Origin of the sequence: Streptomyces sp. NPDC006551, assembly GCF_040611675.1 — a bacterium.
In the GTDB taxonomy this organism is placed as follows: Bacteria; Actinomycetota; Actinomycetes; order Streptomycetales; family Streptomycetaceae; genus Streptomyces.
Map to the genome: position 1 here is coordinate 1 of NZ_JBEXOT010000038.1, position 56474 is coordinate 56474.

Below are 56474 nucleotides of genomic sequence, written 5' to 3' on the forward strand. Positions count from 1 at the left end.
GCCCGGTTACATTCCGAACCCGGAAGCTAAGCCTTTCAGCGCCGATGGTACTGCAGGGGGGACCCTGTGGGAGAGTAGGACGCCGCCGAACAATCTTTCAGGACCCTTGGTCCCAGCGTTCACGCTGGGACCAAGGGTCCTTTTTGTTGTCTTGTATTTTCCGAAGCGCGCCGGTGTGCCGGCTGCGCGAGAATGACTGCAGTACCCGAAGACAGGAGTCACGCCGATGTCCACCAACTCTCCCGACGACCGTCCGGAGCGCGAGCCGCGCCGTAAGGACGGTGGCGAGCGGGGCGGCTTCCGTGGCCCGCGTCGTGACGACAACCGTGGTGGCGACACCCGCGGTGGCGGCGGCTTCCGCCGCGACGATCGCGGCGGTGACAACCGCGGCGGCGGCTTCCGCGGGAATGACGCCCGTGGTGGTGGGGGCTTCCGTCGCGATGACCGTGGCGGCGACAACCGTGGTGGTGGCGGCGGTTTCCGTCGTGACGACAACCGTGGTGGCGACCGTCCCCCGTTCCGTCGCGATGACCGTGGTGGGGACAACCGTGGCGGCGGTTTCCGTCGCGACGATCGTGGCGGTGACCGCCCCGCGTTCCGTCGTGACGACCGGCGTGATGACAACCGTGGCGGCGGCGGTGGCGGCGGTTTCCGTCGCGACGATCGTGGCGGCGACCGTCCCCCGTTCCGTCGTGACGACCGGCGTGATGACAACCGTGGCGGCGGCGGTGGCGGCGGTTTCCGTCGCGACGATCGTGGTGGCGACCGTCCCCCGTTCCGTCGTGACGACCGGCGTGATGACAACCGTGGTGGCGACCGGCCGGCCTTCCGTCGCGACGACCGCCGTGATGACCGTGGTGGGGACAACCGTGGTGGTGGCGGCGGCTTCCGTCGCGATGACCGTGGTGGCGATCGCCCCGCGTTCCGTCGTGACGACCGTGGCGGCGACAACCGTGGTGGTGGCGGCTTCCGCCGTGACGACCGCCGTGATGACAACCGTGGCGGTTACCAGCGAGACGACCGTCCCTCCTTCCGTCGGGACGACCGTGGTGGAGAGCGGCCGGCCTTCCGTCGTGACGACCGGCGCGACGACCGTCGGGAGGACAACCGCGGCGGTGGCGGCGGATTCCGCCGTGATGACCGTGGCGGTGACCGCCCTGCGTTCCGTCGGGACGACCGGCGTGATGACAACCGCGGCGGTGGCTTCCGTCGCGATGACCGTCGCGATGACCGTGGCGGTGACAACCGTGGCGGTGACCGCCCCGCGTTCCGTCGGGACGACCGTGGTGGCGACCGCCCGGCGTTCCGTCGTGACGACCGTCGGGACGATCGACGTGATGACAACCGCGGCGGTGGCTTCCGTCGGGACGACCGTCGTGACGACCGGCGTGATGACAACCGCGGTGGCTACCGTGGCCGGGACGACCGGGGTGGCTACGGCCGTCGGGACGACCGTGACCGGGACCGTCCGGACCGGGCGCCCATCAAGCGGCTGCCGATCCCGGACGACGTCACCGGTGACGAGATCGACCAGGACGTGCGGCAGGAGCTCATGAGCCTGCCCAAGGGGCTCGCCGACGACGTCGCGCGCAACCTCGTCATGGTCGCCAACCTCATCGACGAGGACCCGGAGAAGGCGTACGAGTACTCCCGTATCGCCCTGCGGCTGGCGTCCCGCGTCGCCGCCGTCCGTGAGGCGGCGGGCTTCGCCGCGTACGCGACGCAGAAGTACTCCGAGGCGCTGGCCGAGTTCCGGGCCGCCCGGCGGATGACCGGTGGTGTCGAGCTGTGGCCCGTCATGGCCGACTGCGAGCGCGGCATGGGCCGGCCCGAGCGGGCGCTGGCCATGGCCGGCGAGTCCGAGGTGCAGAAGCTGGACAAGGCCGGACAGGTCGAGATGCGGCTCGTCGCCGCCGGTGCCCGCCGCGACATGGGGCAGCTCGACGCGGCCATCGTGACCCTGCAGAGCCCCGAGCTCGCGTCGACCGCCGTGCACCCGTGGACCGCCCGTCTGCGGTACGCCTACGCCGACGCGCTGCTGGCGGCCGGGCGCGAGGGTGACGCCCGCGAGTGGTTCGCCAAGGCGCTGGAGGCCGACAAGGACGGCGCCACGGACGCGTCCGACCGGCTCGCCGAGCTGGACGGCGTGGAGTTCGTCGACGCCATCGACGAGTCCGAGCCGGTCGACGACAACGACTCCGAGTCCGTGGATGAGGACGAGGACGAGGACGACGAGCACAAGGACTGACGTCGTGTGAAAGAGGGCGGCACCCCTTCCGGGGTGCCGCCCTCTTTCTCGTTCTCGTGCGCTCAGTCCAGGGCCAGGCTCCTGAGCACCAGGCCCGTCGCCGGCTTCGGGCCGAAGGACGTCGACTTGCGGGGCATCGTGACGCCCTGACGTGCCAGGTCCCGTACGACCTCTTCGCGCACCGGATGCATGAGCACGGCCGTACCGCCCCGGCGTTCGGCCTGGGCGACGGCGGCCTCGCTGTCGTGGATGTAGCTGATGTCCTCGGGAGCGTCCGGGATGCGCCAGACGTGGTCGAGGAGCGTGGCGTGCAGGACCGTGGCGTCCAGGGTGCGCCACGCCTCGGGGCGGTCCGCGCGGATCGTGCGCGCAAGCAGCTCAGGCGTGGGCCGGTCGACCAGATGGAAGGCCCCGTCACCGGCCAGGAGGAAGGCGTTGCCTTCGGCGGCCGCGGCCGAAAGGGACTCGAGGGCGGCCGGCAGCGGGCCCTCGACGCGGCGGACGCGGAAGTCGTCGCCGAGCGCCGCGAGCGCCTCGGCCACCGGGAGGCGGTTGAGAAGGCGGTGGATGGCCCGGACCCGGAGCGGATAGCGGGCGGTGTCGATGAGCAGCACCAGACCGTAGTTCCACGGGCTCGGGGAGGCGTGCTCCTCGCGCAGCCTGAGGTACGTCGCCCAGCGGTGGTGGCCGTCGGCGATGAGCGCCTGGTGCTCGGCCAGGCCGGCGGAGACCGCCGCGAGTTCGGCCGGGTCGGTGATGGACCAGAGGCGGTGGCTGAAGCCGTCCTCCGTGGTAGTGGAGAGCAGGGGCTCGCGCTGGACGGCACGCTCGATGACGTCCGCGGCTCCGTCGCCGTCGCCGCGGTACGTGAGGAGCAGGGGCTCCAGATTGGCGGCCGTGGTCCGCATCAGCGCGGCGCGGTCCTCGACGATGTGCGGCATCACGTCCTCGTGCGGGAGCACGATGCCCTCGGCCGGGGTGGACAGTTCCAGGGCGCCGATGAGGCCGCGTTGGAGGATGCCGTCGCCGTGCTGCTCGTACACGTACAGGGCGGGCTCGGGGTCCGGGGCCAGGACGCCGTCCGCGAGCCAGCGGTCCAGGGTGACGGCGGCCTTGCGGTGGCGGGTGCCGGCGGTGATGGCCTGCGGAAGGATCAGCCGGACGATGTTGTGCGGATCGGCGGACTCGAGGTGGTGCAGCCCGTCGGGCCGTACGACGACGTCGTACGGCGGAGAGGTCACGGCGGCCAGGCTTCCGACCCGTTCGGGGACGTAACGGAGCCCCCGGAACGGGACCAGGTGCAGACCGTCGGCGCGGACGTCGTCGGCCGCGAGACCTGAGGTGTTCATTGCGCAATCGTAAGTGTGTGGTGGCTATGAGCGATGATCGGGGGGAGCGGGGGAGTTCCGTGCGGCGATGTGAGGAGTACGAGGTCATGGGCGACGGCGGCGGCGGTCAGGGGCGGCAGGGCAGGAACCGGCCCGGGGCGAGCGCGCGGGCGCTGAGCGAGGTGTACGACACGGCGCTGCTGGATCTGGACGGCGTGGTCTACGCGGGCGGGGAGGCGATCCCGTACGCGGTGGAGGCGCTGGGCTCGGCGCGGGCCGGCGGTATGCACCTCGCGTACGTCACCAACAACGCGCTGCGGACTCCGGACGCGGTGGCGGCGCATCTGACGGAGCTGGGGGTGCCGGCGGAGGCGGGAGACGTCATCACCTCCGCGCAGGCGGTGGCCCGGCTGATCGCCGACGAAGTGCCCGTCGGGGCCAAGGTGTTGGTGATCGGCGGCGAGGGGCTGCGGGTGGCGCTGCGCGAGCGGGGCCTGGAGCCGGTGGAGTCCGCGGACGAGGACGGTCTGGCGGCGGTGGTGCAGGGGTACGGGGGGCCCGAGCTGCCGTGGGGCCGGTTCGCGGAGGCGAGTTACGCGGTGGCGCGGGGCGTGCCGTGGTACGCGTCGAACACGGACCTGACGATTCCGGGGGCGCGGGGGATCGCGCCGGGGAACGGGGCGGCGGTGGAGGTCGTACGGATCGCCACGGGCGCCGAGCCGAAGGTGGCGGGGAAGCCGCTGCCTCCGATGCACCGGGAGACGGTGCTGCGGACGGGAGCACGGCGGCCGCTGGTCGTGGGGGACCGGCTGGACACCGACATCGAGGGAGCGTTCAACGGGGGCGTGGACTCGCTGCTGGTGCTGACCGGGGTGACGGATGTGGCACAGCTCCTGGCGGCGGTGCCGGAGCATCGGCCGACGTATGTGGCGGCGGATCTGCGGGGGTTGCTGGCAGGGCAGCCGGAGGTCGTCGAGGCGGCCGGGGGCGCGTTCGCCTGTGGGGGATGGACCGCGACGGTGAGTGGGGGAGCGCTGGTGCTCGAGGGGGAGGGCCCTGACGTGCTGGACGGCGTGCGGGCCTTGTGCGGGGCGGCGTGGTCGGAGGCGGGGGCCGGGGCGTGCGGGCTGGACGCGGGGAAGGCGGTGGGGAGGCTCGGGTGGTGAGGCTCCGCGTGGTGAGCTCCACCCGGGGGGCGCGTTCCACCAGGTGTAGGCCTTCCACCGGGAGCGAGTGTTCCACCAGATCAGGTGCTCCACCGGGTGAGGGTCGCTTTGCGAGGGTAGGCTAACCTAACTCCGTGTTGGTCGAGAGTCCTTCCCTCGCGAGCGCGGAGTCGACGGCTCCCGCCCAGACGCCGACGCGCCGGCATTCCGTGCGCGCCGTCGGGCTGGTCGTGGCCGTCGGGATCCTGCTGCTGGTCTGTGTCCTGAGCATCATGATCGGTGCCAAACCGGTGCCGCTCGGCGATGTGTGGCACGGGCTGTTCCAGAACAGCGGTACCGGAAACGACGTCATCATCCACGACGTACGCGTTCCCCGGACCCTGCTCGGGCTGCTCGTCGGCGTCGCGCTCGGGCTCTCCGGAGCCGTGATGCAGGGCCTCACCCGCAACCCGCTCGCCGAGCCCGGTCTCCTCGGCGTCAACGCCGGTGCCGCGGCCGCCGTCGTCTCCGCGATCGCGTTCCTCGGAGTCACCGAGGTCACCGACTACGTCTGGTTCGCCTTCATCGGCGCGGCCGTCGTGTCCGTCGTCGTGTACGTCCTCGGTGGCAGCCGCAGCGCCACCCCCGTACGCCTCGCGCTCGCCGGCACCGCCGCCACCGCCGCGCTCTACGGCTATGTCAACGCCGTACAGCTGCTGAACTCCGCGGCCCTCGACCGGCTGCGCTTCTGGACCGTCGGATCGCTCGCCTCCGCCGACATGGAGACGGTGCGCCGGGTCGCCCCCTTCATCCTCGTCGGCGTCGTCCTCGCCCTCCTCATCTCCCGGCCCCTGAACGCCATGGAGATGGGCGACGACACCGCCCGCGCCCTCGGTGCCCACCTCAACCGGACCCGCGTCATCGCCATGGTCTCCGTGACCCTGATGTGCGGCGCCGCGACCGCCGCCTGCGGTCCGATCGTGTTCCTCGGGCTGATGGTCCCGTACATGGTGCGGGCCATCACCGGCCCCGACATGCGCTGGATCCTGCCGTACGCCGCCGTCCTGGCGCCCGTCCTCCTCCTCGGCTCCGATGTGATCGGCCGGCTCGTCGCCCGCCCCGCCGAGCTCCAGGTCGGCATCGTCACCGCGCTCGTCGGCGGACCCGTCTTCATCCGACTCGTACGCCGCAAGAGGATGGCCCAGCTGTGACCACCAAGTCGATACGGTCCGGCGGCGGGCTCTCCGTACGCTACGAGCCCCGTGCCGCCCTCTCCGTCCTCGCGCTGCTCGTCCTCACCCTCGGCGCCGCCGTCGTCCTCATCGGCAACGGAGACTTCCCCATCGCCCCCGGCGACGTGGTCGCCACCCTTCTCGGCGACGGCACCGCCGTCCAGGAGTTCGCGGTGATGGAGCTGCGGCTGCCGCGCGTCCTCGTCGCCGTCTTCGTCGGCACCGCGCTCGGTATCGGTGGCGCGGTCTTCCAGTCGATCTCCCGCAACCCGCTCGGCAGCCCCGACGTCATCGGCTTCGGCCAGGGCGCCACCGTCGGCGCGCTCGCCGTCATCGTCCTCTTCCAGGGCGGCGCCCTCGCCGCCGCGGCCGGAGCCGTCGTCGGTGGCCTGGTCACCGGCGTCGTGATCTACCTGCTCGCCTGGAAGCGAGGGGTGCACGGTTACCGTCTCGTCCTCGTCGGCATCGGCTCCGCCGCCATGCTCACCGCCGTCATCCACTACCTCATCACCAAGGCCAACCTGGTCGACGCCACCCGCGCCGTGGTGTGGATGACCGGCTCCCTCGACGGACGTGACTGGACGCAGTTCTGGCCGCTGTTCGCGGTCAGCTGTCTGCTGCTGCCTCTGGTCCTCGGCCACGGGCGGTCGCTGCGCATGCTGGAGATGGGCGACGACGCCGCGTTCGCGCTCGGGGTGCGGGTCGAGCGGACCCGCATCGTGCTGATGGGCTCCGCCGTCCTGCTCGTCGCCGTCGCCACGGCCGCGGCCGGCCCGATCGTCTTCGTCTCCCTCAGCGCCCCCCAGCTGGCCCGCCGGCTGACCCGCTCTCCCGGCCCCAACCTGGCGGCCTCCGCCCTCATGGGCTCGGCGCTGCTGCTCGTCGCCGACTGGACCGCCACCAACGCCTTCGGCGACCGCCAGCTGCCGGTCGGCGTCGTGACCGGTGTCCTCGGCGGCTGCTACCTCCTCTGGCTGCTCGTCACCGAGCGCAAGGCCGGCCGGATATGAACGAGACGAACCTCAGGAGCAACCCCATGGACGGTCAGACCCAGCGGCTCAGCGCGGAGTCGGTCACCCTCGCCTACGACCAGCGGATCATCGCCCGTGACCTGTCCGTCGCGATCCCCGACAACTCCTTCACCGTCATCGTGGGGCCCAACGCCTGCGGCAAGTCGACCCTGCTGCGCGCGCTCTCGCGGATGCTGAAGCCCAGCCAGGGGCGGGTGCTGCTCGACGGACAGACGATCCACTCGATGCCCGCCAAGAAGGTCGCCAAGACCCTCGGTCTGCTGCCCCAGTCCTCCATCGCCCCCGACGGCATCACCGTCGCCGACCTGGTGGCCCGGGGCCGCTACCCGCACCAGGGGCTGCTGCGCCAGTGGTCCCCCGAGGACGAGCGGATCGTCCAGGAGTCGATGGCCGCGACCGGCGTCGCCGAGCTGGGGGAACGGTACGTCGACGAGCTGTCCGGCGGTCAGCGTCAGAGGGTGTGGATCGCGATGGCGCTCGCCCAGCAGACCCCCCTGCTGCTGCTCGACGAGCCGACCACCTTCCTCGACATCCAGCACCAGATCGACGTCCTCGACCTCTGCGCCGAGCTGCACGAGACCCAGGGCCGGACCCTGGTCGCCGTTCTGCACGACCTGAACCACGCCGCTCGGTACGCCACCCACCTCATCGCCGTCCGCGGCGGCGAGGTCGTCGCCGAGGGCCCGCCGTCCGAGGTCGTGACCGCCGAGCTGGTCGAGCGGGTCTTCGGACTGCGCTGCCAGGTCATCGACGACCCGGAGACCGGGACGCCGCTGGTCGTGCCGGCGGGGCGGAAGGCCAGGACCAGGGGCAGGGACCAGGAGCCCGCGCTGCGGACGTGAGCGCCGCAGCCGCAGCTACAGCTACAGAAGTCGCGCTGCCGCCGCGGTTGCAGAAACCGCGACCGCAGCGGCTACAGAAGTGACCGCAGCCGCAGCAGGTCGCGGAAGCCGGCCTCCAGCCTGACGCGGCCGGAGGCCCAGGCCTTGGCGAAGTTCAGCTCGCCGTCCACCATCGCCACGAGGTCGTCGCCCGTCATCGCCAGGCGGATCTGCGCCTTGGCCGGCGGCGGGCCCGCCACCGTGTCGTGGACCTCGATCCGGCCGCCCTCGAGGCGGCCGGTGAACGTCGTGTCCAGGTCCGTGATGTGGCAGCTCAGGGTGCGGTCGAGCGCGGCGGCACCGCGGACCTCGCCGTCCGCCCGGGTGAGATTGTCCGAAAGTCTGTCGAGTGCGCTGCGGCACTCCGTGATCGTGGCCATTGTGATCGACCGTACCCCAGGGCTTCGCGGTAGCGTCGGGGGATGAACGACGTGATGCCGGAGCCGGGGCGGAAACCGGAGCCGGAACCCGAGCGGCCGCAGGAGCAGCGGCAGGAGCGGCAGCCGGATCCCGAGCAGCCGCAGGAGCGCCGACCCGAGACCGTGACCGAGGCCGGGGCCGGGGTTGTGACCGAGGCCGGGGCCGACCCGGACGCCGGCCTCGAGCCCGCCGCGCCCGCGCCCCTCGGCGTGGAGCGCCCTCCCACCGGCCACCCCGCCGTGGACGCCCTCCTCGGCCGTCTCGCCGACGCCGACCACCTCCCTGCGGACGGACACCTGGAGGTGTACGAGGATGTACACCGTGGGCTGCGCCACGAGCTGACCGCGCTCGACACCGCGCGCCCCGGACCGACACCGACAACGCAGTACGACCACAGGAGCTGAACCCAACGTGGCAGGAGTGGCACGCCGCCGTCTCGACGCCGAGCTGGTACGGCGCAAGCTCGCGCGCTCGCGCGAGCACGCGAGCCAGCTGATCGCCGCGGGCCGGGTGACCGTCGGCAAGACCGTCGCGACCAAGCCCGCCACGCAGGTCGAGACCGCCGCGGCCATCGTCGTGGCCCAGGACGACGACGATCCCGACTACGTCTCGCGCGGCGGCCACAAGCTGGCCGGCGCCTTCGCCGCCTTCGTACCGCGGGGGCTGAAGGTCGAAGGCCGGCGGGCGCTGGACGCGGGAGCGTCGACCGGCGGTTTCACCGACGTCCTGCTGAGGGCCGGCGCCGCGCACGTCGTCGCCGTCGACGTCGGCTACGGCCAGCTCGCCTGGTCGCTGCAGAGCGACGAACGGGTCACCGTGAAGGACCGCACGAACGTACGGGAACTGACCCTCGACGCGATCGACGGAACACCGGTCGACCTCGTCGTCGGCGACCTCTCCTTCATCCCGCTCGGGCTCGTGCTCCCCGCCCTCGTGTCCTGCACGGCCCCCGACGCGGACCTCGTCCTGATGGTCAAGCCGCAGTTCGAGGTGGGCAAGGAGCGGCTCGGTACCGGCGGTGTCGTACGCAGCCCCGAACTGCGGGCCGACGCGGTACGGAACGTGGCACGCCGGGCCGGCGAGCTCGGGCTCGGTGTCCTCGGCGTCACGGCCAGCCCCCTGCCCGGCCCTTCGGGCAACGTCGAGTACTTTCTGTGGCTGCGGGCGGGTGCGCCCGCGCTGGATCCGGCGGATGTCGAGCGCGCCGTGGCGGAGGGACCTCGTTGAGCACAGGTACGCGTACCGTCTTCCTGCTCGCGCACACCGGCCGGCCGGCCGCCGTGCGCAGCGCCGAACTCGTCGTCCTGGGGCTGCTGCGCAGCGGGATCGGGGTGCGCGTACTGGAGGCGGAGGCGGCCGACCTGCCGCTGCCGCCGTCCGTCGAGATGGTGCCGGAGGCCCGCCCCGACGCCCTCGACGGCTGTGAGCTGCTCGTCGTCCTCGGCGGCGACGGGACACTGCTGCGCGGGGCGGAGTTCTCGCGGGCTTCCGGTGTGCCGATGCTCGGCGTGAACCTGGGGCGGGTCGGCTTCCTCGCCGAGGCCGAGCGCGACGACCTCGACAGGGTCGTGGACCGGGTGGTCACGCGGGCGTACGAGGTCGAGGAGCGGATGACCCTCGACGTCGTCGTGTACGAGAACGGTGACGTGCTGCACCGGGACTGGGCGCTCAACGAGGCGGCCGTCCAGAAGGTGTCCCCGGAGCGGATGCTGGAGGTCGTCCTCGCGATCGACGGGCGCCCGGTGACGGGGTTCGGCTGCGACGGCGTGATCTGCGCGACTCCGACGGGCTCGACGGCGTACGCCTTCTCGGCGGGCGGACCGGTGATCTGGCCGGAGGTCGAGGCGCTGCTGATGGTCCCGATCGGGGCGCACGCGCTGTTCGCGAAGCCGCTCGTGACGACGCCGGAGTCGGTGCTCGCCGTGGAGGTGGAGCCGCACACGCCGCACGGCGTGCTGTGGTGCGACGGCCGGCGGACGGTCGAACTCCCGTCCGGTGCGCGGGTGGAGGTACGGCGGGGGGCGGTGCCGGTACGCCTCGCCCGGCTGCACCACGCGTCGTTCACGGACCGGCTGGTGGCGAAGTTCGCCCTCCCGGTCTCGGGCTGGCGCGGCGCCCCGCACTGAGGCACACCGGCCACGGGCCCCCGGCCGAGGGGCACCGGCCGACGGCCACCCCCACGGGTGACAGGCACGGCGGCGACCTGCGAGTTCGAGGTGTTCGGGCAGGGGTCGTCGCACAGCGGGGGCCGGACCTCGTAAGGTCTTCCCCGTGTTGGAGGAGATGCGGATACGGTCGCTCGGGGTCATCGACGACGCAGTGGTCGAGCTGTCGCCCGGCTTCACAGCGGTGACCGGTGAGACCGGCGCGGGCAAGACCATGGTCGTCACCAGCCTGGGGCTGCTGCTCGGCGGGCGGGCCGACCCCGCCCTGGTGCGGATCGGCGCGGCGTCCGCCGTCGTCGAGGGGCGGATCAGTGTGCCGCCGGGCGCCACCGCCGCCGTACGGGCCGAGGAGGCGGGCGCCGAGCTGGACGACGGCGTGCTGCTCGTCAGCCGCACGGTCTCGGCCGAGGGGCGCTCACGGGCCCATCTCGGCGGGCGCTCCGTGCCCGTCGGCCTGCTCGCCGAGCTCGCCGACGAACTCGTCGCCGTCCACGGCCAGACCGACCAGCAGGGCCTGCTCAAGCCGGCCCGCCAGCGCGGGGCCCTCGACCGGTACGCGGGCGACGCCGTCGCCGTACCGCTGGCCGCGTACGGGGAGGCGTACCGGCGGCTGCGCGCCGTCGTCGCCGAGCTGGACGAGATCACGACGCGCGCGCGGGAGCGGGCGCAGGAGGCCGACCTGCTGCGCTTCGGTCTCGGCGAGATCGAGGCCGTCGAGCCGCGGGCAGGCGAGGACGTCGAGCTCGCCGCCGAGGCAGAACGGCTCGGCCACGCCGAAGCCCTCGCCTCCGCCGCGGCGCTGGCGCACGGCGCGCTCGCCGGGAACCCCGAGGACCCGGAGGCCGTCGACGCGACCACCCTGGTCGCCGGTGCCGGGCGCGCGCTCGAAGCCGTCCGGTCGCACGACCCGGCGCTCGCCGCGCTCGCGGACCGGATGGGCGAGATCTCCATCCTGCTCGCCGACGTGGCCGGGGAACTGGCCGGGTACGCGGACAACCTGGACGCCGACCCGCTCCGGCTCGCGGCCGTCGAGGAGCGGCGCGCGGCGCTCACCCAGCTCACCCGGAAGTACGGCGAGGACGTCACCGCAGTCCTGGCATGGGCACAGGAGAGCGCGGCCCGGCTCACCGAGCTGGAGGGCGACGACGACCGGATCGGCGAGCTCACGGCCGAACGGGACGCCCTGCGCGCCGAGCTGTCGGTCCTCGCGCAGGCGCTCACCGACGCTCGTACGGAGGCCGCCGCCCGGTTCGCCGACGCCGTCACCGCCGAACTGGCCTCGCTCGCCATGCCCCACGCGCGCGTGTCCTTCGACATCCGCCAGACCGAGGATCCCGAGGGGGTCGACGTCGGCGGCCGGACCGTGGCGTACGGGCCGTCCGGCGCCGACGAGGTCGAGCTGCTCCTCGCCCCGCACCCGGGCGCCCCGCCGCGGCCGATCGCCAAGGGCGCGTCGGGCGGTGAGCTGTCTCGCGTCATGCTCGCGGTCGAGGTCGTCTTCGCCGGTACGGACCCGGTGCCGACCTATCTCTTCGACGAGGTCGACGCGGGCGTCGGCGGCAAGGCGGCCGTGGAGATCGGCCGTCGCCTCGCCAAGCTCGCCAAGTCGGCACAGGTCGTGGTCGTGACCCACCTCCCGCAGGTGGCGGCCTTCGCCGACCGCCAGCTGCTGGTGGAGAAGACCAACGACGGGTCGGTGACCCGGTCCGGCGTCACCGTCCTGGAGGGCGAGGACCGGGTCCGGGAACTGTCGCGGATGCTGGCCGGCCAGGAGGACTCCGAGACGGCACGGGCGCACGCGGAGGAGCTGCTGGCGACGGCGCGGGCGGACGCCTGAGGCTCGTACCGTCGGCGCTCGCGCGTGTTTGAGGGTCGCACCGTCGGCGCTCGCGGGCAGGCGGTCGGGCGGTCGGGCTTTCCGGCGGGCGGTAGGGGGCTCGGGTCGACGGTCGGGCTCTCTGGTCGGGCGGTAGGGGGCTCGGGTCGACGGTCGGGCTCTCCGGTCGGTCCTCGGCTGCCCCTGGCGCGGTGTTTCGGTGCCCTCGTGGGCGGCGCTCGGGGCGGTGGCCGGCGTCCGTCGCGCCGCGCGTAGGGTGGTGATCATGATCGGCAGAGTCGGGCGGACAGCCCTCGCCTTCGGGCTCGCCGCCGGGGTGACCCGCGCGGTGTACACGGGCCTGCGGAGGCGTCGGCGTCCAGCGGGCGAGGAGCGGACGCGCTGGGAGCGGACGAACCACGCCGGCCGGACCGTCGACCTGTACGCCGGACCCGCCACCGTCCTGGGCGCGGCCGCCGGAATCGGCGGAGGACCCGCCGCGTTCGCCGTGCTCGCGGCCGGCGCCTGCGGCGCGTACGACGACTTCGCGGGTGCCGGCGACGCACGGCGCGGATTCCGGGCGCACCTGACGGCGCTGCGGGACGGCGAGGTCACCAGCGGGACCGTGAAACTCGTCGGAATCGGCGCCGCCGCCCTGGCGGCGGGGGCGCTGCTGAAGGAGCGGCCGGTCGACAAGGTGCTGGCCGGGGTCGTGATCGCCGGGACCGCGCACCTCGTCAACCTCGTGGACGTCGCGCCCGGACGGGCCGTCGTCACGGTCCTGGGCCTCGGCGCGCCCGGCCTGCTGCGCGGGACGCTCGCGGCCGCGCCGATGGGCGCCGCGGTCGCCGTCCTCGCCCATGACCTCGGCGAGCGCACCATGATCGGCGACATGGGCGCACACGCGCTCGGCGCGGCGGTCGGCAGCGCGATCGCGGCCGGGAACGGGCGGTTCGGACTCGCCGTCCACGCGGCCGGACTCATCGCCGCGGCGGTGCGCGGAGACAAGGTCAGCGACCTCGCGCGCTCACCCATGTGAGTGATCCGGTCGGGCGATTCGACGCGTCGGGCACGGGAACGACACGGGAACGACACGGCAGCGAACCGCCTTCGGTGCCGGAACGTGCGTACGGGCTGGCATCCTTGGGCGCGTGACACAGCTCCGTACGGTCCAAGTGCTGGGCGGCGGCAGCGCGGGCAGCAGCGCTCACGTCAGATCACTTGCCTCGGGGCTGGTGGCGAGGGGCGTGCGGGTGACCGTGTGCGCCCCGGCCGAACTCGACCGCGTCTATGACTTCGTCGGTGCAGGCGCGCGCTTCGTGCACGTGCCGCGCCGCAACGACCCCGCGACGGTCGCGACACTCCGCAACGCCTGCATCGGCGCGGACGTCGTGCACGCGCACGGGCTGCACGCCTCGGTACGGGCGACACTGGCGCTGTCGGGTGCCGGGGCGCGGACCACGCCGCCGTTGGTGACGACGTGGCACACCCGCAACCACGTGGAGGGGGCGCGGGGCGGGGTGCTGCGGCTCCTCGAGCGAAGGACCGTGCGGGCGGCGGCCGTTGTCCTCGGGACCTCGTCGGAGCTGGTCGACCGGGCACGGCGACGGGGCGCGCGGGACGCGCGGCTCGCACCGGTGACCGTGCCGGCGTCGCGGGCGCCGGTCTGCCTGCACGACGGGAAGGCGCGGGCGGAGCTGGGGGCGGTGGACCGGCCGTTGCTGATGGCGGTCGGCGCGCTGGAGCCCGAGCGAGGGTACGGGATGCTGCTGGACGCGGCCCGGGTGTGGCGGGACCTCGACCCGCAGCCGCTGCTCGTGATCGCGGGGGAGGGGCGGGAACGCGCGGCGCTGCAACGGCGGATCGAGGCGGAGAGGCTCGCGGTGCGGCTCATCGGCCGCCGGGACGATGTGGCGGAGCTGCTGGCGGCGGCGGACGTGGCGGTCCTGCCGTCGCGGTGGGAGGCCCGCTCCCTGCTGGCCCAGGAGGCGCTGCGGCTGGGCGTGCCGCTGGTGGCGACGGCGGTGGGCGGCGTGCCGGAACTGGTCGGGGACGCCGCGGAGTTGGTGCCGTGGGGGGACGCGGCGGCACTGGCGGCGGCGGTGCGGGGGCTGCTGGAGGACACGGACCGACGGATGGACCTGGCGGCGGCGGGACGGGTGCAGGCGAGGACGTGGCCGACGGAGGACGAGACGATCGCGCACGTCCTGAGCGTCTACGACGAACTGTCGGCCCGCTGAGCGCGCTACGCCGCGCCGGACGTCGCGGGCTGGGGGCATCCCCCAGGCGCAGCTCCGGGGGAGAGACCCTACGAACACGGTCTCAAGACGTGTGGCGCCTCGCGCGGAGTGCCAGGGAGAGGGCCAGGACCGTCTGCGGGTCGTCCAGATCCGTGCCGAGGAGTTCGGAGATGCGCGCCAGACGGTTGTAGAGCGTCTGGCGGTTGAGGTGGAGTTCCCGGGCCGTTTCCGCCTTGCGGCCCGCGTGGGCCAGGTACGTCTCCAGGGTCGGGAGCAGCGGCGGGCGTGAGGTCCGGTCGTGGTCGCGGAGTGGGCCGATCGCGCGGTCCACGAAGGCCGCGAGGTCCGGGTGTTCGCGCAGCCGCCAGAGCAGCAGGTCGATGTCCAGGCGCCGGGCGTCGTACCAGGGGCGGTCCGAGAGGCCCTGGGCCGCCGTCGCCGTCTCCGCCGCGTGGCGCAGGCTCGCCGACGCCGCCGCCCAGCCCCCGGCGATGCCGACCACGACCACCGGCGGGTGCGCGCCGGCGCTTCCCCAGCCGCCGCCAGGGGCCGCCCCCACCAGGCCCGCCCGTTCCACGCCCGCCCGCAGCGCCGCCGCGACCCGGTCCGCCACCGCCGTACGCTCCGACTCCGAACGCAGTCCGAGCAGGAGCGGGACACGGCCCTCCACCGGGCGGACGCCCAGCAGGACCGGCACCCCGACCGACGCCAGCTCCTCCAGGACCGCCCGCGCGAGCAGCGCCCAGTTGCCGGAGGGGGAGAGCTCGGGGGCCAGGCGCATCACCACGGGCAGCAGCGGGCCGTCCCCCGGCTTGAAGCCGAGCACCCGTGCCTGCGCCGGGGCGTCCTCCGCGGTGATCCGGCCCTCCGCGAGATCCGTCAGGAAGTCGCCCCTGCCCCGCGCCGCCAGCTCCTCCTCCTGACGTGCCTGCATGAGGACGACCGCCAGCAGGCCCGCCGCCCGCTCCGCCGCCATCCGGTGCACCAGGGAGAGCGGGCCGGAGACGGCGAGCAGGACGAGCCGCGCGCGGACCGAGCCGGTGCCCGGGCCGCCGCCGCCCGGCACGTCCACCAGGACCGCCCCCGTCGGCGGCCCCGACTCCCGCGCCGCCCGCTGCCCCCGCAGCCCGTCCCAGACCTGGAGCGGGTCCGCCGGAGCCGACTCGGTCCCCGCCGCGTACAGCAACTGGCCGTCCGCCGTCTCCAGGAAGACCGGGTTGGCCGTGAAGTCGGCCAGGATCCGCAGCACCTGCGGCACCCCGCCGCCACCGAGCAGCGCGTCCGTGCACCACCGGTGCACCTCCTCCGCCTGACGGAGGAGCGCGTAGTGCCCGTTCACGATCTCGGTGTGGATCTCCTCCGTGACCGCCACGAACGGCACCTCGCGGTGCAGCTGCACCAGCGGCAGGCCCGCCGCCCGCGCCGTCTCCACGATCGTGGCCGGGAGCCGTGAGAAGCGCGGGCCCAGCTCCACCACCAGCGCCGCGATGCCCCGGTCCGCCAGCCTCCGTACGAACGCGCGCTGCTCCGCCGGGCGCGTACCGAGCCCCAGTCCCGTGGTCAGCAGCAGCTCACCGCCCTTGAGCAGCGACGCGATGTTCGGCACCTCGCCGGCGTGCACCCAGCGCACCGTGCGGTGCAGCCGGTCCGCGCCGGCGACGACCTCCGGGAGTCCGCCGCGGAGTCCGGGCAGCTCCAGAGCCCGCTGCACGGTGATCCCGCCCTGATTGTCCATGGCGGGACGCTACCTGGCGGCGATGTTTCGGCGACATCACCCGGCGGTCACGGGATCGGACAGATCGTCCGTCCCGTTGACAACTCGTCGTCCCGATCGGCCAATTGTGCGACCGCATGTCGATTGTGGCGTACGTCACTACGGAGGATGCTCTCCCGCCATGGCAGAGAACTCCACCCCTGGCTCCACGCCGGGTTCCACCCCAGGCTCCGCTCCTGAGGTGCACCGGCTCAAGGCGAACTCGGTCGGGCTCGTCGGCGTCGTCTTCATGGCCGTCGCCACCGCCGCCCCGATCACGGCGATGACCGGCAACCTTCCCATCGCCGTCGGATTCGGCAACGGCACCGGCGCCCCCGCCGGCTATCTCTTCGCGACGCTCGTCCTGACCGTCTTCTCGGTCGGCTATGTCGCCATGGCCAAGCGGATCACCGCCGCCGGCGCCTTCTACGGCTACATCTCGCACGGCCTCGGCCGGATCGCCGGCATGGCCTCGGGCATGCTCGCCGTCCTCGCGTACATCGTCTTCGAGGCCTCGATCGTGGGCGTGTTCGCCTACTTCACCCAGACGACCGTCGCCGATCAGCTCGGTGTGGACCTGCCGTGGATCGTCTACGCGGCGGGCATGCTCGCCGTCACCGCCGTCCTCGCGTACTTCGACATCAACCTGACCGCCAAGGCGCTCGGCGTGATGCTCATCGCCGAGATCGCGGTGCTGTTCGCCGTCGCCACCGCCGTCCTGATCGCCGGCGGCGGCCCCGACGGCATCCCCGTCGAACCCATCAACCCCGCCAACGCCTTCACCGGCGCCTCCGCCGGGCTCGGACTCTTCTTCGCCTTCTGGTCCTGGGTCGGCTTCGAGTCGACCGCGATGTACGGCGAGGAGTCCCGCGACCCCAAGCGCGTCATCCCGCGCGCCACCCTCGTCTCCGTCGTCGGTGTCGGCCTCTTCTACATCTACGTCTCCTGGATGACGATCGCCGGCAACGGGCTCTCCGGCTCCGTGAAGCTGTCGTCATCCGCCACGCCCCTCGACCTCTTCTTCGCCCCGACCCAGTCCTTCATCGGCGCCTGGGCCGTCGACGCCTTCCAGTGGCTGCTGCTCACCGGCTCCTTCGCCTGCGGCATGGCCTTCCACCAGTGCGCCTCGCGGTATCTCTACGCCATCGGCCGCGAGGGCTTCCTCCACCCGGCCCTCGGCCGGACGCACGCCAGGCACGGCTCGCCGTACATCGCCTCCTACGTCCAGAGCGCCATCGCCGTCGCCCTCGTCGGCGCGTTCTGGCTCACCGGCCAGGACCCGTACATCCACCTCTACACGCTGCTCGCGATCCTCGGCACGATGGCGATCCTGATCGTCCAGACCCTCTGCTCCTTCGCCGTCATCGGGTACTTCCGCAAGAACCACCCCGAGGACCGGCACTGGTTCAAGACCCTCACCGCGCCGCTGCTCGGCGGCGTCGGGATGACCGCCGTCGTCGTACTGCTGATCATCAACATGGAGACCGCGGCGGGTCTCGCCGCCGACTCGCTCTTCTTCGAGGCGATCCCGTGGATCGTCGGAGCGGTCTTCTTCGGCGGCCTCGGCCTCGGCCTCTACCTCAAGGCCAAGCAGCCCGAGCGCTACGAGATCATCGGCCGGATCGTCCTGGAGGACGCCGCCGAGCGAGCCGACGAGCCCGAGCGGCCGGCCACCGCACCCGCCACCGTCACCACCAAGAGTTGATCCCTCCCACCCTCTCCAGGAGCGCCCCATGGCACGCACCAACCCGATGCACCTCCTGAAGCGCCTCGCCGCCGAGCACGCCGACGCCCGACGGCTGAACGTCCCCGTCGACGAATTGCGGGGGATGAGAGCCGACGCGCTCGGCCGCCGGTCCCTCCTCAAGTACGCCGCCGCGGCCGGACTCGTGGCCGGCGTGGGCGTCTCGGGCCTCCCCGCCACCGCCCACGCCGCCGCCCCCGACCCCATGGCCAAGGGCACCGCCCGGATCGCCGTCGTCGGCGCCGGCATCTCCGGCCTCACCGCCGCCCTCACCCTCCAGGACGCGGGACTGGCCCCCGCGCTCTACGAGGCCCACCCCTCCCGGGTCGGCGGCCGGATGTGGACCCAGCGGAACCACTGGGCGTACGGCCAGACCTCCGAGATCGGCGGCGAGCTGATCGACACCGGCCACAAGAAGATCCTGGAGCTCTGCCGCCGCTTCGACCTCCCCGTGGAGGACTTCCTCGGCGGCGGACCGGCCGGCGCCGAGGAAGTCCTCTGGTTCAACGGCACCTACTACCCGCGCCACCAGGCCGACGAGGACTTCAAGGACGTCTACCAGTCGCTGCGCCGCGACCTGTCCGAGGCGGGGGAGGTCATGTGGAACCAGACCACCCCGACCGGCACCGCACTCGACAACATGTCCATATACGAATGGATCGAGTCCCGGGTCCCCGGCGGGCACTCCTCGCCTCTGGGGCGATTCATCGACGTCGCCTACAACGTCGAGTACGGCGCCGACACCACCGAACAGTCCTCGCTCGCCCTGGTCCTGCTCATGGGCTACCAGACCAATCCGGGCCACTTCAACGTCTGGGGGTTGTCCAACGAGCGCTACCACATCACCGGCGGGAACGACCGGCTCCCGAACGCCATCGCCGGGGCCCTCGCCCCCGGCACCCTGCGCCCGGGCTGGTCCCTGACCGCCGTACGGGCCAACGCGGACGGCACCCAGACGCTCACCTTCACCGAGGCCGGCGCCACCCGGACGGTCACCGCCGACCACACGATCCTCTGCGTCCCCCTGCCGATCCTCAAGCAACTCGACCTCACCCAGGCCGGGTTCGACCCCCTGATGAAGAACCTGCTGCGGGACGCGCGCATGGGCCAATGCACCAAGCTCAACATGCAGTTCGCCACCCGGCCCTGGCGCGGCACCGGCGCCTGGCCGGGCGTCTCGGCCGGCGACTGCTTCACCGACACCGACGTCCAGCAGACCTGGGACACCACCAAGATCCAGGGCGGGACGGGCGGCATCCTCATCCAGTACGGCGGCGGCAGCCTCGCCGAGGCCCTCACCCCGGCCGGGCCCTTCTCCACCGAGTCGGACCCGTACGTACGCGATCTGGTGTCCCGACACCTCAAGGGCATCGACGCCTTCTTCCCGGGCACCTCCAAGGCGTACACGGGCCGCGCCCAGCTCTCCGCCTGGCACCGCAACCCCTACACGCTCGGCGCGTACTCCTGCTGGCCGGTCGGCTATCTGCACCGGTACGCCGGGTACGAGGGCACCGCCCAGGGCAACGTCCACATCGGCGGCGAGCACTGCAGCTACGACTTCCAGGGCTTCATGGAAGGCGGCGCCACCGAGGGCGAACGGGCCGCTCGGGAGGTGATCGACGCCCTGAGGTGACCGGGCGTCAGGCGGCCGCGGCGGCCGGTGCGATGTTGTGGTTGAGGCGGAAGACGTTGTCGGGGTCGTACGCGGCCTTGACGGCGGCCAGCCGGCGGTAGTTCTCGGCGCCGAAGCCGGAGACGACCCGCCGCTCGCCCTCGGCGCCGATGAAATTGAGATACACGGCGCCGAGCGACCACGGCCTCGCATCGGCCCGCACGTCCCGGACCCACTGCCGGACGCGCGTGTCGTCCGCCGGGTCCGTCCAGGTGGCGAAGGGATGGACGGCCCAGGGCGCGGTCCGCCACGGCAGCGGGTACTCGGAGGGTCCGGCCGCCACCGCGCCTCCCATCGGGAACAGCACGTGCTGGGTGGTGGTGGGCATCGGGATCTTCGCCGCGCGGGAACAGAACACGTCCAGGGCGTCGTCCGGGAACGCGCGCAGGTACTCCGCCGACCAGTAGTTCCGCAGCCCTGGAGGGTCGTCGATCATGCACTGGAGGTCCGCGTACGGGATGTCCGTGACGACCTCGGCCTCGCGGTCGAGCGCGAGCAGGGGCGCGGCGAGTTCGCGGAGCTCGTCGACCGGACCGGCGTACGTGATCAGCGCCACGCAGACGAGCCTGCCGACCAGATGCTCGGGGATGAAGGGTTCGGGCGGCGCGGGGAAGTAGATGACCCCGCCGCCCGCCGCGTCCGGGGCGGACTCGATCAGATCCCGGAAGGCGCGCACCACCTCCGGCCCGGACTCCGGCAGGTGGATGAGCATCGCGAAGCTCATCGCCGGCAGCGCGTGGAGCCGCAGGGTGAGCGAGGTCGCCACGCCGAAGTTGCCGCCGCCGCCGTGCAGCGCCCAGAACAGCTCGGGGTTGTCGTCCGCGCTCGCCACGGCGTGCCGGCCCTCCGCCGTGATCAGCTCGGCGGCGAGCAGGTTGTCGCAGGCGAGCCCGAACTTCCGCTCCAGCCAGCCCGATCCGCCGCCCAGCGTGAAACCGCCGACCCCCGTGGTCGACACCCGTCCGCCGGTGGTGGCCAGCCCGAACGGCTGGGTCGCCCGGTCCAGATGGCTCATGGTCGCACCGCCGCCGACCCGTACCGTCATCGCCTCCGGGTCGACGACCGCCGCGTTCATCCGGCGAAGATCGACGACCAGGCCGTCGTCGATGACACAGGTTCCGGCGACGCTGTGCCCGCCGCCGCGCACCGCGATCGGTAGCTCCGTCTCACGCCCGAAGAGGACCGCGCGGGAGACGTCCGCCTCCGTCTCACACTGGGCGATGACCGCGGGACGGCGGTCGATCATGCCGTTGTGGATCGTCCGGGCCTCGTCGTAGTCCGGGTCGTCCGGGGCGACGACCCGACCGGTCAACTCCTTACGGAGCTTGCTCAGGGCGCTTTCCGGAACGCTGCGGGGAATGCTGTCGCGGGGAGCCACGGGACGCCCCCCTTTCCGCGGGGGGACAGGACCCTCTCATCGTATTCCCGGGAACCGTCCCCCGCGCCTCAGCCTCCGTACGCCCCGCTCGCCGTCAGCCGCAGCGCGGTGTCGATCAGGGGAACGTGGCTGAACGCCTGCGGGAAGTTCCCCACCTGGCGCTGGAGCCGCGGGTCCCACTCCTCCGCGAGGAGGCCCAGGTCGTTGCGGAGCGAGAGCAGCTTCTCGAACAGCTTGCGCGCCTCGTCCACCCGGCCGATCATCGCCAGGTCGTCCGCGAGCCAGAACGAGCAGGCGAGGAACGCGCCCTCGTCGCCCTCCAGGCCGTCGACGCCCGCCTCCTCGCCGGCGGTCGGGTAGCGCAGCACGAAGCCGTCCTCCGTGGACAGCTCCCGCTGGATCGCCTCGATCGTGCCGATGACCCGCTTGTCGTCCGGCGGCAGGAAGCCCATCTGCGGAATCAGCAGCAGCGAGGCGTCCAGCTCCTTGGAGCCGTACGACTGCGTGAACGTGTTGCGCTCCGGGTCGTAGCCCTTCTCGCAGACGTCGCGGTGGATGTCGTCGCGCAGCTCGCGCCAGCGCTCCAGCGGGCCGTCGGCGTCGCCGGACTCGATCAGCTTGATCGTGCGGTCGACCGCCACCCAGGCCATCACCTTGGAGTGCACGAAGTGACGGCGCGGGCCGCGCACCTCCCAGATGCCCTCGTCGGGCTGGTCCCAGTGCGTCTCCAGGTAGCGGATCAGCTTCAGCTGGAGCAGGGAGGCGTAGTCGTTGCGCGAGAGTCCCGTCATGTGGGCCAGATGCAGGGCCTCGGTGACCTCGCCGTACACATCCAGCTGGAGCTGGTTGGCCGCCCCGTTGCCGACCCGGACGGGTCCGGAGTTCTCGTACCCGGGCAGCCAGTCCAGCTCCGCCTCGCCGAGCTCGCGCTCGCCCGCGATGCCGTACATGATCTGCAGGTTCTCCGGGTCGCCGGCGACCGCGCGCAGCAGCCAGTCCCGCCAGGCGCGGGCCTCCTCGCGGTAACCGGTGCGCAGCATCGACGACAGGGTGATCGCCGCGTCGCGCAGCCAGGTGTAGCGGTAGTCCCAGTTGCGGACGCCACCGATCTCCTCCGGAAGGGAGGTGGTCGGCGCGGCGACGATCCCGCCGGTCGGCGCGTACGTCAGCGCCTTCAGCGTGATCAGCGAGCGGACCACCGCCTCGCGGTAGGGGCCGTGGTACGTGCAGTGCGCGACCCACTCGCGCCAGAAGTCGACCGTCGCCTCCAGCGAACCCTCCGGGTCCGGCAGGGCGGGCGGCTCCTTGTGCGAGGGCTGCCAGCTGATCGTGAAGGTGATCCGCTCGCCGGCCGTGACGGTGAAGTCGGAGTACGTGGTCAGATCCTTGCCGTGGGTCTCGATCTCGGTGTCGAGCCACACCGAGTCGGGACCGGCGACGGCGACCGTACGGTCTCCGACCTTGTGCACCCACGGCACCACGCGTCCGTAGCTGAACCGCATCCGCAGCGCGGAGTGCATCGGCACCCGTCCGGTGACGCCCTCCACCACCCGGATCAGCTGGGGCGCCCCGTCACGCGGCGGCATGAAATCGGTCACCCTGACCGTGCCACGCGGCGTGTCCCACTCGGATTCCAGGATGAGCGAGTCTCCGCGGTAACGGCGCCGGTCGGCCGGCGGCGGCGTGCCGCCGTCCGGAACGGCGGGTGCGACCCGCCAGAAACCGTGCTCCTCCGTCCCGAGAAGGCCCGCGAAGACGGCATGCGAGTCGAAGCGTGGGAGGCAGAGCCAGTCGACGCTGCCGTCCCGGCAGACCAGTGCCGCGGTCTGCATGTCTCCGATGAGTGCGTAATCCTCGATGCGCCCGGCCACGTGCTATCTCCAGTCGAACGGCCACGTCCGCCCCGCGGGGCGCTTCCTACAGATGGTGCCAGCAGTCAAGGGATCGTTGACGAGCTCTTGCTTCCCGGTTGACTGGCGGGGGTGCTGCCGATGGCCGGTCCGGCTCGGCAGGGAGTGTCCGAGCAGGATACGACGCACCCTGGGCAGCCACGGATACGTACTGGTAACGGCGCTGCGCTGAATGGGTGAGGGTACCGTGACCTGTGGTGTAGCCGTCCGTGTGCACCCGACTGCCCCGTGTGGCCGGAAGCGGTCTCCCTTCGTCGCTGATACCCTGGTACCCCGTGGACCGGTGGGAAACGGTGAAAGCCGAGGCCCCCGAAACCGCAGCGACGGCACCCCCCGATTCTTCCGGAGGGGACGCCGGAACGCACCTTCAGAACGCGACCACGGGAGCCCCCTCTTGGCGATGCCGCCCAAAACCACGACGACCAAGCACATCTTCGTCACCGGGGGTGTCGCGTCCTCCCTCGGCAAGGGCCTGACCGCCTCCAGCCTGGGTGCGCTCCTCAAGGCGCGCGGCCTTCGGGTCACGATGCAGAAGCTCGACCCGTACCTGAACGTCGACCCCGGCACGATGAACCCCTTCCAGCACGGCGAGGTGTTCGTCACCAACGACGGCGCCGAGACCGACCTGGACATCGGCCACTACGAGCGCTTCCTCGACGTCGATCTCGACGGTTCGGCCAACGTCACCACCGGCCAGGTCTACTCCCAGGTCATCGCCAAGGAGCGGCGCGGCGAGTACCTCGGCGACACCGTCCAGGTCATCCCGCACATCACCAACGAGATCAAGTCCCGGATCCGCCGGATGGCGACCGACGACGTGGACGTCGTCATCACCGAGGTCGGCGGCACGGTCGGCGACATCGAGTCGCTGCCGTTCCTGGAGACCGTCCGCCAGGTCCGCCACGAGGTCGGCCGCGACAACGTCTTCGTCGTGCACATCTCGCTGCTGCCGTACATCGGCCCCTCCGGCGAGCTGAAGACCAAGCCGACCCAGCACTCGGTCGCCGCGCTGCGCAACATCGGTATCCAGCCGGACGCGATCGTGCTGCGCGCCGACCGCGACGTCCCCACCGCCATCAAGCGCAAGATCTCGCTGATGTGCGACGTGGACGAGGCCGCCGTCGTCGCCGCCATCGACGCCAAGTCGATCTACGACATCCCGAAGGTGCTGCACACCGAGGGCCTGGACGCCTACGTCGTCCGCAAGCTCGACCTGCCGTTCCGTGACGTGGACTGGACCGTCTGGGAGGACCTCCTGGACCGCGTCCACAACCCGGAGCACGAGGTCACCGTCGCGCTCGTCGGCAAGTACATCGACCTGCCCGACGCGTACCTCTCCGTCACCGAGGCCATGCGGGCCGGCGGCTTCGCGAACAAGGCCCGGGTCAAGGTCAAGTGGGTCACCTCCGACGACTGCAAGACCCCGGCGGGCGCGCAGAAGCAGCTCGGCGACGTCGACGCGATCCTGATCCCCGGCGGCTTCGGCGACCGCGGTGTGAGCGGCAAGGTCGGCGCGATCCAGTACGCCCGTGAGAACAAGGTGCCGCTGCTCGGCATCTGCCTGGGCCTGCAGTGCATCGTGATCGAGGCCGCGCGGAACCTGGCCGACATCCCCGAGGCCAACTCGACCGAGTTCGACCCGGCGACCGCCCACCCCGTCGTCTCGACGATGGAGGAGCAGCTCGCGTACGTCGAGGGCGCCGGCGACCTGGGCGGAACGATGCGCCTGGGCCTCTACCCGGCGAAGCTCGCCGAGGGCTCCATCGTGCGCGAGGTCTACGCCGACCAGCCGTACGTCGAGGAGCGCCACCGCCACCGCTACGAGGTGAACAACGCCTACCGCGCGGAGCTGGAGAAGAAGGCGGGTCTCGTCTTCTCGGGGACCTCCCCGGACAACAAGCTCGTCGAGTACGTCGAGTACCCGCGCGAGGTGCACCCCTACCTGGTCGCCACGCAGGCCCACCCGGAGCTGCGCTCGCGCCCGACGCGTCCGCACCCGCTCTTCGCCGGCCTGGTCAAGGCGGCCGTCGAACGCCAGCGGGACGCGCGCGAGACGGGCGAGTGAGCAGAACCGGTTAACGTTGCCGGGGTACGGACCCTTCGGGATTCCGTACCCCGGTTTTCGTGTGTGGGAGGACTCAGATGGAGTTGCTGGACACCCCGGAGGAGTGGCAGGTCGTCGGGACGACGACCCCCTTCCAGGGCAACAAGACGAGTGTCCGGGCGGACGACGTGGTCATGCCGAACGGTACGGTCGCGCGCCGCGACTACCAGGTCCACCCCGGTTCGGTCGCGGTCGTCGCCCTGGACGAGCGGGACCGCGTCCTGGTGCTGAAGCAGTACCGGCATCCGGTGCGGATGAAGCTGTGGGAGATCCCCGCCGGCCTCCTCGACGTGCCGGGGGAGAACCCGCTGCACGCGGCGCAGCGTGAGCTGTACGAGGAGGCGCACGTCAAGGCCGAGGACTGGCGGGTCCTGACCGACGTCTACACGACGCCGGGCGGTTGTGACGAGGCGGTACGGATCTTCCTGGCGCGGGAGCTCTCGGAGGCGGAAGGCGAGCGCTTCGAGGTCGCCGAGGAGGAGGCCGACATGGAGCTGGCGCGGGTCCCGCTGGACGAACTGGTCCGCGGTGTCCTCGCCGGGGAGCTGCACAACAACTGCCTGGTGGTCGGCGTGCTCTCGGTGCTGGCCGCCCGCACGGGCGAGGGTTTCGACGCCCTGCGCCCGGCGGAGTCCCCCTGGCCCGCCCGCCCCTTCGAGGCGTAGCCCTCCTGGCGGCCGGTCTGACGATCGGCTGATCCGATCGGGGGATTTGTCCGCCGCGCTCCGCCGGGTAGGGACCATGCCCTGAACTACGCTCGGGATCGCCCGTGCGGAGACCCCCGCGGGATCGGCTCGTGCGCAGGTGGACGGGAGCGTGGCCCGTGACGGATCAGGCGGTGACAGCGGGCGGGGTACGGCAGTTCTTCGGGCGGCAGCGGGAGTTGAAGGCCCTGCGCGCCGACATCGAACGGACCGGGCTCGACACCCTCGCCGGCCGCAAAGCCCCCCGCGCGCGCGTGCTCCTCATCGCCGGGCGACCCGGCTCCGGCCGGACCTCCCTCGCCGAGGAGCTCGTCGCCGGGCTCGGCGACCGGTACCCCGACGGGGTGTTCCGCGCCCGGCTCACCGAGCCGGGCGGCGAACCCGTCCCCACCGCGCGGGTGGCGCGTGGTCTGCTCCAGGACCTGGGGGTCGACGAGCCCCCCGGTGCCGCCGAGGACGAACTGACCGAACTGGTCCGGAAGGCCCTCGCCGGCCGGCGCACCGTCCTCGTCCTCGACGACGCCGTCGACGCCGCGCAGGTCGACCCGCTGATCCCGGACAACCCCGACGCCCTCGTCGTCGCCGTCGCCAAGGGGCCCCTCACCGGAATCCCGGACGTCCGCCCCTGCACGCTCGGCGGCCTCGACCCCAGGTCCTCCATCGAGCTGATCACCACCTTCACCGGCTCGGTCCGGGTCACCGTCGACCCGCAGGCCGCCGAGACCCTCGCCGAGGAGTGCGGCGGTCTGCCCGCCGCCGTGGTGCTCGCCGGCGGCTGGCTCGCCGCGCGCCCCAAGGCGTCCGTCGCCGATCTCGCCAAGCGGCTGCGGGCCGTCTCCGGCGACCCGCTCACCCGCGCCTTCCGCCTGGTGCACGATTCCCTGCCCCAGCCGGCCGCGCGGACACTGCGACTTCTCTGCCTCGCCCCCCTCGGCCGCGCCGACGCCCACACCGCCTCCGCGCTGGCCGGCTGCTCGATCCCCGCCGCCGCGGCCACGCTCGCCGACTTCGTCGCCCTGGGTCTCGTCACGGAGGGAGAGGACGGGCAGTACGAGGTCCCCGGGCATCTCGTGCCCCTTCTGCGCGCCGAGACGGAGGAGCGCGACCGGCCCGCCGAGGTGGAGCTGGCCCGGGCCAGGATGCTGGAGCGGACCGTACGGCTTCTCCAGTCCTGCCGGGCCGTCACCGAGCCCGAGGGCTCCGCCGCCCGCAAGAAGCTCGCCGGGCTGCCGCGCGCCCTGCGCTTCCCGAACGTGGCCGCCGCCGCCGAGTGGCTGGACCGCCGCCGGCCCGTCCTGCTCGCCTCCGCCCGCCTCGCGGTCGCCGACGGAGAGCTCGACACGCTGGCCCGCCGACTGGTGGCCGCCCTGGTCAAGGCGGAGACGGCGCACCGGGGGGCCGAGGCGGCGGCGCCCGATCTGTACGGACTGCATCAGCTGGTCCTGGACGTGGCCGAGCGGCGCGGATTGCACCGGGAGCGGGCCGCCGCCCTGCTGAATCTGGCCGATCTCGACGCCAGGACCGGCCGGACCCGGGACGCGCTGGCCCGCTACCGGGCCGCGCTGGACGCCGGACGGGCCGCGAACGACCCGTACGCGATCGGCCGCGCGATGGAATCCGTAGGCGGTTCCTACCAGGAGCTGGGGGACTGGCAGCGGGCCGGCGACTGGTACGGACGGGCCCTCGCCCAGCGCCTCGCCCGCGACGAGCGGGCCGACCAGGCACGGCTGTACGCGCGGCTCGGCGCGGTGCACACCTACGCGGGCCGCTACGGCGAGGCCCTGCGGAACTGGCGCGCCGCCGCCGCGGGCTACCGCCGCCAGGCCGATCTCCCCGGTTACGCGCGGGCGTTGAGCGAGGCGGCCCGGGTCCAGGAGTACGCCGGACGGCCCCAGGAATCCCTGCGGACCTGCGAGGCGGCGGTGGAGTGGGCCCGGCGCGCGCAGGACGTACGCCTCCAGGCGGCGCTGCAGCTGCGGCTGGCCGACACCCTCGACCGGCTCGGCGACCCCGCCGCCGCCCGCCTGCACCGCTCAGCGGCCGAAAGACTCCTTGGAACCGAGGCTTCCGCCTGCGAAATCCGCAGTGCTTCTCTCGAAGATTAATGCTTTGCAAGGCTAGACAGCGGGAACTCCTTCATTAGACTGGGTGCGCCGCGTTCGATCGCGGTCTGTCCCGGTGCGCCGTAGTGCAGCCGGGTATGTATCGCATTGCCCCCAGTTATCCCCCTGATTCAAGGACCGTGATCGACGATGAAGGTCGGCATCCCCCGCGAGGTCAAGAACAACGAGTTCCGCGTGGCCATCACCCCTGCCGGTGTCCACGAGCTCGTCCGCAACGGCCACCAGGTCTTCGTCGAGCAGAACGCCGGTGTCGGCTCCTCGATCACGGACGAGGAGTACGTCTCGGCCGGGGCGCAGATCCTGCCCACCGCCGACGAGGTCTGGGCCACGGCCGACCTGCTGCTCAAGGTCAAGGAGCCCATCGCGGAGGAGTACCACCGCCTCCGCAAGGACCAGACCCTCTTCACCTACCTGCACCTCGCCGCCTCCCGCGAGTGCACGGACGCCCTGCTCGCCTCCGGCACCACCGCGATCGCGTACGAGACCGTCGAGACCGCGAACCGCGCGCTGCCGCTGCTCGCCCCGATGTCCGAGGTCGCGGGCCGCCTGGCCCCGCAGGTCGGCGCCTACCACCTGATGCGCTCGGTCGGCGGCCGCGGCGTCCTGCCCGGCGGCGTCCCCGGCACCCACGCCGGCGAGTGCGTCGTCATCGGTGGCGGCGTCTCCGGCTGGAACGCCACCCAGATCGCCGTCGGCATGGGCTTCCACGTGACCCTGCTCGACCGCGACATCAACAAGCTCCGCGAGGCCGACAAGATCTTCGGCACCAAGGTGAAGACGATCGTCTCCAACGCCTACGAGCTGGAGAAGGCCGTCGTCGAGGCCGACCTCGTCATCGGCGCCGTCCTCATCCCGGGCGCCAAGGCCCCGAAGCTGGTCACCAACGAGCTCGTCGCCAAGATGAAGCCCGGAAGTGTCCTTGTCGACATCGCGATCGACCAGGGCGGCTGCTTCGAGGACTCCCACCCGACCACCCACGCCGAGCCGACCTTCCAGGTCCACAACTCGGTGTTCTACTGCGTCGCCAACATGCCGGGCGCGGTGCCGAACACCTCCACGTACGCCCTCACCAACGCCACGCTTCCCTACATCGTGTCGCTGGCGAACAACGGCTGGGTCGAGGCGCTGCGCCGCGACTCCGCGCTCGCCCTGGGCCTCAACACCCATGACGGCAAGGTCGTTTACAAGGAGGTCGCCGAGGCCCACGGCCTCGAGCACCTCGAGCTGAGCAGCCTGCTGGGCTGACCCCCGTAGGGGCGCCGTCAATGCGCGCCGTCAATCTCACGCATCCGGCCGGACCTTGTGCACCAGGGTCCGGCCGGATGTGTGTCCGGCCACTTCGAGGTCCCTGTTCAACTCGCCTCGAACGTAACCCTTTAACCGTTTCGCACACCCCCGAAACGTGTGGATGCGTGGCTGCGCGCCCTTGACAGAGGGGTGTTCGGTTGCCGACACATCGGGGCGGGTCCGGCGGATTGTGTTGCTGCGGAGCGGTGACACGCCATAGAGTCGCCAACCGTCGGCATGGTGCCACGCTGACCTATCGATAAATGTTCCTGGTCACATCCAAGGAGGTAAGACGACTTGTGAATGAGTCGACATTTACTCCCGGGGGTGGACAGCCAGGAAACCCTGTCGGCTCCGTCGCTGTCCGAACTTTCGCGACACATCAGCCCATGACGACAGCCCACACGATGAAGATGATGGACGGCCTACACGTGAACGCCACGGCCGGCAACGAGAGTGGCCGAGAGTCCACCCACTTCGCCGCCTACGACGAGGTGCCCGAGGGGCACTTCTACGACCCCGACGCCGAGTACGAGCCCGACCCGGAGTACGCGGCCACCCTCGCACCCGACGCTGCCCGGCAGCGCCGCGAGCGGATCGGCCCCACCGGACGGCCCCTGCCGTACTTCCCGATCCCGGGCCCGTTGACCGATCACGGACCCGCGAAGATCATCGCGATGTGCAACCAGAAGGGCGGCGTCGGCAAGACCACGTCGACCATCAACCTGGGCGCCGCGCTCGCGGAGTACGGACGACGGGTGCTGCTCGTCGACTTCGACCCGCAGGGAGCCCTGTCGGTCGGTCTCGGCGTGAACCCGATGGAGCTCGACCTCACCGTCTACAACCTGCTCATGGAGCGGGGCATGTCGGCGGACGAGGTGCTGCTCAAGACCGCCGTGCCCAACATGGACCTGCTGCCCAGCAATATCGATTTGTCTGCGGCCGAGGTGCAGTTGGTCAGCGAGGTCGCGCGCGAGTCCACGCTCCAGCGCGCCCTGAAGCCGCTGATGAACGACTACGACTACATCGTGATCGACTGTCAGCCGTCGCTCGGTCTGCTGACCGTGAACGCGCTGACGGCGGCTCACAAGGTCATCGTGCCGCTGGAATGCGAGTTCTTCGCGCTCCGCGGTGTGGCCCTGCTGACCGAGACGATCGAGAAGGTCCAGGAGCGGCTCAACCCCGAGCTGGAGCTCGACGGCATCCTCGCCACGATGTACGACTCCCGGACCGTGCACAGCCGTGAGGTGCTCGCGCGCGTCGTCGAGGCCTTCGACGACCACGTGTACCACACGGTGATCGGCCGGACCGTGCGCTTCCCGGAGACCACGGTCGCCGGCGAGCCGATCACGACGTACGCCTCGAACTCCGTGGGCGCCGCCGCCTACCGCCAGCTCGCCAGGGAGGTGCTCGCCCGGTGTCACGCCGAGTGAGTCTGCCCGGCGCCGACGAACTGTTCCGTACGACCGGGGGGATGGCGCTCCAGGCGTCGTCGCCGCGCAGGGGCGAGGCCCGGGTGCCGGCGCCGGCGGGCGAGAGCGACACGGGGGCGGCGGAGGGCTCCGCGGAGCACACGGCGGCGTCCTCTGAGACGGCGGAGCCGCGGGCCCGGACGGCGGAGCCCTCGGAACCCGCACCGCCGGTGAAGTCCGCGGCGCCGGTCGCGCCGGCGGCTCGCCGTCGGGGCCGTTCGCCGAACCGGCGGCCGAGCGGGCGTGAGCGGCACGACGAGAAGATCACGGTCTACGTCTCCGCCGAGGAGCTGATGGACCTGGAACACGCGCGTCTGGTGCTCCGGGGTGAGCACGGCCTCGCCGTGGACCGGGGCCGGATCGTCCGTGAGGCGGTCGCGGTGGTCCTGGCGGATCTGGAGTCCCGGGGCGACGCGAGCATCCTCGTGCGCCGCCTGCGCGGCCGCTGAGGGTAGCCTGCGGGCCTGCCGCACCCCCGCTCCTCCCTGGACCCCGATGCCCCCGCCCCCCGCCGAAACGTCCCGCCCGCCCCGCCGCACCCTGGGGCGCGGCCCCGGGGTGCCTCCCGGAGGCGCGTCGGACCGGACCTCCGAGGTCACGCCCGAGCCTCCGCCCGGCCCCGCCGACAGCCGGACCGGGGAGGCGACGGGCACGGCCTCGGAGGGCCCCCCGCCCGCCCACGACGAGACCGCGGCGGCAGTGGGGGCGGAGCCCGAGGGATCGGCCCCCGACGCTCCGGTGGATTCCGCCGAGGACGCTGCCGTGCCCGACGGATCGACCGAGGACGTCTTCGGCGCTCGCGAACCGGCCGGGAGCGCACCCGGCGCCGATGCTCTGGTGGATTCCGCCGAGGACGCTGCCGTGCCCGACGGATCGACCGAGGACGTCTTCGGCGCTCGCGAACCGGCCGGGAGCGCACCCGGCGCCGACGCTCCGGTGGATTCCGCCGACGACGCTGCCGTTACCGGCGGACCTGCCGAGCGCGCGCCCGGCGCCGACGGGCCGGCCGAGGACGCCCCCGTTCCCGACGGGCCGCCCGAGGGCGGCCCCGCCCTCGACGCTCCGGCCGACTCCGCCCAGGGCGCCCCCCGCGCCCCCGCGGACCCGGCCGAGGACGCCCCCGTTCCCGACGGTGGCCGGTTCACCGTCAGGCTGGCGAATTTCGAGGGGCCCTTCGACCTCCTCCTTCAGCTCATCTCCAAGCACAAGCTCGACGTCACCGAGGTCGCCCTCTCCAAGGTCACCGACGAGTTCATGGCGCACATCCGGGCCATGGGGCCCGACTGGGACCTCGACCAGACCACCGAGTTCCTCGTCGTCGCCGCCACGCTGCTCGATCTCAAGGCCGCCCGGCTGCTGCCCGCCGCCGAGGTCGAGGACGAGGCCGACCTCGCCCTCCTGGAGGCACGGGACCTGCTCTTCGCCAGGCTCCTGCAGTACCGCGCGTACAAACAGATCGCCGAGATCTTCGCCGAGCGGTGGGAGGACGAGGGCAGGCGCCACCCCCGTACCGTCGGCCTGGAGCCGCACCACGCCGAGCTGCTCCCCGAGGTCGTCATCAGCATCGGCGCCGAGGGCTTCGCCAAGCTCGCCGTCAAGGCCATGCAGCCCAGGGCCAAGCCCCAGGTGTACGTCGACCACATCCACGCCCCCCTCGTCAGCGTCCGCGAACAGGCCGAGGTCGTCGTCGCCCTCCTCAAGGAGCGCGGCACCGTCAGCTTCCGGGAGCTCGCCCAGGGCGCCGAGGACACCCTGACCGTGGTCGCCCGCTTCCTCGCCCTTCTGGAGCTGTACCGCGAGAGGGCCATCGCCCTCGAACAGGAGGACGCCCTCGGCGAACTCACCGTCACCTGGGCCGGTGCCGGTGAAGTCCGCGTCACCGACGAGTTCGATCAAGAAACGGAGGCCCCGGCGTGAGCGACCTCAAGCCCTCCCTCGAAGCCGTCCTCATGGTCGTCGACGAGCCCGCCACCGAGGAGCACCTCGCCAAGATCCTCGACGTGCCCCGCCGCGAGGTCGGCGACGCCCTGCGCGAACTCGCCGACGAGTACACCGCCCAGGGCCGCGGCTTCGAGCTGCGCCGGGTCGCCGGCGGCTGGCGGTTCTACACCCGGGCGGAGTACGCCGGCGCCGTCGAGGCCTTCGTCCTGGACGGCCAGCAGGCCCGGCTCACCCAGGCCGCCCTGGAGACCCTCGCCGTCGTCGCGTACCGCCAGCCGGTCAGCCGTTCCCGCGTCTCCGCGGTCCGCGGGGTCAACTGTGACGGGGTCATGCGGACCCTCCTCCAGCGCGGTCTGGTGGAGGAGGCGGGCGCGGAACCCGAAACAGGTGCGATCCTGTACAGGACGACGAACTACTTTCTGGAGCGGATGGGCCTGCGCGGCCTGGACGAGCTCCCGGAGCTCGCGCCCTTCCTCCCCGAGGCGGACGCGATCGAGGCGGAGACGCTGGAAGGGGTTCCGTCGTTCGACCCGGACGCAGACGACAAGACGGAAGACTGATGCGAAGCAGCAGCGGCAGGAACAGCAGCGGAAACAACGGCGGGAGCCGTGGTGGCAACAGCGGCGGCCGCGGCGGCAGCAGCGGCGGCAGCGGCGGCGGACGCGGTAACTACCGCGGCGCCGGCAACAGCCGCGACGACAAGCCGGGCGGCGGCCGCCCGCGCAACCCGCGCCCCGAGGAGCGCCGCTACGACGTGGGCGGCACCGGCGGCCCGTCCGACGCCCCGAAGAAGGGCCGCGGCGCCGCGGCCCGCGGGGGCGCCAAGGGCGGCCCGAAGGCCCCCCAGGGCGGCACCGCGCCCCGGCGCGGCCCGCACGGGCAGCGGCAGGCCCCGGCTCGCTCGCGCGAGCTCGACGCCAAGATCGAGCAGCGCAACCGCGACCGGTACGCGGACCGGCCCGAGATCAAGACCCCGAAGACCTTCCCGGGCGCCGAGCAGGAGGGCGAGCGGCTGCAGAAGGTGCTCGCCCGCGCCGGCATGGGCTCCCGCCGTGCCTGCGAGGAGCTGATCGAGCAGGCCCGCGTCGAGGTCAACGGCGAGATCGTCCTGGAGCAGGGCAAGCGCGTCGACCCGGAGAAGGACGAGATCAAGGTCGACGGTCTGACCGTCGCGACCCAGTCGTACCTCTTCTTCGCCCTGAACAAGCCCGCCGGTGTCGTCTCCACCATGGAGGACCCCGACGGCCGTCAGTGCCTCGGCGACTACGTCACCAACCGTGAGACCCGGCTCTTCCACGTCGGCCGGCTCGACACCGAGACCGAGGGCATCATCCTGCTCACCAACCACGGTGAGCTGGCCCACCGCCTCACGCACCCGAAGTACGGCGTGAAGAAGACCTACCTGGCCGCCATCACGGGCCCGCTGCCGCGCGAGGTCGGCAAGCGGCTCAAGGAGGGCATCCCGCTGGAGGACGGCTACGCCCGCGCGGACCACTTCCGCGTGGTGGAGCAGACCGGCAAGAACTACCTGGTCGAGGTCACCCTGCACGAGGGCCGCAAGCACATCGTGCGCCGCATGCTGGCCGAGGCGGGCTTCCCGGTGGAGAAGCTGGTCCGTACGGCCTTCGGCCCGATCGGGCTCGGTGACCAGAAGTCGGGCTGGCTGCGCCGGCTGACCAACACCGAGGTCGGCATGCTGATGAAGGAAGTCGGTATGTAGCCGCGTCGCCCCGCGACGAGAAGAAGCCCGTGACCGCATGGCGGTCACGGGCTTCCGCGTTGCCTTCGTCGCCCGTTCGCACTTGTGGGCGAAGCTCGCCCCCCTTTATAGTCAACATGACTCTTAAGGAGGCGGGCGTGAGCCTCGCAAGCATTCTCGAACCCCTGCAGCAGCCGCTCGTCACCGTCCTGGACACCCCGGTGAGCTGGACCGAGGTCCTCGGCTTCGGCAGTGGAGCGCTCTGCGTCTGGCTCGTCGCCCGCCAGCACATCGCCAACTGGCCCATCGGCATCGCCAACAACCTCTTCTTCATCCTGCTCTTCGCGCAGGCGGGGCTCTATGCCGACGCCGGCCTCCAGATCGTCTTCATCACCCTCGCCGTGTACGGCTGGTGGACCTGGACCCACGGGGGTGGACCAGGTTCCGACGCCCTCCCGGTGCGCCGCACCTCGCGCACCGAGTGGACGTGGCTGATCACGGCGGGGGTGGTGGGGACCCTCGGCCTCACCCTGCTGCTCGACCGCGCCACCGACTCGACCGTCCCCTTCTGGGACGCCCTGACGACCGCGCTCTCCCTGACGGCCACCTACGGCCAGTGCCGGAAGCGGCTGGAGTCCTGGTGGCTCTGGATCGCCGCCGACGTGGTCTACGTGCCCTTGTACGCCTACAAGGAGCTCTATCTGACCTCCCTGCTGTACATCGGCTTCATGGCGCTCTGCGTCCTCGGCCTGCGCAACTGGAGCCGCGACCTCGCCGCACAGCGCGCCCTCCCGGCGGAGGCGGTGGCATGAGGCGCTACGGCCACGGCCTGGTCCTCGGCAAGTTCTACCCGCCGCACGCCGGCCACCACCATCTGATCCGCACCGCGCGCGACGGCTGCGAACGCCTCACCGTCCTCGTCTGCGCCTCGTCCGTGGAGACGCTCTCCCTGGAGGACCGGGTCGACTGGATGCGCGAGATCCACCCCGACGTCCTCGTCGTCGGCGCCGTCGACGACATCCCCGTCGACCTCCACGACCCCGACGTGTGGGCGGCCCACATGGCCGTCTTCCGGGCCGCGGTGCCCGAACGCGTCGACGCCGTCTTCACCTCGGAGCCGTACGGGGAGGAGCTCGGCCGCCGCTTCGGCGCCGCGTCCGTGTGCGTCGACCCGGACCGCACCCTCTTCCCCGTCTCCGGCACCGCCGTCCGCAAGGACCCCGCCGGCTGCTGGGACTTCCTCGAACCGCCCGTACGGGCCGCGCTCACCCGGCGCGTGGTCGTCCTCGGCGCCGAGTCCACCGGCACCACCACCATGGCCCTCGCCCTGGCCGACCACTACCGGCGGCGCGGCGGAGTGTGGTCCCGCACCCGCTGCGTACCGGAGTACGGACGCGAGTACAGCGAGCTGAAACTCGCCGAACTGCGCGCCGAACGCCCCGGCGCCGACTGGACGGACGTCACCTTCCGGTCCAGCGACTTCCCCGTCATCGCCCAGCGCCAGGCCGAACTGGAGGAGGAGGCCGCGCGGGCCGGATCGCCGGTGCTCATCTGCGACACCGACGCCTTCGCCACCACCATCTGGCACGAGCGGTACATGGGCACCACGAGCCCGGCCACCGGCGAGATCGCCGCCCGCGGTCGGCAGCACCTCTGGCTGCTCACCGACCACCACGGCGTCGCGTTCGAGGACGACGGACTGCGCGACGGGGAGCATCTGCGGCCCTGGATGACCGCCCGCTTCGTCGCCCAGCTCGCCCACACCGGCCGCCGTACCGCCGTCCTCACCGGACCGCACGAGGAGCGGCTCGCGGCCGCCGTCGCCGCCGTGGACGAACTGCTCGCCGAGGGCTGGCACCTCGCCGATCCCCTGCCGGAGCGCCGATGAGCCGAGCCCGGGCCCCCGAGGACTACGACCGGTACGCCTTCGAGCCGTTCGCCGTCACCGCCGACCTCGCCGTCTTCACCCTCCGCGAAGGGCGCCTCCACGTCCTGCTCGTCGAACGCGGCCAGGAGCCGTACGCCGGAGCCTGTGCCCTGCCCGGCGGCTTCGTGCTGCCCCACGAGTCCGCCGAGCAGGCCGCGCGCCGTGAACTCGCCGAGGAGACCGGCCTGTCCGAGACGACGGTCGCCGGACTCCACCTCGAACAGCTGCGTACCTACAGCGAACCGGACCGCGACCCCAGGATGCGGGTCGTCTCGGTCGCCTACACCGCGCTCGTACCGGACCCCCCCGAGCCGCGCGGCGGCGGCGACGCGGCGTGGGCCCGGTGGACGCCGTACGGGACGCACGGGCCGCTCGCCTTCGACCACGACCGGATCCTTGCCGACGCCCGTGAACGGATCGGCGCCAAGCTGGAGTACACCTGTCTCGCCACCGCCTTCTGCCCGCCCGAGTTCACGATCGGCGAGCTGCGGCAGGTGTACGAGACGGTCTGGGGCGTCGAGCTCGACCGCCCCAACTTCCGGCGCAAGGTCCTCGCCACGCCCGGCTTCGTCCAGGCCGTGGAGGGACCGCCGCGCCTCACCGGCGGACGGGGGAAACCGGCCGCTCTCTACCGGGCGGGGGAGGCCACGGCCCTCCACCCGCCGCTGCTGCGACCGGAAGGAAGGTCCACATGACCAAGCAGACCGCCACGGGGGCGCTGATCGGTCTGGCGCTGGGCGACGCGCTCGGCTTCCCGACCGAGTTCAACGACGTGCCCTCGATCCTCGCCAAGTTCGGCCCGTGGCGGGGGATGGAACTCCCGGTGAGCCGGAACGGCACGGCGTACGTCACCGACGACACCCAGATGACGCTCGCCCTCGCCCGGGGCATCCGCACAGCCATGGACCGGGGCGCGCTCGCCCCGCTGCGGCTGGCCCGGCCGGTCCGGGAGGAGTTCGTCGACTGGTACCACTCACCGGAGAACAACCGGGCTCCGGGCCGCACGTGCATGGTCGCCTGCCGGCTCCTCGACAGCGACCGGCCCTGGCAGCAGGCCAGCCAGACCGGCTCCAAGGGGTGCGGCGCCAACATGCGGGTCGCGCCGATCGGGCTCGTCCCCGGCCTGAGCGACGAGCAGCGCGCGGGCGCGGCCCAGCTCCAGTCGGCGCTCACCCACGGCCACCCCACGGCGCTCGCCGCCTCCGACCTGACCGCCCGTGCGGTCCGTCTGCTCGCCCGGGGCGTCGACCCGGCCGGACTGGTCGGCCACCTGCGCTCGTACGCGTACGAGAACCGCTCCCGCTACCACGAGGAGTGGCTCGGCGACCTCTGGGCGCACGCCCAGGACCCCACGCCCCGGCACTTCATCGAGCGCGGCTGGGACGAGTGCCTCGCCGTCCTGGAGAAGCTGGACGCCGTCCAGCGCACGGCCGACCCGGAACTCGACCCCTGCGAGTACACCGGCGACGGCTGGATCGCCGAAGAGGCCCTCGCCACCGCCCTCCTGTGCTTCCTCCTCTTCCCCGAGGCCCCCCTCACCGCCCTGCGCCGCGCCGCCTGCACCCGCGGTGACTCTGACTCGATCGCCTCCCTGACGGGCGCCTTCGCGGGGGCGCACCTGGGCGCCGGAGCCTGGCCGAAGGAGTGGGCGGAGCGGATCGAGTACCGCGACGAACTGCTGTCGTTCGGCGCGCTCTGGGACGCTTGATCCATGACCGTCGAGGCGACGGCCGACGGCGACCGTAGCCCTCACCCCGAAGCCGGGCCGGTCTGCCCACCCCCCGGACGAGGTGGCGGAGGCCCCTGCGGGGTGGCTCGGTCAGGCCTCTTGGGCGAGCTCGGGGGGCAGGACGCCCTGCACGACCTCGTGGTCCGGGTTCGGATGGAGTACGCGCAGGGCTGAGGCGCGGCGGGCGCGCAGCAGGAAGTCCTCCACGCGCGCGTGGTCCGGGGACGTGGGGAGTGGGCTCGTGGTGGAGGCGCGGTCGGCCTCCTCCGTGAGGCGGCCCATCCACGACTCGACCTCGGGCCACGGCACCTCGCCGCGCTTCACCGCGAGGAGCCGGTCCCGCTCGTCGCCCACGTGGATGGTCAGTTCGCCGGTCCGCAGCAGATCGCGGCAGCTCATCAGCAGCCGCAGCAGATGCATCGCGTGCTTCCAGCGCGGCTCCCCGTACTGGCGGACGTCGGCGTCGAGCTTCTTGCGCTGGCCGACCGCGTACCGGACGAACGTCTGGTGCGCCTGACGGGAGAGAAACGCCCCGCGCAGCGCGACCAGTTCGCGGCCGGTGTCGTCGATCTGCTCGACCACGGGGGAGTGCAGGCACTCCAGGACGTTGGGGTTGGCCCGCAGGGCCAGCTCGCAGAAGCGCTCCAGCTCCCAGCTGAACTGCTCCTCGCCCGGCCCTTCCACGTGCGCCGGCGGCTTCTCGAAGCGCCAGAAGAGCGGGGTCGGGGCGAGGAAAACGCCCCGGCGGTCGGTGTCGCTCCCCTCGGTGGCCAGACCGAAGGCGCGCGACCCCATGACACAGGAGTAGATCGTGTGGTCGCGCACCAGTTCTACCGGAGTCATGGGCGACAGATTACGTCAGGGTGATGTTGTCCCCCGACACGGTGATCCGCTCGGCCGGGAGGGGGCGCGTGGCCGGCCCCGCGGCCACCGCCCCGTCGGCGATACGGAACTTGGAGCCGTGGCAGGGACAGTCGATGGTGCCGTTCTCGACCTTGCCGACCGTGCAGCCCTGGTGGGTGCAGACCGCCGAGAACGCCTTGAAGTCGCCCGCCGTCGGCTGGGTGACGACGACCTTCTCCTCCTTGAAGACGGTGCCGCCGCCGACCGGGATCTCGGAGGTACGGGCGAGCGCCGCACCGGCGGGCGGAGAGCCGGCGGGCGTGGTCGTGGCGGGACCCGTGGTGGCCGGGCCGGTGGTGCCCGCGGTCGGAGTGGCGGTCGGGCCGTCCGTCGTACCCCCGCCCCCGTCACCGTCCGAGCCGCAGCCGGTGGCCAGCGCGGCGACCGAACCCGCGCCCGCCAGGAGCACGGTACGGCGGGGCGTGGCGTCTGGAGCTTCTGGATTCATGCCCTCCAGCTTGGCGGCGCGCCCGAGCCCACGGTTGGCAACACGCCTAGGAGGCCAGCTCCCTCGCACGGCCGTCCGGGTCCCGGCGCACCTCCAGGACGTCGACCACGGACCCCCGCTCGATCGGCCCGTACACATGCGGGAACAGCGTGCCCTTCGACTCCTCCCAGCGGACCTCGGCGGTCAGCCGGGTCTCGTCGATGACCAGGACCAGGAGCGGCCCGGGGACCTCCCGGTAACGGGCGTCGGCGACGGCGAGGGCCGCCGTCTCGTCCGCCGAGCAGTGGACGAAACCCTCGGCCGCAAGGGAGGCGGGCGCGTACGGGAGACCGGGATCGGCGGACCACGCCGCCGCCGGTACGACGTGCAGAAGCATCCGACAGTTGTACCTCCCGTCCGGCCGCCCGCGCCGAGTGGCGGCGCTGACGGGCTGGGGTGACATTGGCCGTCTCGGAGGACGGTCGCCGCGGCTGCGCGCCGGTACGGCTGACTAGGGTGATCGGAGCACTGATCGCATTTCGAAGGAGCACGACGTGGCGGTACGAGCGGTCCGAGGCGCCGTCCAGCTGGAACGGGACGAGGCCGGACACATGCACGAGCAGGTCGAGGAGCTGCTCACCGCCGTCCTGGAGCGCAACGGGCTCACCGCCGACGACCTGATCAGCATCTGGTTCACGGCCACGCCCGATCTGCACAGCGACTTCCCCGCCGCGGCGGCGCGCCGCATCGGGATCGTCGACGTTCCGCTGATCTGCGCGCAGGAACTGGACATCGAGGGAGCCATGCCGAGGGTCGTACGGCTCCTCGCGCACGTCGAGTCGGACCTGCCCAAGGCGGAGATCGCCCACGTCTACCTCGGCGCGGCGGCCACCCTGCGTAAGGACATCGCCCAGTGAGGACCGCGCTCGTCATCGGAACCGGTCTGATCGGCACCTCCGCCGCCCTCGCCCTCGCCGGGCGGGGCATCGCCGTCCACCTCCGCGACCACGACCCGGCACGCGCGCGTACGGCGGCGGCGCTCGGCGCCGGTACGGACGAGCCGCCCGAGGGCCCCGTCGACCTCGCGATCATCGCCGTACCCCCGGCGCACGTGGCGGCCACCCTCGCCGCGGCCATGCGGGAGGGCCTGGCGCGCGGCTACCTCGACGTGGCCAGCGTCAAGGGCGGACCGAGGCGGGAGCTGGAGGAGCTGGGGGCCGACCTCACCGCGTACATCGGAACGCACCCGATGTCGGGCAAGGAGCGCTCCGGCCCGCTGGCGGCGACGGCGGACCTCTTCGAGGGGCGGCCGTGGGTGCTCACGCCGACCCGGGACACCGACACGGAGGTCCTGAACCTGGCCCTGGAGCTGGTGGCGCTCTGCCGCGCGGTGCCCGTGGTCATGGACGCGGACGCCCACGACCGGGCGGTCGCGCTCGTCTCGCACACCCCTCAGCTGGTGTCGTCGATGGTGGCCGCGCGTCTTGAGGAGGCGGACGAGACGGCGGTACGGCTGTGCGGCCAGGGCATCCGCGACGTCACCCGGATCGCGGCCTCCGACCCGCGCATGTGGATCGACATCCTCTCGGCGAACCCCGGCCCGGTCGCGGACGTCCTCGCGGGCGTCGCGGCGGACCTGGACGAGACGGTCCGGGCGCTGCGCTCCCTCCAGTCCACCGACGAGGACGAGCGCCGCGGCGGCGCCTCCGGAGTCGAGGACGTCCTGCGCCGCGGCAACGCGGGCCGCGCGCGCGTCCCCGGCAAGCACGGCGCGGCCCCGACGCAGTACGAGACCGTCGCGGTCCTCATCAGCGACCAGCCCGGCGAGCTGGCCCGCATCTTCGCGGACGCGGGCCGGGCGGGCGTCAACATCGAGGACGTCCGCATCGAGCACGCGACCGGTCAGCAGGCGGGCCTGGTCCAGCTGATGGTGGAGCCCTCGGCGGCGCCGGTCCTGGGCGCGGCGCTCAAGGAACGGGGCTGGGCGCTGCGGACGGGGTGAGCCGGGAGGCGGCCGGGGGCGAGCCGGAGGGCCGGGCGGGGCGCCGGAAGGGGCTTCGCCCACCCGCTGGGCCGAATGGGTGCGCGGGAATCGGTAACCTTGGGGTGGCCCCCTGCATTCGGTGGGCCTCACCGCGTACCCCCAGGAAGGTGTTCCCCACCGTGGAAACCGTGATCGTCGCCATCGACGGGCCCTCCGGCACGGGCAAGTCGAGCACCTCGAAGGCGGTTGCCGCCAAGCTGGGGCTGAGCTACCTGGACACCGGTGCGCAGTACCGCGCCATCACCTGGTGGATGATCAGCAACGGCGTCGACGTCAGCGACGCCGAGGCCGTCGCCAACGCCGCCGCCAAGCCCGTCATCGTCTCCGGAACCGACCCGGCCCGCCCGACGATCACCGTCGACGGGGCCGACGCCGCCGGGCCCATCCGTACCGAAGAGGTCACCTCCAAGGTCAGCGCCGTCAGCGCCGTCCCCGAGGTGCGGGCCCTCATCACCGAGCTGCAGCGGACCATCGCCAGGAGCGCGCAGGGCGGCATCGTCGTCGAGGGGCGTGACATCGGTACGACGGTGCTCCCCGACGCCGACCTCAAGATCTTCCTCACCGCGTCGCCCGAGGCCCGCGCCGCCCGCCGCTCGGGCGAGCTCAAGGGCGTCGACGTGGCCGCCACCCGGCAGGCCCTGATCAAGCGGGACACGGCCGACTCCAGCCGCAAGACGTCCCCGCTCGCCAAGGCCGGCGACGCCGTCGAGGTCGACACCACGGACCTGACCCTGGACCAGGTCATCGAGTGCGTCGTCACCCTCGTCGAAGAGCGGCGTACCGAGAAGCGGGCGGCCGCCCGGTGACCCTGCCCTCCGAGAAGGGCGCCGCCGTCGGGCGTGGCATCGGCATCGGGCTGATGTACGGCCTGTGGAAGCCGCGCGTCCTCGGCGCCTGGCGGGTGCCGGCCTCCGGCCCCCTCATCCTCGCCGTCAACCACGCGCACAACATCGACGGACCCATGCTCATGGGCACCGCCCCCCGGCCGGTGCACTTCCTCATCAAGAAGGAAGCCTTCGTCGGGCCCCTCGGGCCCTTCCTGGAGGGCATCGGGCAGCTCAAGGTCGACCGGGACAGCACCGACCGGAACGCGATAGGCAACGCCCTCGCGGTCCTGGAGCACGGCGGCGTCCTCGGGATCTTCCCCGAGGGCACCCGCGGCGAGGGCGACTTCGCCTCCCTGCGCGCCGGCCTCGCCTACTTCGCCGTCCGCAGCGGGGCGCCGATCGTCCCGGTGGCCGTCCTGGGAAGTTCTGACCGCCCGGGACGGTTGATCAAGGCGCTGCCCCCGCTGCGCAGCCGCGTCGACGTCGTCTTCGGCGACGCCTTCGAGGCAGGCGACGGAAGCGGCCGCCGCACGCGCAAGGCGCTGGACGACGCCACCGTACGCATCCAGGAGCGGCTCACCGCCCACCTGAAAAACGCCAGGCGCCTCACCGGGCGCTGAGTGAGACTCTGAGTAGTGGGTTCGCACCCACCGACCACGAATGATCAAGGAACGGACTTCATGAACGACCAGCACGACCACGGGGCACTTGGCGACGCCGAGTACGCGGAGTTCATGGAGCTCGCCGCGGAAGAGGGCTTCGACATCGAGGAGGTCGAAGGCGCGATCGAGGAGGCCGGGCACGGCCCGCTCCCCGTCCTCGCCGTCGTCGGCCGCCCCAATGTCGGCAAGTCGACCCTGGTGAACCGGATCATCGGCCGCCGCGAGGCCGTCGTCGAGGACAAGCCCGGCGTCACGCGTGACCGCGTCACCTACGAGGCCGAGTGGGCCGGCCGCCGCTTCAAGGTCGTCGACACCGGCGGCTGGGAGCAGGACGTCCTCGGGATCGACGCCTCCGTCGCCGCCCAGGCCGAGTACGCCATCGAGGCCGCCGACGCCTGTGTCTTCGTCGTGGACGCCACCGTCGGCGCCACCGACACCGACGAGGCCGTCGTCAAGCTGTTGCGCCGCGCCGGCAAGCCCGTCGTCCTCTGCGCCAACAAGGTCGACGGCCCCTCCGGCGAGGCCGACGCCACCGCCCTGTGGTCGCTCGGCCTCGGCGAGCCGCACCCGGTCTCCTCGCTGCACGGCCGTGGCACCGGCGACATGCTCGACGCCGTCCTGGAGGCGCTGCCCGAGGCGCCCGCGCAGACCTTCGGCACCGCCCTCGGCGGCCCGCGCCGCATCGCGCTCATCGGCCGCCCGAACGTCGGCAAGTCCTCGCTCCTGAACAAGGTCGCCGGCGAGGACCGCGTGGTCGTCAACGAGCTGGCCGGCACCACCCGCGACCCGGTCGACGAGCTGATCGAGCTCGGTGGCAAGACGTGGAAGTTCGTGGACACCGCCGGTATCCGCAAGAAGGTCCACCTCCAGGAGGGCGCGGACTACTACGCCTCCCTGCGGACCGCCGCCGCGGTCGAGAAGGCCGAGGTCGCCGTCGTCCTGATCGACACCACCGACAACATCTCGGTCCAGGACCAGCGCATCATCACCATGGCGGTGGAGTCCGGGCGCGCGCTCGTCATCGCGTACAACAAGTGGGACGAGCTGGACGAGGAGCGGCGCTACTACCTCGAGCGCGAGATCGAGACCGAGATGCAGCAGGTCGCCTGGGCGCCCCGCGTCAACGTCTCCGCCAAGACCGGCCGCCACATGGAGAAGCTGGTCCCGGCGATCGAGACCGCGCTCGCCGGCTGGGAGACCCGTGTCCCCACCGGCCGTCTGAACGCCTTCCTCGGCGAGCTGGTCGCCGCCCACCCGCACCCGATCCGCGGCGGCAAGCAGCCCCGCATCCTCTTCGGTACGCAGGCGGGCACCAAGCCGCCCCGGTTCGTGCTCTTCGCCTCCGGCTTCCTGGAGCACGGCTACCGCCGCTTCGTCGAGCGTCGCCTGCGCGAGGAGTTCGGCTTCGAGGGCACCCCGATCCACATCTCCGTGCGCGTGCGCGAGAAGCGCGGCCGCAAGAAGTGAGCAGGGACCGACAACGGCTGAGGGCCGGGGCGGACGCCCCGGCCCTCAGCCGTTGTCGCGGGTCCTACAGGCCCCTGCGGGGCCCCGGCGGAAGCGCCGCCGGGGTGGAGTGGTGCTGCGCCGACCACGCCGTCGGCTGCGCCGTCTGCCGGTAGCCGTGGTGCCCGTACAGGCCCGTGCCCACCGGTGTCCCGAAGGCCCGGAAGCCGAGATCCTCCTCGCCGCTGCGGTCGCCCGGCAGCGCGCGGAACGACCGGCGGTACTCCGAGTACAGAGCGTCGTAGATCGGCGTCGCCGACTCGCCCGTCGTGACGTCATGGGCCGGACGCATCGAGGGAATCTGACTCGGACGGGGCTGGCGGAGTGGGTCGTATGAGTGCACGTATGTGCCAACGACACCGTCGTCCGTCGGATGCGGGCGGCTCTCCGAAAGAGGCGCCCGCCGGGGGCGAGGGACGCTCGCCGTCCCGTGGTGGTGCGCCGAGGGGCCTATGCCCGGACGCCCGTGCTCCCTCACGTGCCGGCCAGCGGCATCGCGGCGGCCACCAGGCAGCCGTTGGCCGCCGCCTTCTCCAGCGCGTCGCGCAGCAGGTCCTCGCGCGGCTGCTGGCCGATCGAGCCCACCGGCGCGGCGAAGACGAGGACCATGTGCGACTTGTTCGCGGCCGCCCGCCAGCCCTCGGTGACCTGGAGCGGCTGGTGGGCCTGCCACCAGGCGACCTGGCCGCTGCCGCCCGTACCGGGCTGCAGCACGGAGTGCAGCTGTCCCATGGCCACCAGCACCGACCAGCCCGGCAGCATGCCCGGCTTCCGGTTCACGTCGGACACCGGCGCGAAGCCCTGCTCGATCAGCAGCGGAAGGAACTCGTCGCTCAGCCCGTCCGACCCCGGCCGGGCGACCGGCGCGGTCGGCTCGACGACCAGCGCGGGGTGCAGCTCCCCCTCGATCAGGACGAGCCCGCTGGTGACTCCGAGGACGGCCTGCTCCGGGTGGGCGGCGGTGAGCGCGTCGACCGCGTCCGTCGCGGCGATGGAGCGGACGGCGCCCTGGAGCTGCTCCTCGGCGACCTGGACGACCTGGGACGGGATGCAGCTGGCGTGGGCGAACGCCAGCACGGCGGTCTCCTCGCCGACGAACAGCACGGTGCTCGTGCGCTCCTGCTCGGAGTCGCCCGGAGTGCGGCAGGAGGTGCAGTCGTAGCTGCCCGGGGCATTGTCGCCGGCGAGCAGCCGGTCGGCTTCTTCGTCGCCGATCTCGGCGCGTACGTCCTCGCTGACGTCGAGCATGCGCGGCACGGGGGGCTCCCTGGACTCGGTACGTGCGACACCGGGCGGTTCCCGGCTCGTCTCATGAAGAGTTCAACGGGAGAGCCTCGGCCGGGGTCACGCGTCGCGGTGCGGCAAGTTGTACGACCGCCCGATGACTCCGACCGGGTGGGGGACGGATGCCGTGCCGCGCGGCACGACGCCGGGGCGCGGACCGGGCGCCTAGCCTGCCTCGATGTCGAAGATCCGATTTCTTAGGGCCGCCGGTGTGTGTGCCGCCGCGTTGATCGCCCTGGTTCCGGGACCGGCCCGTGCGGACGAGCCCGAGCCTCCCCCAGGGACATGGGGAGCCCCGGGAGCCCCGTGGGACCCCGGAGCCCCGTGGGATGACGGCGGCCCGTGGGATTCCGACGGTCCCTGGGATTCCGTCGGCCCGTGGGATTCCGGCGCCGCGTCGTGCGCCCAGGACCAGTGGCCGTGGGGCTGCGTCGCCGAGTGCGAGAGCAGCGGCCGCTGGGACGCCAACACGGGCAACGGCTACTACGGCGGACTCCAGTTCGCGCAGTCGACCTGGGTCGAGTTCGGCGGACTGCGCCACGCCCCGCGCGCCGACCTGGCGACCCGCAAGCAGCAGATCACCGTCGCCGAGGACGTCCTGCGGGTCCAGGGCTGGGGCGCCTGGCCGGTCTGCTCGAAGCGGTACGGGCTGAGCGGCCGGGCTCATGTGGTCCAGCCGGGGGACACCCTCAGCTCGATCGCCCGGCGCTTCAAGATCCGGGGCGGCTGGCAGGCGCTGTACGAGGCGAACCGCGCCCTGATCGGCCCGGACCCGAACCGGATCGTCACCGGCACGATGCTGCGGATCGCGCCGCTCTAGGGCTCGTGGGGCGTGCTCACCGCAGCTCGGCGGCCTCCCCGCTGAACGCGAGCGAGCCGCGCCGCAGTTCGTGCACCAGGGTGCCCGGTGGCAGGCCGGGCGGGAGGCGCTGTTCGGCGAGCACGAGGGCGGCGCCGCCCTCCTCGGCGAGGGCCGCGAGCAGGCGGTACGTACGGGAGGAGACGTCCGGGGACATGCCGAGGGCGGGCTCGTCGACCAGCACCACGCGGGCGGGGGACGCCACGGCGCGGGAGAGCGCGAGCATCCGGCGCTCGCCGCCGGAGAGGGTGCCGGCGGGGCGGGCGAGGAGCGGGGCGAGTTCCGGGTACGCGTCCAGGGCCTTGGCGCGGTCGCCGGTGACCAGGTCGAGGTTCTCTGCGACGGTCAGGGTCGCGTACACGGCCCGCAGATCCGGTACGAAGCACAGCCCGCGGCGCGCCCGGTCGTGGGCGTGCAGCCGGGTCACGTCGGCGCCGCGCCACAGAACGCGTCCGGAGGCGAGCCGCACGGTGCCGGCGAGGGCGCGCAAGGCGGTGGTCCGGCCGGAGCCGTTGCGCCCGAGGAGGACGGTCACCGCCCCGGTCGGCAGGGGCAGGTCGAGGCCGTGGAGGGCTTCCAGGGGGCCGTAGCGGACGCGGGCGGCGCTCAGGGCGATCTCGACGCTCATGACACGATCCGACCGCCTTCCATGGTGTGGACCGTGTGGGCGATGCCGGCGACGAGGTCCGGGTCGTGCTCGACGACCAGCACGGTGAGCCCGTCGGCGGCCAGCGCGGCGAGGACGCGGGCGAGGGCGGCGGTCTCGGCGGCGTCCAGGCCCGCGGCGGGCTCGTCGACGAGGAGGGTGTGCGGGCGGCCGGCGAGGGCGCGGGCGAGTTCGACGCGGCGCAGGGTCCCGGTGGGGAGGCCGGCGGCGGGGCGGTGGCGGACGGGACCGGCCAGACCGAGGAGGCGCAGGGCCCGTTCCGTCGCGGCGGGGTCGCGGAGGTGGCCCTGCTCGGCGCCGAGTCGGACGTTCTCCTCGACGGTGAGGGAGGGGAAGACGGCGAGCTGCTGGAAGGTCCGGGCGATGCCGAGGCGGGTGCGGGCGTGGGCGGCACGTCCGGTGATGTCGGTGCCGTCGAGGACGACGCGGCCGTGGGTGGGCCGGAGGGTCCCCGCGAGGCAGTCGAAGAGGGTGCTCTTACCGGCGCCGTTGGGCCCGACGAGTGCGGTGACGCGGCCGGGGGCGAGGGAGAGGGTGACGTGGGCGAGGGCGGTGAGGCCGCCGGGATAGGTGAGGCTCAGCGCGTGCGCACGGAGCCGCGCGGGGGGCGGGGGTTGGGGCTCCCGTGTGGGCGGCTGTGCGGGGCCGGTCGTGCCGGGAGGTTCGTCTCCCCCCGCCGGCCGGCGTGCGGGGCCGGTGGTGCCGGGTGGGGCGACGCGCGGGTGTTCGGGCACCTGGGTGGGCGGCTGTGCGGGGCCGGTCGTGCCGGGACGGTCACCCCCCACCGGCCGCCGTGCCGGTTCGGGCGTGCCCGGAGGTTCGGTGCGCGGGCGACGGCGGGTCTGCGGGGGCGGCGCCGCGTGCGAGAGCCAGGACGTCAAGGGCGGGACGCGGCCCACCAGTGCGGCGAGGGCGCCCACCGCCGCCGCTGCCACGCCGCCCCTCGTGCCCGCGTCCAGGCCGACCAGGAGGGCCGCGGCGGCCAGGGGGGAGAGGAGGCTGTCCGCGCCGAGGACGAGGATCGCGGCGAACCACAGGAGACCGCGGACCGGATCGTAGGCCTCCGGGTCGAAGGCGCGCAGCCCCATGCCCAGCAGGCCGCCGCCCAGGGCCGCCAGCGCCGCGCCCAGGACGAAGGCCACGAGCTTGAGACCGGCCACCCGTACCCCGGCCGCCTCCGCGCCCGGCTCGTGGTCCCGCAGCGCCGCGAGCGCCCGGCCCGTGCGGCCCCGGCGCAGCGCCGCGACCAGGGCCAGGCAGCAGGCGAGGACGGCCAGCTCGAGGACGTAGTACAGGCGGTCGTCCCCGAAACCGGCCGGGCGGCGGAGGACCAGGCCGGCCGTCGCGTACGGCTGCGCGAAGACGAACCGGCTCACCGCCACCCCGACCGCCAGCGTCGCGAGCGCCAGCGCGAGACCGTGCCGCCGGATCGCCGGCCACCCCGTCAGCAGACCCAGCGGGGCCACCAGGAGCACCGAGACCGCCAGGGCCACCAGCTCCGGCAGCCCTCCTGCCGCCAGCAGTGCCGTGAACAGCGCGCCCAGACCCGCGTACGCCGCCTGCCCCAGCGCGATCTGCCCGGCCCGGCCCGTCACCACCACGAGGGAGAGCAGCACGATCGCCAGCGCCGGCACCTGGACCGAGGTGTGCAGGTCCGAGCCCGCGAATCCCAGGGGGAGCAGGAACAGGACGCCGGCCGTCACCCAGGCACCCCCCGGCACCCGGCCGGTACCGGCCGGCGGCGGCAGCACGTCCTGACCCCGGCCGCCCACACCGGGCAGGGCCAGCGCCGCCACGATCAGCGCCACCACGAACAGGTTCGCGCCCACCGCCTGGACCAGCGGCCCCGCCCACCCCTCCGGGTGCAGCCGGGTCAGCTGCGCCTGCGCGACTCCCAGTGCCAGGGCCGTCACGATCGCGACCGGCAGGCTCCGCATCCGCGCCACCACCGCGACCGCGATCACCTCGACGACGAGCAGCGGCATCCCGTACGGGTCGAGCCGTACGTACGGGGCGAGCAGCACCCCGGTGAGTCCGGCGGTGAAGGATCCGAACGCCCAGCCCACCGCCGACACCCGGTCCGCGTCGATCCCGCCGAGCATCGCCAGCGGCCGGTTGTCGACCACCGCCCGCAGCTCCCGGCCGAACCGGGTCCACCGCGTCACCGCCCCCACCAGACAGGCGAGGAGGACCACCGCCGCGAGCTGCGTCCACGGGTCGTCGCCGAGCAGCACCGGGGCATCGGACCGCGCCCCCGAACCCCACACCAGCGCCGCCCCGCCGACGAGCAGCACGAAGACGCCGATCGAGGCCACCAGCGTCTGCGCGGGATTCGAGCCGAGAAGCGCCGCCGGACGGAAGACCCCGCGGTCCAGGACCAGGCCGACGCCGGGCGCCACCACGAGCAGGGTGACGAGGGCTCCGAGCGGCAGCGGCCAGCCCCACTCCACCACCAGCTGCCGCAGCAGATACGCGCAGACCATCGCGATCGCGCCGTGCGCCAGGTTGAGCACACCGGTCGCGCGGTACGTGACGATCAGCCCGATCCCGGTGAGCGCGGCGGCACTGCCCACCGCGAGGCCGGCCAGGGTGAGGTCGTACGTCAGCGAGGCCACGGCTCACACACCGGACAGGGGGCGAGCTCCGCGTCCCCCGCCGGCAGGGCGTCGTCCCGGCCGGCCACCAGCGGGCAGTCGGGCCGGTGCGCGAGGGTCCCTCCGGGCACCCGGACCGGCGGAGCCTCGGAGGAGGGCGCGAGGGCCTCCTCCGGTTCGGCGGCCGGTCCGCCCGCCCGCTCCGTCGCGGTACGGACCGGACCGCGGCCCGCCGGCGCGGTCCCGACCAGCACCGCGCCCGCCACGATCAGCGCCGCGCCCGGGATCGTGCACGAGGCCAGGTAGGGCAGCTGCCGCTCCGCGAACCGCTCGCCGGAGACGCCGTACCAGCCAAGGACGCACAGCACCGCGCCCACGGCGGCGGCCGTGAGGCCGCTCCACAGCGGCGCCCGGGATGTCGGCACGGGAGCCTCCCTCGCCTCTTTTTTGCGGTATCCCGCGATACGGAACACCCTGGAATCATCAGGCCGCCCGGCCTGAACAGACATCCGGTGGTGAGCCAGATGGTTCTCAGTCGACTCGGTGGACGTTCCCGTATCGCGGCCCTGGCAGCCGTGGCGGCCCTCGCCATCGGCCCGGCGCTCGTCGGCTGCGCGGACGATGAGTCCCCCTCGAGCGAGGTCACGCCGGTGGTGCCGCCGGTGCCGACGTCGCCGACCGGGACGGCGACGGACCAGCCCGCCGACCCGGACGCGGCGAAGGCCGAGATCACCAAGAACTGGACCGCCTTCTTCGACCCGAGGACGCCGACGGACGAGAAGGTCAAGCTGCTGGAGAACGGCGAGCGGATGCGGGCCGTCCTCGGCGCCTTCGAGGGGGACAAGAACGCGGCCATGACCTCGGCGAAGGTCAAGGGCATCGCGTTCACCTCGCCCAACGACGCCGACGTGACCTACGACCTGCTCGTCGGCGGAAACCCGGCCCTGCCCGACTCCAAGGGCACCTCCGTCCACCAGGGCGACGTGTGGAAGGTGTCCCAGAAGACCCTCTGCGGTCTGGTGCAGCTCAGCGGTGCGACCGTTCCGGGCTGCTGAGGCGGGGACGGCGGGAGCGGCGCTGCTGCTCGCCGCGCTGCTCGCCCTGGTCACGGCGTGCGGCAGCCGGCTGCCGGAGCGCGCGTTCGAGACGCGGCCCACCGCCCACCCCTCCGGCGGTGAGCCGCTCCGCGTCGGCATCATCTCCAGCGCCACCAGCCCCGTCGGCGGCGACGCGTTCACCGGGCCGCGCGACGGCGCCCGTGCCTGGTTCGACGCCCTCAACGCGCGCGGTGGCCTGAACGGACGCCGGGTGGAGGTCCTCACCTGCGACGACGGCGGCAGCGGAGTCGGCAACAACGCGTGCGTGCACCGGCTGGTCGACGAACGCAAGGTGTTCGCCCTGGTCGCCACGACCGCGCTCGAGTACGCCGGGGCGCCCCAGGTCGCGAAGGCCGGTGTTCCCGACATCGGAGGCCAGCCCCTCACCCCGGCGTACGACACCTATCCGCATCTGTACGGGATCTACGGCAGCTCCGCCCCGCGCACCGGCGCGTCCCCCGGCTGGGGCGGGGTCCTGTACGGCGGCACCGAGGTCTACCGCTGGTTCAGGAGCGAGCACGGCGCCCGTACCGCCGCGGTCGTCGCCTACAACCAGGCCGCCTCCGCCGCGTACGCCCGGCTGATCGCCGGCGGACTGCGGGCCGAGGGCTACCGGGTCGTCCACGAGCAGGTCGACTTCGCCCTGCCCAACTTCCGGGCCGTCGCCGCCGATCTGAAGGCACAGCGCGCCGACCTCGTCTTCGACGCCCTGGACACGCACGGCAACGCCCGGCTGTGCGAGGCGATGGACGCCGTCGGGGCCAGGGTCACCGCCAAGGTGACGAACGTGCAGAACTGGTCCTCCTCCGTGCCCCGCGACTACGCGAAGTCCCCGGTCTGCCGGGAGGCCCTGTTCGTGACGGGCTCCAGCCGCAACCACGAGGACACCGGCCATCCGGCGGTCCGTGACTTCCGGGCGGCGATGGGGGACCGGCCGCTGTCCCAATGGCAGTTGGAGGGGTGGGCGGCGGCCATGTGGTTCACCGACGCGGCACGCTCCTGTCTCACCGGCGGCGGTCTCACGCGCGCGTGCGTCGAGGAGTTCGTGAACCGGCCCGAGCCGTACACCGCCCGGGGCCTGCTGCTGCCCGTCCGGTTCGAGAAGCTCGCCGAGCCCCCGAAGACCCGTCACACCTGTCTGTCCGTGGCGCGTTGGCGGGACGGGCGGGGCTGGGTCACCCAGGGGGACATGAACACCAACTGCGCCACCGTTCCCCAGCTCGGCTACCGACCGTGAAACGGCGTGCCGGGTACGCAGTACAGTCGCCCCCGACGACCACTTGACCGGGGGGACCGGCAGCGCGATGCGTATCTCCTTTCTGCTTCACAACGGCTACCACATCGGGGGCACGATCCGGACGACGTTCACGCTCGCTCAGGAGCTGGCCGAGCGTCATGAGGTGGAGATCGTCTCCGTCTTCCGCCATCGCGACGAGCCGATCCTGGGCGTTCCGGCCGGGGTGACCCTGCGTCACCTGGTCGACCTGCGCAAGAAGAGCGCCGGTTACGACGGCGAGCACCCGGACTTCGCCCGGCCCGCCCGGGTCTTCCCGCGCGGCGACGGCCGGTGGAAGCAGTACAGCGCGCTGACCGACGCCCGGATCGGCGAGTATCTGAGCACCGTCGAGGCCGACGTGCTGGTCGCCACGCGCCCCGGGCTCAACGTGCAGCTGGCCAAGCAGGCCCGGCGCGGACCCGTCCTGGTCGGACAGGAGCATCTGATCCTGGACAGCCACAGCTACCGGCTCCGCCGGGAGATCGGCCATCAGTACGCGCTCCTGGACGCCGTCACCACCGTCACCGAGGCCGACGCCCGCTCCTACCGGAAGCTCGCGCTTCCGGGCGTACGGATCGACGCGGTGCCCAACAGCGTGCCCGCGCCGAGCGTGCCGCCGGCCGACGCCACCGCGAAGATCGTCGTCGCGGCGGGCCGGCTGACCCCGGTCAAGCGGTACGACGTGCTCATCGACGCCTTCGCCGAGGTGGCGGCGGCCCGCCCCGACTGGAAGCTGCGGATCTACGGCACCGGTGACGCCTCCGACAACCTGAGAACGGCGCTTGCCCGGCAGATCGAGCGGCGCGGCCTCGGCGAGAACGTCTTCCTCATGGGCACCGCCAACCCGATGGAGCCGGAGTGGGCGAAGGGCTCGCTCGCCGCCGTCACCTCGCGGCAGGAGTCCTTCGGGATGACCATCGTCGAGGCGATGCGCTGCGGACTGCCGGTCGTCTCCACCGACTGCCCGCACGGGCCCCGCGAGATCATCGAGGACGGGGTCGACGGCCGTCTGGTGCCCGTCGACGACGTGGCCGCGATCGCCCGGGCCCTGCTCGAACTCATCAACGACGACGAGCTGCGCGCCAAGACCGCACGCGCGGCCCTGGCGGCGTCCGAGCGCTTCGACCCGGCCCGCATCGCCGTCCGGCACGAGGAGATCTGGTCGGCCCTCGTCGCCCGGGGCGCGAGCGCCCGCACCCACGGACGCGTCGGGGAGGCCCTGCACCGCGGCGTCGGCACGGTCGTCGACGTCGTCTACACCCTGAAGGCGAAGGCGGGCGTACTGGTGCGCCGCTTCCGCTGACCTCCGGCCCCTACGGCCGTCCGGCCCCTCCGGCCCTCCGACCTCCGATCGGGACCGGGAGATCGAGGACCGGCGGACCTGGGACCGGGAGATCGAGGCCCTGCGAACCCGAGGACCGGCGGACCGAGAGGCGTGGGATCGAGGACCGTGGCTGTCCTCGACGGCTGGCAGACTCGGCCCCATGTTGGAGACCTCCGCACGACTGCTGCGCCTGCTCTCGCTGCTGCAGGCCCACCGCGAATGGTCCGGCGCCGATCTCGCCGAGCGGCTCGGCGTCACGCCGAGGACCGTACGGCGGGATGTCGACCGGCTGCGCGAGCTCGGCTATCCGGTCAACGCCAGCCCCGGTACCGGTGGCGGTTACCAGCTCGGCGCGGGAGCCGAACTGCCCCCGCTGCTCCTCGACGACGAGGAGGCCGTCGCGGTGGCCGTCGGGCTGCGCACGGCCGCCGGCCAGGGCATCGAGGGCATCGGCGAGACCTCCGTACGCGCCCTGGCCAAGCTGGAACAGGTCCTGCCCGGCCGGCTGCGGCGCCGGGTGAGCGCGCTGAACGCCTTCACCGTACCGATGCTGCGCACCCCGTCGACCCAGCTCGACCCGGCCGTCCTGACCGAACTCGTCAACGCCTGCCGGGACAGCGAGCGGCTGCGCTTCGAGTACCGCGACCACGGCGGCGTGGCCACCCGCCGCACCGTCGAGCCGCACCGCCTGGTGTGCACCGAGCGCCGCTGGTACCTGGTCGCCTGGGACGTGGACCGCGCCGACTGGCGTACCTTCCGGGTCGACCGGATCGAGCCCAAGCCGCCCCACGGTCCCCGGTTCCCGCCCCGTGAGCCACCGGCCGAGGATCTCGCCGCCTACGTCTCGCGGGGGATCTCCACCGGCGCCTACGCCACCGAGGCGACGATCCGGCTGCACGTCCCGCTCGCCGAGGCGGCCACGGTCGTCGGACCCATGGACGGTGTCCTGGAGGCGGACGGGGAGAGCACCTGTCTGCTGCGCACGGGCGCGGCGAGCCTCGACTACCTGCTCTTCCACGTCGTGATGACGGGGTTCGAGTTCGAGGTGATCGAGCCGCGGACGCTCGACGACCGGATGCGGGCGATCAGAGACCGGATCGATCGCGCCCTTCACCGCGCTCAGGAGCCGTCGCGGGCCTGAGCTGGTCCCGCTCGTAGGCGGCGAACTCCGGGTGGTGCAGGTCGAACGCCGGGGCCTCGGAGCGGATCTGGGGCACGGCTTCGAAGTTGTGGCGGGGCGGCGGGCAGGACGTCGCCCACTCCAGCGAACGGCCGAACCCCCACGGGTCGTCGACCTCGACCTTCGTCCCTTCCTTCGCCGTCCGCCAGACGTTGTAGAGGAACGGCAGCGTGGAGGCGCCCAGCAGCAGCGAGCCGATCGTCGAGACGGTGTTGAGCGCGGTGAAGCCGTCGGCGTCGAGGTAGTCGGCGTAGCGCCGCGGCATGCCTTCCGCGCCGAGCCAGTGCTGGACCAGGAACGTGGTGTGGAAGCCCACGAAGAGCGTCCAGAAGTGGATCTTGCCGAGCTGTTCGTCGAGGAGCCTGCCGGTGAACTTGGGCCACCAGAAGTAGAAGCCGGCGAAGGTCGCGAAGACGACGGTGCCGAAGACGGTGTAGTGGAAGTGGGCGACGACGAAGTACGAGTCGGTCACATGGAAGTCCATCGGTGGCGAGGCCAGCACGATCCCGGTCAGTCCGCCGAAGAGGAACGAGACCAGGAAGCCGACCGACCAGAGCATCGGGGTCTCGAAGGAGAGCGAGCCCTTGAGCATCGTCCCCGTCCAGTTGAAGAACTTCACCCCGGTCGGCACGGCGATGAGGAAGGACAGCATCGAGAAGAACGGCAGCAGCACCGCCCCCGTCGCGAACATGTGGTGCGCCCAGACGACCACCGAGAGCCCGGTGATCGCCATGGTGGCGGCGATGAGCGTGGTGTAGCCGAAGATCGGCTTGCGGGCGAAGACCGGGATGATCTCGCTGACGATGCCGAAGAACGGCAGGGCGATGATGTAGACCTCGGGATGGCCGAAGAACCAGAAGAGGTGCTGCCACAGCAGCGCCCCGCCGTTCTCGGACTGGAAGATCACCGAGCCGAAGCGCCGGTCCGACTCCAGCGCCAGCAGCGCGGCGGCCAGTACGGGGAAGGCCATCAGGACCAGGATCGCGGTGAAGAGCACGTTCCAGGTGAAGATCGGCATGCGGAACATGGTCATGCCCGGCGCCCGCATGCCGATGATCGTCGCCAGGAAGTTCACCGAGGTGAGGATCGTGCCGAAGCCGGAGAGCGCGAGACCCATGATCCACAGGTCGGGTCCGACACCGGGGGAGCGCTCCAGGCTGTTGAGCGGGGCGTAGGCCGTCCAGCCGAAGGCGGCCGGTCCGCTCGGCACGAGCAGCGAGCCGATGACCATCAGGCCGCCGAACAGGAACAGCCAGTACGAGAACATGTTCAGCCGCGGGAAGGCGACGTCGGGGGAGCCGATCTGGAGCGGCACCAGCTCGTTGGCGAAGCCGGCGAAGGTCGGTGTCGCGAAGAGCAGCAGCATGATCGTGCCGTGCAGCGTGAACGCCTGGTTGAACTGCTGGTTGTCCACCAGCTGGAGTCCGGGGCGGGCCAGCTCGGCCCGCATCAGCATCGCCATGAGACCGGCGGCCAGGAAGAAGAGGAACGACGTGACCAGGTAGAGGTGGCCGATCTTCTTGTGATCGGTGGTGGTGAGCCAGTCGATCAACACCCGCCCATGCCGCTCGCGCGCCGACTCGACGCCAGGGGCCGCGGTCTCGGTACCCATCGCTGCCTCCGGTGGTCCGATCGTCCGGACATGATGCTCGCGTCGGTGACGGGACGGCAGGAGGTGAACAGGACGGCCTTGGGCCGGTTGGCGGACAGCGTGTGAAACATGCGGGGAAAGCGTGAATGCGACCGGGCGGTGCGGCGGCCCGTCAATTCCCTTCAGCCGCGCCGGGAACGCAATTCCGAAGCGTCGGCGCGATCTGCCGGAAGCCGCCTGGAATTGCCGGGGAAACGGCTGGAAACTGCTCGATCGAGTGACGA

At 72.5% G+C, this 56474-nt stretch carries 51 protein-coding genes and 1 rRNA gene; 38 read left to right on the plus strand and 14 right to left on the minus strand.

All coding sequences use genetic code 11. The annotated features are described in order from the left end of the window. The 3 genes from rrf to ABZY12_RS26665 all read left to right on the plus strand — a co-directional run. Window positions 1-91, plus strand: a 5S ribosomal RNA gene (rrf, locus tag ABZY12_RS26655); the annotation flags it as partial. Window positions 92-302: 211 nt separating this feature from the next. Further along, the gene (locus ABZY12_RS26660; protein ID WP_356894668.1) at window positions 303-1556 is read left to right on the plus strand and encodes a hypothetical protein; all 1254 of its coding nucleotides are present in this window, start codon (window positions 303-305) and stop codon (window positions 1554-1556) included. Beyond that, window positions 1493-2248, plus strand: coding sequence for a hypothetical protein (locus ABZY12_RS26665; RefSeq protein WP_356894670.1), 756 nt, complete (start codon window positions 1493-1495; stop codon window positions 2246-2248). The genes ABZY12_RS26660 and ABZY12_RS26665 overlap by 64 nt, the downstream gene beginning before the upstream one ends. A 62-nt stretch (window positions 2249-2310) precedes the next feature. Here ABZY12_RS26665 and ABZY12_RS26670 read toward each other — a convergent pair whose 3' ends face one another. Next, complete coding sequence (locus ABZY12_RS26670) at window positions 2311-3597, minus strand: DUF1015 domain-containing protein (RefSeq protein WP_356894565.1); 1287 nt, start codon at window positions 3595-3597, stop codon at window positions 2311-2313. A gap of 86 nt (window positions 3598-3683) precedes the next feature. Here ABZY12_RS26670 and ABZY12_RS26675 point away from each other — a divergent pair, with 86 nt between their 5' ends. The 4 genes from ABZY12_RS26675 (at window position 3684) to ABZY12_RS26690 (ending at window position 7826) form a co-directional block, all read left to right on the plus strand. Then, window positions 3684-4742 carry an HAD-IIA family hydrolase gene (locus ABZY12_RS26675; RefSeq protein ID WP_356894672.1) on the plus strand — a complete coding sequence of 353 codons (1059 nt, stop codon included), beginning with the start codon at window positions 3684-3686 and terminating at the stop codon, window positions 4740-4742. Window positions 4743-4972: 230 nt separating this feature from the next. Further along, window positions 4973-5932 (plus strand): iron chelate uptake ABC transporter family permease subunit, encoded by a 960-nt coding sequence (locus ABZY12_RS26680; RefSeq protein WP_356894674.1) that lies wholly within the window; start codon window positions 4973-4975, stop codon window positions 5930-5932. After that, window positions 5929-6963: an iron chelate uptake ABC transporter family permease subunit gene (locus ABZY12_RS26685; protein ID WP_356894567.1), complete on the plus strand. Its 1035-nt coding sequence runs from the start codon at window positions 5929-5931 to the stop codon at window positions 6961-6963. Before ABZY12_RS26680 ends, ABZY12_RS26685 begins: the two co-directional genes overlap by 4 nt. Window positions 6964-6989: 26 nt before the next feature. Next, complete coding sequence (locus tag ABZY12_RS26690; RefSeq protein WP_356894569.1) at window positions 6990-7826, plus strand: ABC transporter ATP-binding protein; 837 nt, start codon at window positions 6990-6992, stop codon at window positions 7824-7826. 71 nt (window positions 7827-7897) lie between these two features. Here ABZY12_RS26690 and ABZY12_RS26695 read toward each other — a convergent pair whose 3' ends face one another. Continuing rightward, complete coding sequence (locus tag ABZY12_RS26695; protein WP_356894571.1) at window positions 7898-8245, minus strand: SCP2 sterol-binding domain-containing protein; 348 nt, start codon at window positions 8243-8245, stop codon at window positions 7898-7900. A 42-nt stretch (window positions 8246-8287) separates the two neighbouring features. Here ABZY12_RS26695 and ABZY12_RS26700 point away from each other — a divergent pair, with 42 nt between their 5' ends. The 6 genes from ABZY12_RS26700 to ABZY12_RS26725 all read left to right on the plus strand — a co-directional run bounded on the left by ABZY12_RS26700 (window position 8288) and on the right by ABZY12_RS26725 (window position 14506). After that, complete coding sequence (locus ABZY12_RS26700; RefSeq protein WP_356894573.1) at window positions 8288-8689, plus strand: hypothetical protein; 402 nt, start codon at window positions 8288-8290, stop codon at window positions 8687-8689. 7 nt (window positions 8690-8696) lie between these two features. Beyond that, a complete protein-coding gene (locus tag ABZY12_RS26705) occupies window positions 8697-9512 on the plus strand; it encodes a TlyA family RNA methyltransferase (RefSeq protein ID WP_356894575.1) in 816 nt (271 codons plus the stop codon). Then, window positions 9509-10411 carry an NAD kinase gene (locus tag ABZY12_RS26710; RefSeq protein WP_356894577.1) on the plus strand — a complete coding sequence of 301 codons (903 nt, stop codon included), beginning with the start codon at window positions 9509-9511 and terminating at the stop codon, window positions 10409-10411. The genes ABZY12_RS26705 and ABZY12_RS26710 overlap by 4 nt, the downstream gene beginning before the upstream one ends. Before the next feature lie 157 nt (window positions 10412-10568). Further along, the gene (recN, locus tag ABZY12_RS26715; RefSeq protein WP_356894676.1) at window positions 10569-12287 is read left to right on the plus strand and encodes a DNA repair protein RecN; all 1719 of its coding nucleotides are present in this window, start codon (window positions 10569-10571) and stop codon (window positions 12285-12287) included. A gap of 265 nt (window positions 12288-12552) precedes the next feature. Then, window positions 12553-13305, plus strand: coding sequence for a hypothetical protein (locus ABZY12_RS26720; RefSeq protein WP_356894579.1), 753 nt, complete (start codon window positions 12553-12555; stop codon window positions 13303-13305). 112 nt (window positions 13306-13417) lie between these two features. Continuing rightward, window positions 13418-14506, plus strand: a complete 1089-nt coding sequence (locus ABZY12_RS26725) for a glycosyltransferase family 4 protein (RefSeq protein ID WP_356894581.1) — start codon at window positions 13418-13420, stop codon at window positions 14504-14506. Between the two features lie 82 nt (window positions 14507-14588). Here the strand turns inward: ABZY12_RS26725 and ABZY12_RS26730 are convergent, their stop codons facing one another. Further along, window positions 14589-16241, minus strand: a complete 1653-nt coding sequence (locus ABZY12_RS26730) for a PucR family transcriptional regulator (RefSeq protein WP_356894583.1) — start codon at window positions 16239-16241, stop codon at window positions 14589-14591. Window positions 16242-16401: 160 nt separating this feature from the next. On the opposite strand from ABZY12_RS26730, the gene ABZY12_RS26735 reads away from it, so the two are divergent. Both ABZY12_RS26735 and ABZY12_RS26740 read left to right on the plus strand, forming a co-directional pair. After that, window positions 16402-17964: an APC family permease gene (locus ABZY12_RS26735; protein ID WP_356894585.1), complete on the plus strand. Its 1563-nt coding sequence runs from the start codon at window positions 16402-16404 to the stop codon at window positions 17962-17964. 28 nt (window positions 17965-17992) lie between these two features. After that, complete coding sequence (locus ABZY12_RS26740; protein ID WP_356894587.1) at window positions 17993-19636, plus strand: FAD-dependent oxidoreductase; 1644 nt, start codon at window positions 17993-17995, stop codon at window positions 19634-19636. 7 nt (window positions 19637-19643) lie between these two features. Here ABZY12_RS26740 and ABZY12_RS26745 read toward each other — a convergent pair whose 3' ends face one another. Both ABZY12_RS26745 and ABZY12_RS26750 read right to left on the minus strand, forming a co-directional pair. After that, window positions 19644-21053, minus strand: coding sequence for an FAD-binding oxidoreductase (locus ABZY12_RS26745; RefSeq protein ID WP_356894589.1), 1410 nt, complete (start codon window positions 21051-21053; stop codon window positions 19644-19646). A 68-nt stretch (window positions 21054-21121) separates the two neighbouring features. After that, window positions 21122-22924, minus strand: a complete 1803-nt coding sequence (locus ABZY12_RS26750; protein WP_356894591.1) for a glycoside hydrolase family 15 protein — start codon at window positions 22922-22924, stop codon at window positions 21122-21124. 439 nt (window positions 22925-23363) lie between these two features. On the opposite strand from ABZY12_RS26750, the gene ABZY12_RS26755 reads away from it, so the two are divergent. The 13 genes from ABZY12_RS26755 (at window position 23364) to ABZY12_RS26815 (ending at window position 37928) form a co-directional block, all read left to right on the plus strand. Beyond that, window positions 23364-25028, plus strand: coding sequence for a CTP synthase (locus ABZY12_RS26755; protein WP_356894593.1), 1665 nt, complete (start codon window positions 23364-23366; stop codon window positions 25026-25028). Window positions 25029-25105: 77 nt separating this feature from the next. After that, complete coding sequence (locus ABZY12_RS26760) at window positions 25106-25732, plus strand: NUDIX hydrolase (RefSeq protein WP_356894595.1); 627 nt, start codon at window positions 25106-25108, stop codon at window positions 25730-25732. Between the two features lie 158 nt (window positions 25733-25890). Then, window positions 25891-27876 carry an NB-ARC domain-containing protein gene (locus ABZY12_RS26765; protein WP_356894597.1) on the plus strand — a complete coding sequence of 662 codons (1986 nt, stop codon included), beginning with the start codon at window positions 25891-25893 and terminating at the stop codon, window positions 27874-27876. 147 nt (window positions 27877-28023) lie between these two features. Continuing rightward, window positions 28024-29139 (plus strand): alanine dehydrogenase, encoded by a 1116-nt coding sequence (gene ald / locus ABZY12_RS26770; protein ID WP_356894599.1) that lies wholly within the window; start codon window positions 28024-28026, stop codon window positions 29137-29139. Window positions 29140-29570: 431 nt separating this feature from the next. After that, the gene (locus ABZY12_RS26775; RefSeq protein ID WP_229818740.1) at window positions 29571-30614 is read left to right on the plus strand and encodes a ParA family protein; all 1044 of its coding nucleotides are present in this window, start codon (window positions 29571-29573) and stop codon (window positions 30612-30614) included. Beyond that, complete coding sequence (locus ABZY12_RS26780; protein WP_356894678.1) at window positions 30611-31102, plus strand: hypothetical protein; 492 nt, start codon at window positions 30611-30613, stop codon at window positions 31100-31102. The genes ABZY12_RS26775 and ABZY12_RS26780 overlap by 4 nt, the downstream gene beginning before the upstream one ends. A gap of 46 nt (window positions 31103-31148) precedes the next feature. After that, entirely contained in the window at window positions 31149-32570 is a 1422-nt protein-coding gene (locus tag ABZY12_RS26785) for a segregation/condensation protein A (protein WP_356894601.1), read from the plus strand. Window positions 32571-32602: 32 nt separating this feature from the next. Next, window positions 32603-33154, plus strand: coding sequence for an SMC-Scp complex subunit ScpB (gene scpB, locus ABZY12_RS26790; protein WP_356894680.1), 552 nt, complete (start codon window positions 32603-32605; stop codon window positions 33152-33154). Continuing rightward, the gene (locus ABZY12_RS26795; protein ID WP_356894603.1) at window positions 33154-34314 is read left to right on the plus strand and encodes a pseudouridine synthase; all 1161 of its coding nucleotides are present in this window, start codon (window positions 33154-33156) and stop codon (window positions 34312-34314) included. The genes scpB and ABZY12_RS26795 overlap by 1 nt, the downstream gene beginning before the upstream one ends. A gap of 137 nt (window positions 34315-34451) precedes the next feature. Further along, on the plus strand, window positions 34452-35105 hold the full coding sequence (gene pnuC, locus ABZY12_RS26800; RefSeq protein WP_356894605.1) for a nicotinamide riboside transporter PnuC: 654 nt from the start codon (window positions 34452-34454) through the stop codon (window positions 35103-35105). Next, window positions 35102-36181, plus strand: coding sequence for an AAA family ATPase (locus ABZY12_RS26805; protein ID WP_356894607.1), 1080 nt, complete (start codon window positions 35102-35104; stop codon window positions 36179-36181). Before pnuC ends, ABZY12_RS26805 begins: the two co-directional genes overlap by 4 nt. Continuing rightward, the gene (locus ABZY12_RS26810; protein ID WP_356894609.1) at window positions 36178-36915 is read left to right on the plus strand and encodes an NUDIX domain-containing protein; all 738 of its coding nucleotides are present in this window, start codon (window positions 36178-36180) and stop codon (window positions 36913-36915) included. The genes ABZY12_RS26805 and ABZY12_RS26810 overlap by 4 nt, the downstream gene beginning before the upstream one ends. Further along, window positions 36912-37928 carry an ADP-ribosylglycohydrolase family protein gene (locus tag ABZY12_RS26815; protein WP_356894611.1) on the plus strand — a complete coding sequence of 339 codons (1017 nt, stop codon included), beginning with the start codon at window positions 36912-36914 and terminating at the stop codon, window positions 37926-37928. The genes ABZY12_RS26810 and ABZY12_RS26815 overlap by 4 nt, the downstream gene beginning before the upstream one ends. Window positions 37929-38039: 111 nt before the next feature. Here the strand turns inward: ABZY12_RS26815 and ABZY12_RS26820 are convergent, their stop codons facing one another. Genes ABZY12_RS26820 through ABZY12_RS26830 form a run of 3 tightly spaced genes read right to left on the minus strand, consistent with a single transcriptional unit; the run spans window position 38040 to window position 39676 of the window. Continuing rightward, window positions 38040-38792, minus strand: a complete 753-nt coding sequence (locus ABZY12_RS26820) for a nucleotidyltransferase domain-containing protein (RefSeq protein WP_356894613.1) — start codon at window positions 38790-38792, stop codon at window positions 38040-38042. 10 nt (window positions 38793-38802) lie between these two features. Beyond that, window positions 38803-39300 carry a Rieske (2Fe-2S) protein gene (locus ABZY12_RS26825; RefSeq protein WP_356894615.1) on the minus strand — a complete coding sequence of 166 codons (498 nt, stop codon included), beginning with the start codon at window positions 39298-39300 and terminating at the stop codon, window positions 38803-38805. Between the two features lie 46 nt (window positions 39301-39346). After that, a complete protein-coding gene (locus ABZY12_RS26830; RefSeq protein WP_356894617.1) occupies window positions 39347-39676 on the minus strand; it encodes a DUF952 domain-containing protein in 330 nt (109 codons plus the stop codon). 157 nt (window positions 39677-39833) lie between these two features. On the opposite strand from ABZY12_RS26830, the gene aroH reads away from it, so the two are divergent. The 5 genes from aroH to der all read left to right on the plus strand — a co-directional run bounded on the left by aroH (window position 39834) and on the right by der (window position 44279). Then, window positions 39834-40196, plus strand: a complete 363-nt coding sequence (gene aroH / locus ABZY12_RS26835; RefSeq protein WP_356894619.1) for a chorismate mutase — start codon at window positions 39834-39836, stop codon at window positions 40194-40196. Further along, entirely contained in the window at window positions 40193-41281 is a 1089-nt protein-coding gene (locus tag ABZY12_RS26840; protein WP_356894621.1) for a prephenate dehydrogenase, read from the plus strand. The genes aroH and ABZY12_RS26840 overlap by 4 nt, the downstream gene beginning before the upstream one ends. 149 nt (window positions 41282-41430) lie before the next feature. Continuing rightward, window positions 41431-42129: a (d)CMP kinase gene (gene cmk / locus ABZY12_RS26845; RefSeq protein WP_356894623.1), complete on the plus strand. Its 699-nt coding sequence runs from the start codon at window positions 41431-41433 to the stop codon at window positions 42127-42129. Between the two features lie 53 nt (window positions 42130-42182). After that, window positions 42183-42770, plus strand: a complete 588-nt coding sequence (locus ABZY12_RS26850) for a lysophospholipid acyltransferase family protein (protein ID WP_356894682.1) — start codon at window positions 42183-42185, stop codon at window positions 42768-42770. A 60-nt stretch (window positions 42771-42830) separates the two neighbouring features. Continuing rightward, on the plus strand, window positions 42831-44279 hold the full coding sequence (gene der / locus ABZY12_RS26855) for a ribosome biogenesis GTPase Der (protein WP_356894625.1): 1449 nt from the start codon (window positions 42831-42833) through the stop codon (window positions 44277-44279). A 64-nt stretch (window positions 44280-44343) separates the two neighbouring features. Here the strand turns inward: der and ABZY12_RS26860 are convergent, their stop codons facing one another. Together ABZY12_RS26860 and ABZY12_RS26865 are read right to left on the minus strand one after the other, a co-directional pair. Further along, the gene (locus ABZY12_RS26860; protein WP_356894627.1) at window positions 44344-44661 is read right to left on the minus strand and encodes a hypothetical protein; all 318 of its coding nucleotides are present in this window, start codon (window positions 44659-44661) and stop codon (window positions 44344-44346) included. 131 nt (window positions 44662-44792) lie between these two features. Beyond that, window positions 44793-45575, minus strand: a complete 783-nt coding sequence (locus ABZY12_RS26865) for a hypothetical protein (RefSeq protein ID WP_356894629.1) — start codon at window positions 45573-45575, stop codon at window positions 44793-44795. Between the two features lie 205 nt (window positions 45576-45780). Between ABZY12_RS26865 and ABZY12_RS26870 the strand changes: the two genes are divergently transcribed. Continuing rightward, entirely contained in the window at window positions 45781-46422 is a 642-nt protein-coding gene (locus ABZY12_RS26870) for a transglycosylase family protein (protein ID WP_356894631.1), read from the plus strand. A 16-nt stretch (window positions 46423-46438) separates the two neighbouring features. Here ABZY12_RS26870 and ABZY12_RS26875 read toward each other — a convergent pair whose 3' ends face one another. From ABZY12_RS26875 to ABZY12_RS26885, 3 genes are read right to left on the minus strand one after another with little or no spacing between them, the layout of a single operon-like run. After that, a complete protein-coding gene (locus tag ABZY12_RS26875) occupies window positions 46439-47089 on the minus strand; it encodes an ATP-binding cassette domain-containing protein (protein WP_356894633.1) in 651 nt (216 codons plus the stop codon). Further along, the gene (locus ABZY12_RS26880) at window positions 47086-49743 is read right to left on the minus strand and encodes an ATP-binding cassette domain-containing protein (RefSeq protein WP_356894635.1); all 2658 of its coding nucleotides are present in this window, start codon (window positions 49741-49743) and stop codon (window positions 47086-47088) included. Before ABZY12_RS26880 ends, ABZY12_RS26875 begins: the two co-directional genes overlap by 4 nt. Beyond that, window positions 49731-50147 (minus strand): hypothetical protein, encoded by a 417-nt coding sequence (locus ABZY12_RS26885; protein ID WP_356894637.1) that lies wholly within the window; start codon window positions 50145-50147, stop codon window positions 49731-49733. Before ABZY12_RS26885 ends, ABZY12_RS26880 begins: the two co-directional genes overlap by 13 nt. Window positions 50148-50246: 99 nt before the next feature. Between ABZY12_RS26885 and ABZY12_RS26890 the strand changes: the two genes are divergently transcribed. The 4 genes from ABZY12_RS26890 to ABZY12_RS26905 all read left to right on the plus strand — a co-directional run bounded on the left by ABZY12_RS26890 (window position 50247) and on the right by ABZY12_RS26905 (window position 54560). Further along, window positions 50247-50777, plus strand: coding sequence for a hypothetical protein (locus tag ABZY12_RS26890; protein WP_356894639.1), 531 nt, complete (start codon window positions 50247-50249; stop codon window positions 50775-50777). Further along, window positions 50755-52056, plus strand: a complete 1302-nt coding sequence (locus ABZY12_RS26895) for an ABC transporter substrate-binding protein (RefSeq protein ID WP_356894641.1) — start codon at window positions 50755-50757, stop codon at window positions 52054-52056. Before ABZY12_RS26890 ends, ABZY12_RS26895 begins: the two co-directional genes overlap by 23 nt. 67 nt (window positions 52057-52123) lie before the next feature. Then, window positions 52124-53398, plus strand: coding sequence for a glycosyltransferase family 4 protein (locus ABZY12_RS26900; protein WP_356894643.1), 1275 nt, complete (start codon window positions 52124-52126; stop codon window positions 53396-53398). A gap of 181 nt (window positions 53399-53579) precedes the next feature. After that, the gene (locus tag ABZY12_RS26905; RefSeq protein WP_356894645.1) at window positions 53580-54560 is read left to right on the plus strand and encodes a YafY family protein; all 981 of its coding nucleotides are present in this window, start codon (window positions 53580-53582) and stop codon (window positions 54558-54560) included. Here the strand turns inward: ABZY12_RS26905 and ctaD are convergent. Then, complete coding sequence (ctaD, locus tag ABZY12_RS26910; RefSeq protein WP_356894647.1) at window positions 54505-56211, minus strand: cytochrome c oxidase subunit I; 1707 nt, start codon at window positions 56209-56211, stop codon at window positions 54505-54507. The two genes, ABZY12_RS26905 and ctaD, sit on opposite strands and share 56 nt — an antisense overlap. Window positions 56212-56474 lie beyond the last annotated feature (263 nt).

What these genes read in the sequence shown, in the direction of transcription:
- der (WP_356894625.1), top strand. Translation starts at nt 42,831, where the DNA reads ATGAACGACCAGCACGACCACGGGGCACTTGGCGACGCCGAGTACGCG.
- ABZY12_RS26890 (WP_356894639.1), top strand. Translation starts at nt 50,247, where the DNA reads ATGGTTCTCAGTCGACTCGGTGGACGTTCCCGTATCGCGGCCCTGGCA.
- ABZY12_RS26900 (WP_356894643.1), top strand. Translation starts at nt 52,124, where the DNA reads ATGCGTATCTCCTTTCTGCTTCACAACGGCTACCACATCGGGGGCACG.
- ABZY12_RS26830 (WP_356894617.1), bottom strand. Translation starts at nt 39,676, where the DNA reads ATGCTTCTGCACGTCGTACCGGCGGCGGCGTGGTCCGCCGATCCCGGT.
- ABZY12_RS26755 (WP_356894593.1), top strand. Translation starts at nt 23,364, where the DNA reads ATGCCGCCCAAAACCACGACGACCAAGCACATCTTCGTCACCGGGGGT.
- ald (WP_356894599.1), top strand. Translation starts at nt 28,024, where the DNA reads ATGAAGGTCGGCATCCCCCGCGAGGTCAAGAACAACGAGTTCCGCGTG.
- ABZY12_RS26795 (WP_356894603.1), top strand. Translation starts at nt 33,154, where the DNA reads ATGCGAAGCAGCAGCGGCAGGAACAGCAGCGGAAACAACGGCGGGAGC.
- ABZY12_RS26805 (WP_356894607.1), top strand. Translation starts at nt 35,102, where the DNA reads ATGAGGCGCTACGGCCACGGCCTGGTCCTCGGCAAGTTCTACCCGCCG.
- ABZY12_RS26815 (WP_356894611.1), top strand. Translation starts at nt 36,912, where the DNA reads ATGACCAAGCAGACCGCCACGGGGGCGCTGATCGGTCTGGCGCTGGGC.
- ABZY12_RS26785 (WP_356894601.1), top strand. Translation starts at nt 31,149, where the DNA reads ATGCCCCCGCCCCCCGCCGAAACGTCCCGCCCGCCCCGCCGCACCCTG.
- recN (WP_356894676.1), top strand. Translation starts at nt 10,569, where the DNA reads ATGCGGATACGGTCGCTCGGGGTCATCGACGACGCAGTGGTCGAGCTG.
- ABZY12_RS26670 (WP_356894565.1), bottom strand. Translation starts at nt 3,597, where the DNA reads ATGAACACCTCAGGTCTCGCGGCCGACGACGTCCGCGCCGACGGTCTG.
- ABZY12_RS26775 (WP_229818740.1), top strand. Translation starts at nt 29,571, where the DNA reads ATGACGACAGCCCACACGATGAAGATGATGGACGGCCTACACGTGAAC.
- ABZY12_RS26820 (WP_356894613.1), bottom strand. Translation starts at nt 38,792, where the DNA reads ATGACTCCGGTAGAACTGGTGCGCGACCACACGATCTACTCCTGTGTC.
- scpB (WP_356894680.1), top strand. Translation starts at nt 32,603, where the DNA reads ATGGTCGTCGACGAGCCCGCCACCGAGGAGCACCTCGCCAAGATCCTC.
- ABZY12_RS26730 (WP_356894583.1), bottom strand. Translation starts at nt 16,241, where the DNA reads ATGGACAATCAGGGCGGGATCACCGTGCAGCGGGCTCTGGAGCTGCCC.
- ABZY12_RS26700 (WP_356894573.1), top strand. Translation starts at nt 8,288, where the DNA reads ATGAACGACGTGATGCCGGAGCCGGGGCGGAAACCGGAGCCGGAACCC.
- ABZY12_RS26870 (WP_356894631.1), top strand. Translation starts at nt 45,781, where the DNA reads ATGTCGAAGATCCGATTTCTTAGGGCCGCCGGTGTGTGTGCCGCCGCG.
- ABZY12_RS26825 (WP_356894615.1), bottom strand. Translation starts at nt 39,300, where the DNA reads ATGAATCCAGAAGCTCCAGACGCCACGCCCCGCCGTACCGTGCTCCTG.
- ABZY12_RS26740 (WP_356894587.1), top strand. Translation starts at nt 17,993, where the DNA reads ATGGCACGCACCAACCCGATGCACCTCCTGAAGCGCCTCGCCGCCGAG.
- ABZY12_RS26810 (WP_356894609.1), top strand. Translation starts at nt 36,178, where the DNA reads ATGAGCCGAGCCCGGGCCCCCGAGGACTACGACCGGTACGCCTTCGAG.
- ABZY12_RS26905 (WP_356894645.1), top strand. Translation starts at nt 53,580, where the DNA reads ATGTTGGAGACCTCCGCACGACTGCTGCGCCTGCTCTCGCTGCTGCAG.
- ABZY12_RS26850 (WP_356894682.1), top strand. Translation starts at nt 42,183, where the DNA reads ATGTACGGCCTGTGGAAGCCGCGCGTCCTCGGCGCCTGGCGGGTGCCG.
- ABZY12_RS26695 (WP_356894571.1), bottom strand. Translation starts at nt 8,245, where the DNA reads ATGGCCACGATCACGGAGTGCCGCAGCGCACTCGACAGACTTTCGGAC.
- ctaD (WP_356894647.1), bottom strand. Translation starts at nt 56,211, where the DNA reads ATGGGTACCGAGACCGCGGCCCCTGGCGTCGAGTCGGCGCGCGAGCGG.
- ABZY12_RS26735 (WP_356894585.1), top strand. Translation starts at nt 16,402, where the DNA reads ATGGCAGAGAACTCCACCCCTGGCTCCACGCCGGGTTCCACCCCAGGC.
- ABZY12_RS26760 (WP_356894595.1), top strand. Translation starts at nt 25,106, where the DNA reads ATGGAGTTGCTGGACACCCCGGAGGAGTGGCAGGTCGTCGGGACGACG.
- ABZY12_RS26875 (WP_356894633.1), bottom strand. Translation starts at nt 47,089, where the DNA reads ATGAGCGTCGAGATCGCCCTGAGCGCCGCCCGCGTCCGCTACGGCCCC.
- ABZY12_RS26720 (WP_356894579.1), top strand. Translation starts at nt 12,553, where the DNA reads ATGATCGGCAGAGTCGGGCGGACAGCCCTCGCCTTCGGGCTCGCCGCC.
- ABZY12_RS26690 (WP_356894569.1), top strand. Translation starts at nt 6,990, where the DNA reads ATGGACGGTCAGACCCAGCGGCTCAGCGCGGAGTCGGTCACCCTCGCC.
- ABZY12_RS26675 (WP_356894672.1), top strand. Translation starts at nt 3,684, where the DNA reads ATGGGCGACGGCGGCGGCGGTCAGGGGCGGCAGGGCAGGAACCGGCCC.